This window comes from Variovorax sp. PMC12 (genome assembly GCF_003019815.1).
In the GTDB taxonomy this organism is placed as follows: domain Bacteria; phylum Pseudomonadota; class Gammaproteobacteria; order Burkholderiales; family Burkholderiaceae_C; genus Variovorax.
Genome location: NZ_CP027773.1, coordinates 56,359 through 110,243 on the forward strand (window position 1 = coordinate 56,359; position 53,885 = coordinate 110,243).

Sequence of the window (53,885 nt, forward strand, 5' to 3'; positions counted from 1 at the left end):
CAGCATGGCCTCAAGTATAGGCAGCTGGTTTTTGCGGGCAAGGGGTTTTTGCTGCTCTGCAGCAATTTAGAACCCGTCTTCTAAATTCGGCCTGCCGCTCCAGAATGCAGCCATGCGCGCTTTCTATTCCGGCCAGTTCGTCCTGCCCCTGCCCGAGGGCCATCGCTTTCCCATGTCGCGCTACGCCATGCTGCGCGACCGCCTGCTGGAGCAGCTTCCGGCCGTGGTGATGGACGTGGCCCCGCGCGCCGGCGACGAAGAACTGGCGCTCGCCCACACGGCCGGATGGATCTCCGCCGTCAGCGACGGCAGCGTCAGCCCGCAGGCGATGCGAGAGATCGGCTTTCCCTGGAGCGAGGCGATGGTGGAGCGTTCGCGCCGTTCCGCCGGCGCCACCATCGCGGCCTGCCGCGCGGCCTTCTCGGAGGGCGTGTCGGCCAACATGGCCGGCGGCACGCATCACGCCTACGCCGACAAAGGCAGCGGCTTCTGCGTCTTCAACGACGCCGCCGTGGCTGCCCGGCTCATGCAGGTGGAGCACGCCCGCGCCGGGCAGTTGCTCCGGGTGGCGGTGGTCGATCTCGACGTGCACCAGGGCAACGGCACCGCGCGCATCTTCCAGGGCGACCCGAGCGTGTTCACGCTGTCGCTGCACGGCCAGAAGAACTTTCCCTTCCGCAAGGAGACGAGCGACCTCGATGTCGAATTGCCCGATGGCTGCGGCGACGCCGAGTACCTTGCCGCGCTGGAGCAAGCCCTGGACGAGCTCGACCGGCGCTTCGCCCCCGGCCTCGTGATCTATCTCGCCGGCGCCGATCCCTTCGAGCGCGACCGCCTGGGCCGCCTCAAGCTCAGCTTCGACGGGCTGGAGGCGCGCGACCGGCGCGTGTTCGACTGGGCCTGGCAGCGCCGCCTGCCGATGGCGTTTGCCATGGCCGGCGGCTATGCCAGCGACATCGCGGAGACGGTGCAAGTGCAGGTCGGCACCTTCAGGGTGGCCCTGGAATACTGGCGCCGCTGGCAAAATGCCGCGCGATGAGCGCCACCACCAAACCCACCCCGCACACACGCGACGGCTATCGCGCCTTTTGCAGCATCCCGACGCGCTGGGCCGACAACGACATGTACGGCCACGTCAACAACGTCGTCTACTACAGCTGGTTCGACACTGCGGTCAACGCGCTGCTGATCGAGCGCGGCGCGCTCGACATCCACCAGGGCCAGACCATCGGCTTCGTGGTCGAGACCCAATGCAACTACTTCGCGCCCATCGCGTTTCCCCAGACGGTGGAGGCGGGCATCCGCGTCGCGCAGGCCGGCCGCTCCAGCGTGCGCTACGAGATCGCGCTGTTCGCCGAGGGCTCGGACAGCGCAGCGGCGCAGGGCCACTTCATCCACGTCTACGTCGACCGCGCCACCCAGCGCCCTGTGCCGCTGCCAGAGGCCTTGCAGCAGGTGGTGGACTCGCTCAAGGCCTGAGCGGACAACCAGCTCTTCAACGAGAAACGGCGCCCGAGGGCGCCGTTCCGTCTGTTGAAGGCGCTCAGGCCTTACATCGTCTTCTTCATGGCCTTGATGTCGGCCTTGCCCTTGTCTTCGTCAGCCTTGGCCTGGTTCACGCAGGCGCTCTTGGCGTCGCCCTTCTGGTCGTCGCACTTTTCCTTGGCGACCTCGTAGGTGGCCTTTACCTTTTCCTCGGCGACCTTGCGGGCATGGCTGTCGCTCGGCTGGTATTGCTGTTCCAGCTCGGCCTTGGCCACGTCTTCCTTGCCCTTGGCTTCCTTCTGGCAGACGTCCTTGGCGTTGTCCTTCATCGTGTCGCACTGGGTCTTGGCGACTTTGTAGTCGGCCTCGATCTTTTCCTTGGCGACCTTGTATTCGTCCTTGGTCATCGCGCTGGCTTGCGTGGCGACGAAGCAGGTGGATGCCAGGGCGAGCATCAGCAGGTGTTTTTTCATTTGAGTTTTCCTTCAGGGAGGTGTTGAAACAGGATTCGGTTCAGCGAACGGCTCAGTAGCGCTCGAACCAGAGTGCATCGGGCGTGCGGCCGTCGCGGGATTCCCACTCCTTGACCTGCTTCTCCGCCTCATCGCGGCTGATGCCGTGGCGCTCCTGGATGCGGCCCAGCAGTTGGTCGCGCTTGCCGGCAATGACATCGAAGTCGTCGTCGGTCAGCTTTCCCCATTGCTCCTTGACCTTGCCCTTGAGCTGTTTCCAGTTGCCTTCGATGGTGTCCTTGTTCATGCGACTCTCCTTTGAGATGTTGATCCGGCGGACTGTTGCGCCGCCGTGAAATCAATGTCGCCGGGTCGATTCACCCCCGTGGTAGGACGTGCTGTCCGGGCCTCGTAGGCAGAGGCCGACGCCTCCCGTGATAATCGAGCGGACGCCGAAAGTTTGAGACACCGCATCGCGTACAGCACCATGATCATTCACAGCCTGCTCGACACCGACCTCTACAAATTCACGATGATGCAGGTCGTGCTGCACCACTTTCCCGGGGCCCGGGTCGAGTACCGCTTCAAGTGCCGCAACCCCGGTGTCGACTTGGCCCAGTTCGCGGGCCAGATCCGCGACGAGGTGCGCAGCCTGTGCTCGCTGCAGTTCCGCGACGCCGAGCTCGCCTACCTGCGCTCCATGCGCTTCATCAAAAGCGACTTCGTCGACTTCCTCGGGCTCTTCAGGCTCAACGAGAAGTACATCAACATCATTCCCCAGCCCTCGGGCGAGCTCGAGATCCGCATCAAGGGGCCGTGGCTGCACACCATCCTGTTCGAGATCCCGGTGCTGGCCATCGTCAACGAGGTCTACTTCCGCAACACCCGCAAGAAGCCCGATTTCGAAGAGGGCCGCCGCCGCCTCGAGACCAAGATCGCGCAACTGCAGGACGAGGGCCTGGCCGACCTCAAGATCGCCGACTACGGCACGCGCCGCCGCTTCTCCAAGGACTGGCATGAAGAGGTCCTGCGCACGCTCACCGCTCGGCTGGGCGCCGTCACGCCACCGGCGGTGCAGCAGCCCACGGGCGCGCGGCTGCCGCAGCTCGCGGGCACCAGCAACGTGCTGTACGCCATGAAGCTCGGCCTGATTCCTCTGGGCACCATGGCGCACGAATACCTGCAGGCCTGCCAAGCGCTCGGCCCGCGGCTGCGCGACAGCCAGATCTTCGGCTTCGAGAGCTGGGCGCGCGAGTACCGCGGGGACCTCGGCATCGCGCTGTCCGACGTGTATGGCATGAGCGCCTTCCTGCGCGACTTCGACCTGTATTTCTGCAAGCTCTTCGACGGTGCCCGCCACGACAGCGGCGACCCGTTCCAGTGGGGCGAGCGCATGCTGGCGCATTACGTCGCCAACCGGGTCGACCCGCGCACCAAGACGCTGATCTTCAGCGACGGCCTCACGGTGCCGCGCACCATCGAGCTCTACCAGCAGTTCCGCGGCCGCTGCCAGCTGGCCTTCGGCATCGGCACCAACCTCACCAACGACCTGGGCTACGAGCCGCTGCAGATCGTCATCAAGATGATCCACTGCAACGACCAGCCTGTGGCCAAGCTGTCGGACACGCCGTCCAAGAACATGTGCGAGGACGAGAAATACCTGGCCTACCTGCGGCAGGTCTTCGAGATCGAACAACCCCCCGCCTGACGGCTGTACCCGCGCCCCGCCCCGCACGGTCTGGTACGGTACAGCCCCGATGAAAAAAACGATCCGACTGACCGCGGCCGCGGTGCCGCTGCTCCTTCTTCCCGCCCTGGCCACGGCCGCCGACTTCGACGGCGGCAAGCTGTCGCCGCTGTGGGGCGTGCCCTTCGCGGGCATCCTGCTGTCGATCGCGCTGATGCCGCTGCTTGCGCCATCGTTCTGGCACCACCATTACGGCAAGATATCCGCGGCCTGGGCACTGGCCTTCCTGCTGCCCTTTGCCGCCACCTACGGCGCGACGCTGGCCGGCGTGCAGCTGGTGCATGCGCTGGTGGCCGAGTACATCCCGTTCATCATCCTGCTGACGGCGCTGTTCACCGTGGCGGGCGGCATCCATATCCGGGGCAACCTGCGCGGCGCGCCGGGGCTCAACACGGCCATCCTTGCCATCGGCGCGGTGCTGGCTAGCTTCATGGGCACCACGGGGGCCTCGATGCTGCTGATACGGCCGCTGATCCGCGCCAACGACAACCGCGTGCACAGGGTGCATGTGATCGTGTTCTTCATCTTCATCGTGTCGAACGCGGGCGGCTCGCTCACGCCGCTGGGCGATCCGCCGCTGTTCCTCGGCTTCCTGAAGGGCGTCAGCTTTTTCTGGACCGTGCAGAACATCCTGCCCGAGACGCTCTTCATCCTGGCCGTGCTGCTGGCGTTGTTCTATTTCATCGACCGCCACTACTACCGCAAGGAAGGCGTGCTGCCGGTCGACCCGACGCCGGACACGACAGGCATCCGCTTCGACGGCGCCGCCAACTTCTGGCTGCTGGGCGGCATCGTCGCGCTGGTGCTGATGAGCGGCTTCTGGAAGTCGCCCGTGGTGTTCGACGTGTTCGGCACCGAAGTCGGCCTGCCGGGCCTGCTGCGCGACGTGGGGCTGGCGCTGATCGCGGTGGTCTCGTACAAGCTCACCGCGCCCAAGGTGCACGCGGACAACCAGTTCGAATGGGGCCCGATGGCCGAGGTGGCCAAGCTGTTCGCGGGCATCTTCCTGACCATCATTCCGGTGATCGCGATGCTCAAGGCCGGCACGCAAGGCCCGTTCGGCGCGATCGTCTCGGCCGTGACGCGCGCCGACGGCCAGCCCGATCCGGCGATGTACTTCTGGGCCACCGGCTTGCTGAGTTCCTTCCTCGACAACGCGCCGACCTACCTCGTGTTCTTCAACACCGCTGGCGGCGATCCGGCCACGCTGATGACCACCTATGCCTCCACGCTGGCCGCCATTTCGGCCGGGGCGGTGTTCATGGGCGCCAACACCTACATCGGCAACGCGCCGAACCTCATGGTCAAGGCCATCGCCGAAAGCCGCGGCGTGCGCATGCCGAGCTTCTTCGGGTACATGGCGTGGTCGATGGCGATCCTGGTTCCGCTGTTCGTCATCTGCACCTTCATCTTCTTCCGCTGATCTTCTTCCTTCGACAAGAGACAACATCATGAGCAAGCCCAAGATCCTGGTCGCGCGCGCGATCTTTCCCGAGACCATCGAGCGCCTGTCGCAGCATTTCGAGGTCGAGTCGAACCAGTCCGACGAAAGCTGGAGCAAGGATCAGCTCATCGCCAGGCTGCAGGGCAAGGCGGGCGCCTTCACCACCGGCAGCGAGCGCATCGACGCCGCCGTGCTCGACGCCTGCCCCGACCTGAAGATCTGCGCCAACATGGCGGTGGGCTACAACAACTTCGACGTCGACGCGATGGCCGCGCGCGGCGTGCTCGGCACCAACGCGCCCGACGTGCTGACCGAGACCACCGCCGACTTCGGCTTCGCGCTGCTCATGGCCACGGCACGCCGCATCACCGAGAGCGAACACTTCCTGCGCGCGGGCAAGTGGCAGAAATGGAGCTTCGACATGTTCGCGGGCTCCGACATCCACGGCTCCACGCTGGGCATCATCGGCATGGGCCGCATCGGGCAGGGCATTGCGAAGCGCGGCGCGCACGGCTTCGGCATGAAGGTGGTCTATCACAACCGCTCGAAGCTCGACGCCTCGCTCGAGGCCGAATGCAAGGCCAGCTACGTGAGCAAGGAAGAGCTGCTCAAGACCGCCGACCACGTGGTGCTGGTGGTGCCGTACTCGGCGGCTTCGCACCACACCATCGGCGCGGCGGAAATCGCGCTGATGAAGCCGACGGCCACGCTCGTCAACATCGCGCGCGGCGGCATCGTGGACGACGCGGCGCTGGCTGTTGCATTGCGCGAAAAGCGCATCGCCGCCGCCGGCCTCGACGTGTTCGAGGGCGAGCCCAAGGTCCATCCCGACCTGCTGACCGTGCCCAACGTGGTGCTCACGCCGCACATCGCCAGCGCCACCGTGCCCACGCGCCGCGCGATGGCCGACCTGGCAGCCGACAACCTCATCGCCTACTTCGGCGGCAAGGGACCGCTGACGCCGGTCACGCCCGTGCCCGCCGCCGGCAAGTAAGAAGCAAGAGGCGACAACCAGACCTTGGACACTGCCCTTATCCTGATCGGACTGGCCGTACTCGCGGCCGTCCAGCTCGTGCTGCTGATCTGGCTGCTGGCCCGCCGGCAGCCCCCGGCCGACCACGGCGACCTGCTGCGCGTGCTTGCCAACATCGGCTCGGCCAACGAGCGCACCGAACGCGAACTGCGCCGGGAAATCGCCGACAGCTCGCGCGGTGCCCGCCAGGAAACCACGCAGGCCTTTGCCACCTTCCAGCGCGCTCTGGTGCAGCAGGGCGCCGAAGCCACACGCACCCAGAACGCGCAGCTCGATGCCTTCTCGCTGCAGCTCGCGTCGCTGCAGAAGACGCTGGCCGACACGCTCAATACGCAACTGCAGGGCCTGAGCGAATCGAACGCACGCCGTCTTTCGGAGGTGCGCGCGACCATGGAGTCCCAGCTCGCGCAGCTGCAGCAGACCAATGCCGCCAAGCTCGACGAGATGCGCAAGACCGTCGACGAGAAGCTGCAGAGCACGCTCGAAACCCGCCTGGGCGAAAGCTTCAAGCAGGTGGCCGACCGGCTCGAGCAGGTGCACAAGGGGCTCGGCGAAATGCAGACGCTGGCCGTCGGTGTCGGCAGCCTGCAGCGCGTGCTGACCAACGTGAAGACGCGCGGCGTGTTCGGCGAGGTGCAGCTCGAGGCCTTGCTCGAGCAGGTGCTCACGCCCGACCAGTTCGCCAAGCAGATCGAGACCAAGCCGCGCAGCGGGCAGCGCGTCGACTTTGCGATCCGCTTTCCGGGGCGTGGCGAGGAGGGCGCGCCCGTGTGGCTGCCGATCGACGCCAAGTTCCCGCGCGACGACTACGAGCGCCTGATCGACGCGCACGAGCGTGCCGACGCGCCCGGCGCGGAGCTGGCCGCCAAGGCGCTGGAGGCGCGCATCCGTACCGAGGCCAAGTCGATCGCCGACAACTACCTCGCCGCGCCGCACACCACCGACTTCGCCATCCTCTTCCTGCCGGTCGAGAGCCTCTACGCCGAGGTGCTGCGCCGCCCCGGACTGATGGACGCCATCCAGCGCCAGCACCGGGTGACGCTGGCCGGCCCGACCACCTTGCTCGCCATGCTCAACAGCCTGCACATGGGCTTTCGCACGCTCGCGCTGGAGCAGCAGGCCTCCGAGGTCTGGAAGGTGCTGGGCGCGGTCAAGACCGAATTCGAGCGCTACGGCGACTGGGTCGCGCGCATCAAGGAACAGGTGGCCAAGGCGTCGGACACGCTCGACAAGGCCGACACGCGCGCCAAGCAGATGCGCCTGGCATTGCGCAAGGTCGAGGCCCTGCCCGAGGCGCAGTCGCAGGCGCTGCTGCCGCCCACCGCCGACAGCGAGGGCGACGACACCCCGTGAAAGGCTCCGAGCTTCTGCGCGTCATCGGCGCCCAGGTCTGCCTGCACGCCACCATGGCCGGCATGCGCCTCGCCACACCGCTGCTGGCGCTGCAGCAGGGCTACAGCGCGGCGGCGGTCGGCGTGCTGATCTCGCTGTTCGCGCTGACCCAGGTGTTCCTGGCGTTGCCCGCGGGGCGCTTTGCCGACCGGCATGGCTTCAAGCGGCCGCTGTGGCTGTCGGTGATCGCGGCGGTGGTCGGCGCGGGGCTGGTGGTGGTGTTCCCCGTGTTCCCGGTGATGTGCCTGTCGGCCTTGCTGACCGGCGGCGCCACCGGCGCGACCGTCATTGCGCTGCAGCGGCATGTGGGCCGCTCCGCCCATCACCCGACGCAGCTCAAGCGCGTGTTCAGCTGGCTCGCCATTGCGCCTGCGGCAGCCAATTTCGTCGGGCCTTTCCTGGCCGGCATGCTGATCGACCACGCAGGCCGCGCGCCGGCGGACATGCTGGCCTTCCGCGTCTGCTTCGCGGTGATGGCCGCGCTGCCGCTGGTCTGCTGGTTGCTCGCACGCGGCGCTCACGAGCCGCCGCCCACGCCGCCGCTGGCCGGTGCCGTGCCCACGCGCGCCTGGGACCTGCTGCGCGAGCCGATGTTCCGGCGCCTGCTCTTCGTGAACTGGCTGCAGTCGTCGAGCTGGGACGTGCACGCCTTCGTGCTGCCGGTGCTGGGGCACGACCGGGGCATCAGCGCTTCGGTGATCGGCTCGATCCTCGGCGCTTTCGCGGTCGCGGCGGCCGTCATTCGGGTGGTGCTGCCGGTGATCGCATCGCGCGCCTCGGAGCGCGGCGTGATCCTGAGCTCCACCGTGGTGACGGCGCTGGTGTTCGCGGTCTATCCGCTGCTCGACGCGGCCTGGGCCATGGGCGTGTGCTCGGTGATCCTGGGCTTTGCGCTGGGCGCCGTGCAGCCGATGGTGATGAGCATGCTGCACCAGATCACACCGCACACGCGGCACGGCGAGGCGCTGGGGCTGCGGCTGATGACCATCAACGCGTCGAGCGTGGCGATGCCGATGCTCTTCGGCTCGCTCGGCGCGCTGATCGGCATTGCCGGCGTGTTCTGGGTGGTCGGCGGCGTGCTGGCGCTGGGTGCGCGCGCCACCTGGGGCCTGAAGGCCTGAGATGGCGCCGCCGCCTGCGGCGGACCCGGGTCAGAGCTTGTAGAAGCGCTTGATCGCGTTCCAGGCGTCGTCCGGCGCGTCGACGTACTCGAAGAGCTTCACGTCGCCCGGCGAAATGACGCCCTCGTCGACGAGGAAGTCGAAGTCGATCAGCCGCTTCCAGTAGTCCGAGCCGAACAGCACGATCGGCACCGGCTTCGACTTCTTGGTCTGCACCAGCGTGATCACCTCGAACAGCTCGTCGAGCGTGCCGAAGCCGCCCGGGAATGCCACCAGCGCCTTCGCACGCATCATGAAATGCATCTTGCGGATCGCGAAGTAGTGGAACTTGAAGCTCAGCGCCGGCGTGACGTACGGATTGGCTTCCTCCTCCATCGGCAGCGCGATGGCCAGGCCGACCGAGAGGCCGCCGCCTTCATGCGCGCCGCGGTTGGCCGCCTGCATGATGCCGGGGCCGCCGCCGGTGCAGACGAACAGCTTGTCCTGCGGCTCCTTGTCGTTGCTGTACTGCGCGACCAGCTTGCCGAAGGCGCGTGCCTTCTCGTAGTAGTGCGAGTTGCGCGCGAGCCGGCGCCAGCGCTCGGAGGCGGCCGCATCGCCGGCCGCATCGGCCTGCGCGATCATGGCAGCGGCGTCTTCCTCGCTGCGGAAACGCGCGCTGCCGAACACCACCACGGTGTTCTCGATGCCGTGGGCGCGCTGCTCGACGTCGGGCTTCATCAGCTCGAGCTGCATGCGGATGCCGCGGGTTTCGCGGCGCAGCAGGAATTCGGGGTCGGCGAAGGCGATGCGCGAGGGATCGGGGTCGAGCGGGAGGCCCTGGTCGGCGTGGGACTGGAGCGTGGCCCAGGCGTCGGCCAGGCGTTTGTCGTGAAGATCGTGCGTGTTGTTCATGAAGAAACGGGACAGATGGACCTGCGTGATTGTGCAGCGTTGCAACCAGTGTGCCCGGAAACGAAAAAGGCTCCTTGCGGAGCCTTTCTACAGGGTGGTGGTCGATCGGCCGGTGAGGCTCAGACGCGCTTGCGGTATTCGCCGGTGCGCGTGTCGATTTCGATCTTGTCGCCTTGCGAGACGAACAGCGGCACGGGCACTTCGAAGCCGGTGGCGATCTTGGCGGGCTTCATGACCTTGCCCGAGGTGTCGCCCTTGACGGCGGGTTCGGTCCAGGTGATTTCGCGCTCGACGCTGGTCGGCAGTTCGACCGAGATGGCCTTGCCGTCGTAGAACACCACTTCGACGGCCATGCCGTCTTCGAGGTAGTTCAGGGCGTCGCCCATGTTCTCGGCTTCGACTTCGTACTGGTTGTATTCGGCGTCCATGCAGACATACATGGGGTCGGCGAAGTAGGAGTAGGTGCACTCCTTCTTGTCCAGCACGATCTGGTCGATCTTGTCGTCGGCCTTGAAGACCACTTCGGTGTTGAAGTTGGCGATCAGGCTCTTCATCTTCATGCGCACGGTGGCGGAGTTGCGGCCGCCGCGGCTGTATTCGGTCTTGAGGACGACCATCGGGTCCTTGCCGTGCATGATGACGTTGCCGGCGCGGATTTCTTGAGCGATTTTCATAACAGGGTCTCTGGATGTTGGCCGCTCGGTGCGCGGAGCCATCGACGGTATGTGCCGGTGTTGCTGGCCCCGCGGTACATGTCCCGCGGCAGGTTTAGCGGAGAGCATCACGGACCGAAGGAATCCGGGCCGAAATCCGCAAAGCCCGCTATTTTAGCTTTTTTGGCCGACCATTTCCTGCAGTTGCGTGACGAGATCGTCCTGCGCGAGCAGGCGCTCGCGGGCATTCCGGGCGGTTTCGCGCCACGGACCCTTCATTTCCAGCGGCGGCAACGGCCCGTCGCCGAAGCCGTTCCAGGCGTGGTGAAAAAGCCGCAGCGAGGGCGGGGCGCCCAGCCAGTCCAGCCAGGCGCCGAGCTTGACGTGGTGCGCGTCGTCATCCTGCGGGTAGATCTGCCAGACCAGCGGCGCGCCCGCCCAGAGCCCGCGCACCAGCGAATCCTCGCCGCGCACGAAGTTCAGGTCGCATGCCCAGAGCAGGTGGTCGAAATCGGGCTGGGTGAGATAGGGCAGGTATGAAATTGATAGTGCGCCGCGCGCTTCTTCCGCGCCGAGCAGTGCCCTGACCGCCTGAGCGGCGCGCCCGGCCGTCACCAGCAGCCGCGTGTGTTCAGGGCCGTGCGCCAGTTGTGCCAGCAGCGCGGCCAGCGCCGGCGGCTCGTAGCAGAACAGCGACACGAGGCGCTCGCCGGCTTGCCACGGAATCTGCCGTTCGGAAAGCCACCGTGTACGGTCGAACCCGGCCTGCCGCGCCACTAGGTCGGTCTCCCGGAGCAGGCCGCCGGTCGCGGGCGTGAAGCCAGGGTAGAAGAAGCGCTTGGTCAACCCTGCGCCCGGGCCACGGAATACCGGGGAGGGCAAGGCGTGCAGCCGTTCCACGTACGGCTCGGCCGACAGGTATTCGAGATTGATCCAGGCCTTGCCCGGTGTTTCTGCAAAACGCGCGATCAGCTCCGGCGCCGGCTCGCAGCCGAAGGCCTCGACCAGCACATCGGGCGGGGGCTGCGCCACGGCTGCCTGCAGCGCGGCGGCGTCCAGCCAGTCGATCAACCGCACGCCTTCGTGTCCCGACGGCGCCATCCAGCGCAGCGCGGCCGCGTCGTCGATCCACAGCCGCACGCTTTGGCCGCGTACCGCCAGTTGGCAGGCCAGCCGCCAGCAGACGCCCAGGTCGCCGTGGTTGTCGATGACCCGGCAGAAGATGTCCCATTGCCTCGATTGCATAGGTCGCGAGTGTGCCCGTGTTCCGCGGCGTCGCTTGCTATGCTGGCCGGCACAACAACCACCGGAGAGAGACCATGAGGATGCAGACCTTCCGCGTCGTGAAGACCGTGCTCGCCGCGTCGCTGGCCCTATGCGGCATGACCGCCGCGCTGGCGCAGACGCCAACGCCGCCGCCATCGCTCACGCCGCAGCAGCAGCGCTTTCACGACATCTACAAGGAGCTGGTGGAAATCAACACCACCCATTCGGCGGGAGACAACACGGTGGCCGCGCGCGCCATGGAAAAGCGCCTGATCGAAGCGGGCTTCGCGCCGGGCGACATCCAAATCTTCGAGCCGTTCCCGAAGAAGGGCAACCTGGTGCTGCGCTTCAAGGGCGACGGCAGCAAGAAGCCGCTGCTCCTGCTGGCCCACATCGACGTGGTCGAGGCCCGCCGCGAAGACTGGAAGACCGATCCGTTCAAGCTGCAGGAAACCGGCGGCTACTTCACCGCGCGCGGCTCCATCGACGACAAGGCCATGGCCTCGGCGCTGGTGTCGGTGGTGGGGCAGCTCAAGCAGGAAGGCTTCAGGCCGAAGCGCGACATCATCCTCGCGCTGACCGCCGACGAAGAGCGCGGCGACGCGCTGAGCAACGGCGCCTTCTGGCTCATCAACAACAAGCCCGAACTGCTGCAGGCGGAGTTCGGCATCAACGAAGGCGGCGGCGGTGAACTGCGCGGCGGCAAGCCGAACCTGCACCGCATGCAGGTGGCCGAGAAGATGTACACCACCTACATGCTGGAAGTGCGAGACGTCGGCGGCCACAGCTCGGTGCCGACCAGGAGCAACCCGATCTACGCGCTGTCGGCGGGGCTGGAGCGGCTGGGCAATTTCAATTTCCCGGTCAAGCTGGCCGATGTCACCAAGACCTACTTCGCGCGCAGCGCGCCGTTTGCCACCGGCCAACTGGCCGACGACATGCGCGCGGTGGGCGCTGGCAACCCCGACCCCTCGGTGATCGAGCGCATGTCGGCCAATCCGGCCTATAACGCGCAGTTCCGCACCACCTGCGTCGCGACGATGGTGCAGGCCGGCCACGCCGAGAACGCGCTGCCGCAGTCGGCCAAGGCCACGGTCAACTGCCGCATCCTGCCGCACGACGACCCCGACGAGGTCGAGCGCCTGCTGACCCAGGCGGTCGGCAACGACAAGATCGTGGTGCGCAACATGGGCAAGCCGCTGCGCAGCCCGGCTTCCCCGCTGAACGGCGACCTGGTCAAGACGGTGGAGTCGCTCACCCAGCAGATGTGGCCGGGCGTGCCCGTGGTACCGGCCATGAGCACCGGCGCCACCGACAGCCGCTTCATGCGCAATGCCGGCATCCCGATGTACGGCGTGACCGGCATGTTCCTGGAGCCCGCCGATGCGCGCGCCCACGGGCTGGACGAGCGCATAGAGATCCAGCGCCTGTACGACGGGCGCGAGTTCCTGTACCGGCTGGTCAGCGAACTCGCGAAGTAGGCCTACCCGGCGCTTTTCGGGGCGTCAGGGCGTGAAGGTATCGCCCAGCACGATGCCTTCGCGACGCGGATCGGCCCCGCCGGTCAGCGTCGGCTTGCCGCCGACGTTGGTGCGGATGATGGTGCTGGTGCCGCTGGACTGGGCGCCGAAATTCACCACATGGCCCAGGTCGCGCAGTCCTGTGATCAGCGGGTCGCTGTTGCCGCTGTTGGCGGTGTTCACGTTGGGATGCTCGCCGCCGACGTTGGTGGCGCTGTAGGTGCCGCCGGGGGTGGCCGCCGAGTTTGTGGCGCCGAAGTCGACCAGCGACGTGGCCTGCTGGGCATCGAGTCCCCAGTCGAGCGCACCCACGAGGGTCTTCACCACGTACTGAATGATGGTGCCGCCGCCCGGCGAGCCGGTGCCCATGACGAACTCGCCCATGCTGCCGTCGGCGTTCTTCCTGAAGACGAGCGTGGGCGCCATCGTGCTGCGTGGCCGCTTGCCCGGCGCGACACGGTTGGCGACCTTGATGCTCGGGTCGGTCGTGTCGTTCGGATTGGCCGAGAAGTCCGTGAGCTGGTTGTTCAGCATGAAGCCTTGTGTCATGTGGAACGAGCCCAGCGTGCTTTCCACCGTGGTGGTCATCGAGACCACGTTGCCCTGCTTGTCAACGATGGTGAAGTGCGTGGTGCCGTGCTCCTCGGTCTTGTCGATGCCAAGCGGCACCGAGCCGAGGTTGCCGGCTTGGGCGAGGCCCATGCTCTTCGTCAGGCTGATGAGGCTGGCGCGGCTTTGCAGGTACGGCTTGTTGATCAGCGAGTCGACGGATCCGTTCGGCAGCGGGATGAAGTCGGTGTCGGCCACGTACTTGTCGCGGTCGGCGTATGCGAGGCGCTCGGCTTCGCTCACCAGGTGGACGCCCATCACGGTGGGCTTGCCGCCTTCAAGGTCGATGGCGGTCGGTTTGTAGAGGCCCAGGTTGAAGGTCTCAAGGATGCCCAGGCTCGCCACAACCGCGATGCCCCCTGACGATGGCGGCGACATGCTGCACACGTGGTAGTCGCGATAGGTGCCGCACACCGGGTCGCGGCGCTTGGCCTTGTAGTTGGCCAGGTCTGACATCGTGGTCACGCCTGGCGTGATGGCCGAGCCGTCGTTCGCTGCGGTGCTGATGCCGATCTTGTCGACGATGCCCTGTGCGATGCTGCCCGAGTAGAACGCGCCGGCGCCTTGCGTGGCGATGGTGTTCAGCGTCTTGGCGTAGGCCGGATTCGTGATCTTGGTGCCCAGGGCCTTGGGCGTGCCGTCGGCGTTGAAGAAATATGCAGTGGCTTCGGCGTCGCGCTTCAGATTCGTGGCCGAGGACGAGATGGCTGCAGCCATGCGCCCGCCGATAGGGAAGCCGTCGGAAGCCAGCGTGATGCCGTAGCCGAACAGGTCTTTCCAGGGGAGCTTGCCGTGGTCCTGGTAGGCGATGTCGAGCATGCGGACCGCTCCGGGCGTGCCGATGGAGCGTCCGCTGGCGCGTGCGCCACCAGGCTTGGGTGCCGTGGTGTCGGCGCCGGTCTGGTCGATGTAGCGCAGGTAGTTCTCGGTGGCCGCGGCGGGCGCAGTCTCGCGGCCGTCATAGGCTTGCACCTTCTTCGTGACCGCATCGTAGTGGAGCATGAAGGCGCCGCCGCCCAGGCCGCTCGACTGCGGCTCGACCAGGCCGAGCACTGATTGCACCGCCACCGCCGCATCGACCGCGCTGCCGCCGGCCTTGAGGATGTCGCAGCCGGCACGCGTGGCCAGTGGATGGTTGGCGACCACCATGTAGTTCTTGGCATAGACCAGCTTGTGGCCTGGCACATAACCCGAGGCCGGTTCGGGCGCTGCGGGGTCGCCAGCGTCGCCGGAACCCACCACGACCGAGGAACTCGTGCCCGCCGTGAGGCAGCCGTTGTCGGCGACGGGAGCCGGCGGCTGGGAGTTGCTCGCGTTCATGGCCGCAATGGCCGCGAGCAGGGCTGTGTTGTCCTGGGTGTTGCTGCCGCCGCCGCAGCCCGCCAGGGTCAGCGAGAGTGCGAGGGGCGTCACTGCCCACCACGCGTGCGCGTGATTCTTCTTCTTCATGGAGTTTCCCGAGTAGTTATGCTTAAAAAACACGGGCGCTCCTCGCGCCCGTGTGTCCATTCTTCAGCAGGTTTTGTTCCAGCCCTGTCGGGTTTGCGATAGGTGCGCGCCGGGCCGTGCGCCGCACGCCACAATAGCCGCCATGTCAGACGTGCATTCCGATCAATTGCTCAGCGAAGTCGCGGCCTTGCCGCAGCTGCCCGGGGTCTATCGCTATTTCGACGCCGCGGGCGCGGTGCTGTATGTGGGCAAGGCGCGCAACCTCAGGAAGCGGGTCGCCAACTACTTCCAGAAGAGCCACGGCGGCACCCGCATCGGGCACATGATCTCGAAGATCGCGCGCATGGAGACCACGGTGGTGCGCTCCGAGGCCGAGGCGCTGCTGCTCGAGAACAACCTGATCAAGACGCTCAAGCCGCGCTACAACATCCTGTTTCGCGACGACAAGAGCTACCCCTATCTCAAGATCGCGTCGCACCAGTTTCCGCGGCTGGCCTACTACCGCGGCGCGGTCGACAAGAAGCACCGCTATTTCGGGCCGTACCCCAGCGCCTGGGCGGTGAAGGAGTCGATCCAACTGCTGCAGAAGGTGTTCCGCCTGCGCACCTGCGAAGACACGGTGTACGCCAACCGTACGCGGCCCTGCCTGCTGTACCAGATCAAGCGCTGCAGCGGACCCTGCGTCGGCCACATCGCGCCGGAAGCCTATGCGCAGGACGTCGCCAGCGCGGAGGCCTTCCTGATGGGCGACACGCAGCTCGTGCTCTCCAAGCTGGAGCAACGCATGATGACGCACGCCGAAAAGCTCGAGTTCGAGCAGGCGGCCGAACTGCGCAACCAGATGTCGGCCATCTCGCGCGTGCTGCACCAGCAGTCGATCGAGATCGCCTCCGACAAGGACGTGGACATCCTGGCCGTGAAGGTGCAGGGCGGCAAGGCCTGCGTGAACCTGGCCATGGTGCGCGGCGGCCGCCACCTGGGCGACCGGCCTTACTTCCCCGTGCACGTGGAAGACGCGGCGCAGATCCATCACGGCGAGCTGGACGGCGACGAGGGCGACGATGCAGCTCCCGTGGCGGCCGACCCTATCGAGGTGCAGGTGCTCGAGGCCTTCATCGCCCAGCACTACATCGACGTGCCGGTGCCGGCCACGCTGGTGCTGAGCCAGCAGGTGAGCCGCGAGCTGATCGAGGCGATCTCGCAGCAGTCCGGCTCCCGCGTGACGGCCGTGTTCCAGCCGCGCGAGCAGCGCCGCCACTGGCTCGAGATGGCCGAGACCAACGCCGGCCTGCAACTGGCCCGGCTGCTGGCCGAAGAGGGCTCGCAGCAGGCGCGCACCCGCGCGCTGGCCGACGCGCTCGAGCTGGCCTCGGACGACCTCGACAACTTCCGCGTCGAGTGCTTCGACATCTCGCACACGGCCGGGGAGGCCACGCAGGCCTCCTGCGTGGTGTTCGAGCACCACGCCATGCAGAACAAGGAGTACCGCCGCTACAACATCGACGGCATCACGCCCGGGGACGACTACGCGGCCATGCGCCAGGTGCTGCACCGCCGCTACGGCAAGCTGGCCGAGGCGATGGCGGCCGAGACCGACGCGCTGCCGCCCGGCGACGCCGAGAGCGATGGCACCGAAGCCCCGCCGAAGCCCCGCACCGCGCGCATGCCCGACCTCGTGCTGGTCGACGGCGGCAAGGGGCAGGTTTCGATGGCGCGCGAGGTGTTCGGCGAACTGGGCCTGCCGCTGTCGCTGATCGTCGGCGTCGAGAAGGGCGAGGGCCGCAAGGTCGGGCTCGAGGAACTGGTGTTCGCCGACGGCCGCGAGAAGGTCTACCTGGGCAAGGACTCGGCCGCGCTGATGCTGGTGGCACAGATCCGCGACGAGGCGCACCGCTTCGCCATCACCGGCATGCGGGCCAAGCGCGCCAAGGTGCGGGTGGGCGGCAGCCAGCTCGAAGACATTCCGGGCATCGGGCCGAAGCGGCGGGCGCGGCTGCTGCAACGCTTCGGCGGCATCCGCGGCGTGGCCGCGGCGAGCGTGGAAGACATCGCCTCGGTCGAGGGCATCGCCTCCGACCTGGCGGAAGAGATCTACAAGGCGCTGCACTGAGGCGATTGCCCTCAACCGGTCGCCGGTCGAGGGGTAACGCCGCCATGACACAATCAAGCGATGTTCTGGACCTTACCGACCATCATGACCTGGACGCGCATCGTCGCGATCCCTTTGATCGTCGGCGTGTTCTACCTGCCGATGGCCGAGCCGATGCGCAACCTGATCGCCACGGTCATGTTCATCGTCTTCGCGGCCACCGACTGGCTCGACGGCTTCCTGGCCCGCAAGCTCAACCAGACTTCGGCCTTCGGTGCCTTCCTCGACCCGGTGGCCGACAAGTTCCTGGTCTGCGCGTCGCTGCTGGTGCTGGTCCACCTGCAGCGCGCCGACGTGTTCGTGGCGCTCATCATCATCGGCCGCGAGATCGCGATCTCGGCGCTGCGCGAGTGGATGGCGCAGATCGGCGCCAGCAAGAGCGTGGCGGTCCACATGATCGGCAAGGTCAAGACCACCGTGCAGATGGTCGCCATCCCGTTCCTTCTGTATGACGGGCGTCTCTTCAAGGTGATCGACACCGGTCTCTGGGGCCAATGGCTGATCTGGATCTCGGCCGTGCTTACCATCTGGTCGATGGTGTACTACCTGCAGAAGGCCATTCCCGAAATCCGGGCGCGCACCAAATGACCTCGGCGGTTCCGGCCCGCAATGCGGGCTGGCTGCGGGCGATGCCCGGGGTCTTCGTGCTGATCTGGAGCACCGGCTTCATCGTCGCGCGCTACGGCATGCCGTATGCGCCACCCCTCAAGTTCCTGGCTGTGCGCTATGCGCTGTCCCTGGCGTGCTTCGGCGTTTGGGTAGCGCTGGCGCGGGTCGCGTGGCCGAAGCAGCGCGCCCAGTGGGGGCACCTGGCGGTCACCGGCATCCTGATGCAGGCGGGCTACCTCGGCGGCGTATGGGCCGCGGTGCACGAGGGCATGGGTGCCGGGCTGGTGGCGCTGCTGGTCGGAATCCAGCCGGTGCTGACGGCGGTCTGGATGTCGTTCAACGGCGGGCGCATTTCCAAGCGGCAGTGGGGCGGGCTTGCGCTGGGTTTCGCCGGGCTGGTCCTGGTGGTGTCGCGCAAGCTCGGGCAGGGCGGCGAGGTGAGCGCCCTGACGATGGGCCTGGCGCTGATGGCGCTGGTCTCGATTACCGCGGGCACGCTGTACCAGAAGCGCTTCGTCGCGCCCTGCGATGTGCGCAGCGCAAGCGCGGTGCAGATGGCGGCGGCGCTGCTCGTCACGCTGCCGTTCGCGGCGCTGGAGCCGCAGCATATCGAGTGGAACCTGCAGTCGGGCGGCGCGATGGCCTGGTCGGTGCTGGCGCTGTCGCTGGGCGGGAGTTCGCTTCTATATATGTTGATACAGCGCGGCACCGCCACCGCCGTCACCAGCCTCCTGTACCTGGTGCCGCCCTGCACGGCGGTGATGGCGTGGCTGCTGTTCAGCGAGCCGATCACGCTGGTGACCGTGCTCGGCATTGCGCTCACCGCCGTCGGCGTGAGCCTGGTGGTGCGCAGCGAACGCTGAGCCGGCCGGCCCCGGTCTATTCAGCGTGCGCCGGCCTTGCCCGGCTTCCACGGTTCCGCCCGAAACTGCTCCGCGAGGTGATCGACCAGCAGCCGCACGCGGCGCGGCGTCTTCGGCCGCCATGGGGCGACCCAGTGGATGTCGGCGTCCGCCATTGCGTAATGCGGCAGCACGCGTACCAGTTCGCCGCTGGCGAGCTGCGGCGCGATGTCCCACAGGCTGCGCAGCATCACGCCATGCCCGGCCAGGCACCAGTCGCGCACCATCTCGCCCGAGTTGCTGGCAAGGCGGCCCTGCACGCGCACCCGCGCCGTGCTGCCGTCGCGCGCATGGCGCAGGCTCCACAGCGTGAACTGGCGCTGGTTGACCTCGCCGTTTTCACGCGCGACCAGGCAGTCGTGCGATGCCAGCGCCTCGACCGTGGCCGGCATGCCGCGGCGGGCCAGGTAGTCCGGTGACGCCGCCAGCACGCGCTGGTTGCGCGCGATGCGCCGCGTGACCCAGTCGGCCGCGCGGGGCTGCTGCACGGCCCAGAGCCAGATGGCGCCGTCGTAGCCTTCGGCGCCGAGGTCGGGCAGCTGCTCGGTCAGCAGCAGCTCGATCTGCAGTGCCGGGTGGCGGGTCTGGAAAGTGGCCAGCGCGGGCCCGAGCCAGCGCCGCCCGAATCCGAATGTGGCGGCAAGGCGGATCGTGCCGGCCAGCTCGTTCTGCCGCTCGCCGAGTTCGCTCTCGAGCGCGGCAAAGCCCTCGAGCAGCGTCTTCGCATGCAGGCAGACGGCCTCGCCCTCGGCCGTGACGCTGAGGCGCCGCGTGGTGCGATCGAACAGGCGCTGGCTCAGCCGCGCCTCGAGCGCGCCAAGCCGCTTGGTGATGACGGAAGGCACGACATCGAGCGTGTCGGCGGCGCCGGCCAGGCTGCCCTGGTCGCGGATGGCCAGCACCAGCGCCAAGTCGCCACGGTCCATCAAGGGGGAATTCATGCCGGAATGGAAAGTATGAATTGGCCGATTGTTGCTTGATGGCGGCGAGGGCGCAACGCACAATCGCCGACGTGACGACCTCGTTCCTCTCCTTCCCCACTTTCGACATTGCGCGCGACGGCGTGCGCATGCACGGCCGCATCGGCGGGCAGGGTGCGCCGCTGCTGCTGCTGCACGGTCATCCGCAGACGCATGCGATCTGGCACCGCGTGGCGCCGGCGCTGGCCGAGCGCTTCACCGTGGTCGCCCTGGACTTGCGCGGCTACGGCGATTCGGGCCGGCCGGCGGCCGATGCCGAGCACCGTGTCTACAGCAAGCGCGAAATGGCGCTCGACGCGCTCGCCGCCATGCGGCACCACGGCTTCGAGCGCTTCGGCGTGCTGGCGCATGACCGCGGCGCGCGCGTGGCGCACCGGCTCGCGGCGGACCATCCGGCGGCGATCGAGCGCATGCTGCTGCTCGACATCGCGCCCACCCTCGCCATGTACGAGCAGACGTCCGAGGCCTTTGCCAAGGCCTATTGGCACTGGTTCTTCCTGATCCAGCCGCCGCCGCTGCCCGAGGCGCTGATCGCCTCCGACCCGGTGCGCTACGTGCGCAGCGTGATGGGCGGGCGGCATGCGGGGCTGGCGCCGTTCGCGCCCGAGGTGCTCGCCGAGTACGAACGCTGCGCCGGCATCGCGGGCACGGCCGAATCCATCTGCGAGGACTACCGCGCCTCCGCAACGATCGACCTCGTCCATGACCGTGCCGACATCGCGGCCGGGCAACGCCTTGCACAGCCGTTGCGCGTGCTGTGGGGCGAGCATGGCGCGGTCGGCAAGGCCTTCGACGTGCTGGCGCTTTGGCGCGAGCGCGCGGCCGAGGTGTCGGGCCATGCCCTGCCTTGCGGCCACTACGTTCCCGAGGAGGCGCCCGACGCATTGCTGGCCGAGGCGCTCGAATTCTTTTCCCTTCCCCTACAAGCAGGAGCCACGTCATGAGCACCCAGAGAATCGCAGTCATCGCCGGCGACGGCATCGGCAAGGAAACCACGCCCGAGGGCCTGCGCGTGCTCGAGGCGGCGGCCACCAGGTTCGGCATCGACCTGAAGTTCGACCACTTCGACTTCTCGAGCTGGGACTACTACGAGAAGCACGGCCAGATGCTGCCCGACAACTGGAAGGACCAGATCGGCGGCCACGACGCCATCTTCTTCGGCGCGGTCGGCTGGCCCGAGAAGATCCCCGACCACGTGTCGCTCTGGGGCTCGCTGCTGATGTTCCGCCGCGAGTTCGACCAGTACATCAACCTGCGTCCGGCGCGCCTGATGCCCGGCATCATCGCGCCCGTGGTGCGGCGCGACGGCACGCCGCGCGAGCCCGGCGAGATCGACATGTACATCGTGCGCGAGAACACCGAGGGCGAGTACTCCAGCATCGGCGGGCGCATGTACCAGGGCACGTCGCGCGAGATCGTGGTGCAGGAAACCGTGATGTCGCGCGTGGGCGTCGACCGCGTGCTGAAGTTCGCATTCGAGCTCGCGCAGTCGCGGCCCAAGAAGCACCTGACCAGCGCCACCAAGTCGAACGGCATCTCGATCACCATGCCCTACTGGGACGAGCGCGTGGCCGAGATGGGCAAGAGCTATCCGGGCGTCACGCTCGACAAGTTCCACATCGACATCCTCACCGCGCACTTCGTGCAGCGGCCCGACTTCTTCGACGTGGTGGTGGCGAGCAACCTGTTCGGCGACATCCTGTCGGACCTGGGGCCAGCCTGCACCGGCACCATCGGCATCGCGCCGAGCGCCAACCTCAATCCCGAGCGCACCACGCCCTCGCTGTTCGAACCGGTGCACGGCTCGGCACCCGACATCGCGGGCAAGGGCATCGCCAACCCCATCGGGCAGATCTGGTGCGGCGCGATGATGCTGGAGTTCCTGGGCCACAAGCAGGCGCACGACGCCATCCTGTCGACCATCGAGAAGGTGCTCGCGCCCCAAAGCGGAGCGCCGCGCACCCCGGATATCGGTGGCAATGCGAGCACCTCGGACCTTGGCAAAGCCATCGCAGAAGCGCTTTGAACCGCAAGGGAAAAGGAGTTCACGAAAGGCCCCTAAAATCGCGCGCTCCGCTGATCGGCAAGGCGCCGTGTCTTATTGACACCCTGCAGACCAGTGGTTGTAATCCTCGCTGGCAGTGCGCTGCCGAGGCGTCAGGCCTGCCAGGTTCTTGAGTCGCACACATCGCGGCCAGGTCGCAGCTGACGAAAGCCGACCAACTTTTTTTCTACAAGGGGCCCTTGTGAACAAGACCGAACTGATTGAGCACATCGCAAAGAACGCCGACATCTCCAAAGCCGCAGCGACCCGCGCGCTCGAATCCACGATCGGCGCCATTCGTACCACGCTCAAGAAGGGCGGCTCTGTTTCGCTCGTCGGTTTCGGCACTTTCGCAGTCGGCAAACGCGCTGCCCGCACGGGACGAAATCCCCGCACCGGCGACGCGATTAAAATCAAGGCCGCCAAGATCCCGAAGTTCCGTCCAGGCAAGGCGCTGAAAGACGCGCTGAACTAAGGCGTTAGACTCGGAGAACAAATTCCGGTGGGGTGCTTAGCTCAGTTGGTAGAGCGGCGCCCTTACAAGGCGTAGGTCGGGGGTTCGAGCCCCTCAGCACCCACCACCACCAGATGCAAAGGCGAACCGCAAGTTCGCCTTTTTTATTGCCGTCCGACAGCCGTCGAAAAAGAGTGTTCAAGCATGTTTGAAGCCTTCCGCAAGCACACCAAGATCGTGATGATTTTCTTGTTCTTGCTGATCATTCCCTCGTTCGTGTTCTTCGGGGTCGAACGCTACCAGGGGTTCGGCGGGGACGAGAAGGTTGCGCGCATCGAAGGTCATGACATCACTCGCCCCGAGTGGGACCAGCAGCACCGCGTCGAAACGGACCGCATCCGCCAGCAGTCTCCCAACGTCGACCCGACGCTGCTCGAGTCCGATGCGCTGCGCTACGCCACCCTGGAGCGCATGGTGCGCGACCGCGTGCTGGCGGCAGCTGCTTCCAAGGCCAACATGACGGTGTCGGAAGACCGCCTCTCGCGCATCTTCGCGCAAGACCCTGGCCTGGCCTCGTTCCGCACGCCCGACGGCAAGTTCGACCGCGATACCTTCCAGCGCGTGACGGGCCGCACGCCCGAACAGTACGAAGCTTCCGTGCGTGCCGACATGGCAACGCAACAGGTCATGCTGGGCATTTCGGGCACGGCCTTCACGCCGCCGGCACTGGCCGCCACCACGATCAACGCCTTCTACGACAGCCGCGAAATCCAGGTCGCGCGCTTCGGCCCCGAGGCATTCGCCTCGAAGGTGACGGTGAGCGATGCCGACATCGAGACCTACTACAAGGACCACTCGGCGCAGTTCCAGGCACCGGAGCAGGCCAACATCGAGTACCTTGTGCTCGACCTCGACGCCGCCAAGAAGAACATCAACGTCAGCGAGGCCGATCTCAAGTCCTACTACGACCAGAACTCCGGGCGTTTCGGCACGAAGGAAGAACGCCGCGCGAGCCACATCCTGATCACCGCGCCGTCTAGCATGCCCGCAGCCGATCGCGCAAAGGCCAAGGCCAAGGCGGAAGAACTGCTGGCCGAGGTGAAGAAGGCGCCGAACACCTTCGCCGACGTGGCGCGCAAGAACTCGCAAGACCCGGGCTCGGCAGAGAAGGGCGGCGACCTCGACTTCGTCACCAAGGGCGCGATGGTCAAGCCTTTCGAAGACGCGATGTTCTCGCTCAAGAAGGGCGAGATCAGCAACGTGATCGAAACCGAGTTCGGCTATCACATCATTCACCTGACCGACATCAAGCCCGCAGTGGTGCCGCCTTTCGAACAGGTGCGTGCGACCATCGAGAACGAGGTGCGCTCGCAGCAGGCCACGCAGGAATTCGCGAAGGCGGCCGAGGTCTTCACCGACGCCGTGTACCAGACGCCCGACAGCCTCAAGCCCGCGGCCGAGAAGCTGAAGCTCACGATCCAGACCGCCAACAACGTGGCGCGCACGCCCGTGCCGGGTGCCAAAGGCCCGCTGGCCAGCCGCAACTTCCTGAACGCGTTGTTCGCTCCTGATTCGCTGCAGCGCAAGCAGAACACCGAGGCGATCGAAGTCGGCTCGAGCCAGCTCGCATCGGGCCGCGTGACGACGTACACGCCGGCGCATCCTGTGCCGCTGGCCGAGGTCAAGGACAAGATCCGTGCTCAGATCGTCAACGAGCGTGCTGCGGTGCTGGCCAAGGCCGAGGGTGAAGCAAAGCTCGCCGCATGGACGGCCAAGGCCGACGGTGCGACCTTCGGCGCGCCCATGACCGTGTCGCGCCGCGATGCGGCATCGCAGCCGCTGCCGGTGATCGACGCCGCGCTGCGTGCCGACGCCGCCAAGCTGCCGGCGCTGGTTGGCGTGGACCTGGGCGCGCAAGGCTATGCCGTGGTTCGCGTGACCAAGGTCGTCCCGCGCACGCCGCCGCCGGCCGAACTCGCGAAGCAGGAGCAGGCGCAGGTCGGCCAGTCGGTGGCCGCCGCCGAAGACGCCGCGTACTACGACATGCTGAAGGACCGGTACAAGGCCCAGATCCTGGTGCCCAAGCCGGCGGACCCGCTGCCTGGCGCAGCAGCAGCAGCCGGTCGCTGACCCGCAGCAAGAGTCTTTTCGACGCAAGACACGGCCCGAGCCAATGGCTCGGGCTTTTTCGTTTTGGTCGCACGAGGGACAAGCGGCGAACACGCTTCTTGCCAGAATCCCGCACATGGGAACCCTCTATCTCGTGCGCCACGGTCAAGCCAGTTTTGGTGCCGCCGACTATGACAACCTGAGCGAACTCGGGCACCGGCAGTCCGTTCGGCTCGGCGAGTACTGGCGCGAGCGCGGCATGGCTTTCGATGCGGTGATCACCGGCACGCTCAGGCGCCATCGCCAGACCTGGGAAGGCATCGCCAAGGGGCTGGGCCTTTCGCGCGACGACGTGCTGCCGTGGCCTGGGCTCAACGAGTACGACAGCGAGGCCGTCATTGCCACGATCCATGAAGGCAAGCTGGAGAAGCCCGATTCACCCGAGATGTACCGTCATCACTTCCGCTTGCTGCGCGAAGGATTGGGTGCCTGGATGCAGGGCAAGACCAAGCCTGCAGGCATGCCCAGCTATGTCGACTTCCTGGCGGGCGTGACCACAGCGCTCGACCACGTGCGCGACAAGCATCACGGCGCGCGAGTGCTGGTGGTGTCCAGCGGCGGCCCGATCAGCACCGCCGTCGGCCATGTGCTGGGGACGAGCGCCGAAACCACGATCGAACTCAACCTGCGCATCCGCAACACTTCGGTCACGGAATTCGCGTTCACCCCGAAGCGGCACATGCTGGTCACCTACAACACGCTGCCGCATCTGGACGGCCCGGCTTACGAAGACTGGGTGACCTACGCCTGAGTGCCTGGTCGTGGTTCGCGGGCTGGCTCAGGCCTGCCATACGCCGTAGCCGGCCTTGCGCAGCATGATGCCGAGCTCGACTTCCATCGAACGGGCGTCTTCGTACGGCATCGGGTTGTAGCGCTCGTAGAGCGCGGGCAGCAGGCGCAGGCCGAATTCCTCGACGAAGCTGTTGGCCTGGATGCCGGCCTTGTGCTTGTCGAAGCGGATGTCGGGGTCCAGCCCCGTCATGCCCACATAGACGAACGGCTTGCCGAGTTGGTAGTCGGGGTTGGCACGACGAAAGCGGCTGTTGTTCCAGACGCGGTCGTCGAGTTCGACCACATAGACGTGGTGCTTTGCGCGTGGTTTGCGGGGTGCCCGCGGCGGCATCAGCTCTTGCGCTTGATCAGGCCGTAAAGAATCAGCAGCACGATTGCGCCCAGCACCGAAGCGATGAAGCCGGCGCCCTGTCCGGCGATGTACCAGCCCATCGCCTGGCCCACGTAGGTTGCGATCAGTGAACCGGCAACGCCGATGATCGTGGTGATGATGAAGCCAGCGGAATCGTCCCCGGGCTTGACGGCGCGCGCCACTAGACCCACGACGAACCCGATCAGAATAGTCCAGACGATGCTCATGAAATTCCTTTGGAGGTGAGTGGCACTGGCGAAAGCCGGGCGGTACGCGCGGCCCTCTTTCATGATAGCGGAGCGATGTGGACCGCCGCGACACCGAGGGCGCGCGGCGTCCTACAGGAGGCGACGCAGCGCGGCGGTATACCCGTCGCATGCTGGAAAAATTGCCTGATGTCATTGGTCACGCGCTGCAGGGCGTTCGCGCGGGGCTGGACAACATCGTTTTTAATGCGCTCGGCATGCGGGAAGGCATGGCCACCATCGCCGTCACGAGCATGGCGTTCGTTGACCATGCGCCCATACCCGCGCGCTATACCGCCGACGGGGAGGGCGTGTCGCCGCCCCTGCAATGGACGGATCTGCCTGCGGGCACGGCTGCGCTGGTGCTGATCGTGGAGGACGCTGATTCGCCGACGCCCAACCCGCTCGTGCATGCCATCGTCGTGGGGCTGCCGCCCGAGAGCGGCTCTCTTGCCGAAGCTGCCATACCGAGCCCGGACAACGATGGCGCCGGCCTGCATGTCGGACGCAATTCGGCATTGCAGGCGATGTGGCTGCCGCCCGATCCGCCTCCGGGGCATGGAGAGCATCGCTACGCATTCCAGGTGTTCGCGTTGGGAGAGTCGCCCGAGTTCTCCGATACGCCCGGCCGGGAAGAGGTCTTCGAAGCCTTGCGTGCGAGCGCCATCGCCAGCGGCCTGCTGATCGGCACCTGCGAGCGGCCCGATGGCTCCATCAAGATCGAGGAAAGCGCGCCCGCCACAGGTCCGCTGGCGGCGGGTTGAGATGCACGAATGCGACTTTCGAGCAATCGAGTTGAAGTCGATCGTCAAAACGACGATTTTTAACGCTACAATCTGAGGCTCTGCGGTGGCTGTAGCTCAGCTGGTAGAGTCCCAGATTGTGATTCTGGTCGTCGTGGGTTCGAGTCCCATCAGCCACCCCAAAATATCTCCTTTGTGCTATTGCTCAATAGCAATCAAAGGATTACACCGCCGGACTTGCTCCGGCGTTGTCATTTCCGGCACCGTTTTCTGCGGCGCGCCATCTCTCATTTTCCTCCGCTGATTCGCATATCCCGTCCAGGGTTGGCGCAACTTTACGTTGCGAGTTGTTGCATTAAAGCAATGAACTGCAGGTTTTTTGATCCCGAGGCACGTGCGTGACAAATGTAAATTGAATTAAAATCCGCTCGTTTTCAATTTCAGGAGTCCAACAATGGCTTCGACCCTCGCAGATATCAATTCCCAGATCAAGAAGCACGACGAGCAGATTGCGCAATTGCGCAAGCAGGCTGAAGACCTGCGCAACCAGGAGCGCGCTGGCGTGATCGAAGAGTTGCGCAAGAAGATTGCCGAATATGGGTTGACGGCTTCTGATCTGAAACTGACGGGCCGCGCCACCGCCGCCAAGCGCAGCACTGGCGCCGCTCCGGCAAAGGCAGCCGCCAAATACCGCGGCCCGACGGGCGAAACCTGGTCGGGTGGCCGAGGCCGCAAGCCGCGTTGGGTGACTGAAGCATTGGCAGCCGGCAAGTCGCTCTCCGATTACGAGATCAAGTAAGTGCCTGCGCTTTCGGTGGCAGGCAACTGCCCAATAAAAAAGCCCGCATCCGCGGGCTTTTTTATTGGGCGATGACGCGCTGCAGTCCGTTCAGTTGACCATCACGAGTTTGCCTTTGACGCCGCGCGAACCCATGTGGGCATAGGCGGCCTTCAATTCCGCCATCGGCATCGTGCTGTCGATCACCGGCTTGATCTTTCCCTGGCCGTACCACTGAGCCAATTCGGCCATCATCTGTGCATTGGCCTTGGGTTCGCGCTTGGCGAAATCGCCCCAGAACACGCCGACCAGCGAGGCGCCTTTCAAGAGCGTCAGATTCAATGGCAGCGACGGAATGGGGCCGGACGCAAAACCCACCACCAAATAGCGGCCCCGCCATCCGATCGAGCGAAACGCCGGCTCCGCAAAATCACCGCCGACCGGGTCATAAATCACATCCGGGCCTTTGCCGTCGGTCGCGGCCTTGATGGCATCGCGAAAACCGTTGGGCAGCGCGTGAGTGGTGTAGTTGATCGTCGCGTCGGCACCAATGGAGCGGCAGAGTTCACATTTCTCGTCGCTCGATGCAGCTGCAATGACCTTGGCGCCCGCGGCCTTGGCAATCTGGATGGCCGCCGTGCCCACGCCGCCAGCGGCGCCGAGCACCAGCACGGTTTCGCCGGCCTTGAGTTGGGCGCGGTCCATCAGCGCATGCCAGGAGGTTGCATAGATCATGATGAAAGCGGCCGCGTCGACGTATCCGAAGCCTTCCGGCAGCGGCATGCACAGCGCGGCGGGTGCCAGCGTGTGGGTGCCGAATCCACCGGTGCCCGACAGGCAGGCCACGTTCTGGCCGACCTTGAGGTGGGTGACGCCTTCGCCGACCGCCTGCACGACGCCTGCGTACTCGGACCCCGGCACGAAGGGAAGCGGCGGCTTCATCTGGTATTTGTTCTGCACGATCAGCAGGTCGGGAAAATTAAGGCTGGCCGCCTTGATCTCGATCAGCACCTGGCCGGGGCCCGGGGTCGGTGTCGGCAGTTCCTTCCAGGTCAGCGCATCGACGCCGGTGGGGTTTTCGCAAAGCCATGCGTGCATGCTCGGGTCTCCTTCGTGTGAGTCGGGTGAGGGCAATGAATGCGGGCGATGATAGGGGCCGCGGCAGGGCGGCCTTGTCCCTGCTGCGACGCACCCGGCGCCTACAATCTGGCGCATCCAGGACACCATGAAGATACTTATTTCCAACGACGATGGCTTTCAGGCGCCGGGCATCGTCGCTTTGCACGACGCGCTGAAGGACATCGCCGACGTCGAGGTGGTGGCCCCCGAACACAACAACAGCGCCAAGTCGAACGCGCTCACGCTCGCAGCGCCGCTCTACGTGCGCGAGGCGCACAACGGCTTTCGCTACGTGACCGGCACGCCGGCCGATTGCGTGCACATCGCGCTCAAGGGCCTGCTCGACTACCGGCCCGATCTGGTGGTCTCCGGCATCAACAACGGTGCCAACATGGGCGACGACACCATCTATTCGGGCACTGTCGGCGCGGCGATGGAGGCCTATCTTTTCGGTATCCCGGCCATCGCCTTCTCGCAGATCGAGAAAGGCTGGGCCCACGTGGATGCGGCCGGCCAGGTGGCGCGTCGGCTGGTGCAGCAGATCGAGCGCGAGCGCATGCTCGGCGGCGCGCCGTTCCTGCTCAACGTGAACGTGCCGAACCTGCCGTTCGACCAGCTCAAGCCGGTCAAGGTCTGCCGCCTCGGTCGCCGACACGCGGCCGAGAAAGTGATCACGCAGGACAGCCCGCGTGGCGAAACCATGTACTGGATCGCCGGCGCGGGTGGTGCAAAGGACAGCGGCGAGGGTACCGACTTCCACGCCACCGCCGCGGGCCACATCGCGCTGACGCCCTTGCAGATCGACCTGACCGACCACGCCAACCTCGGCCAATGGCGCGAGACGGTGGCCCGTCTCGGCAACTGACATGGCCACGCAGCGGCCCAGTTTCCCCGTTCGACTGACACCCACAGCTTCTGCCGCCACGCGCGGGCGCATGCCCGCCGCGCCGGTAAAGCCCATGGTGCCGTCCACTCCCTCCATGGCTTCGGACGCGGTGCGCGCGCGCATGGTGCAGAAGCTTGCGGCGCAGGGCATCTCCGATCCGCGCGTGCTCCGCGCGATGGGTGCCGTGGAGCGGCATCGCTTCGTCGACAGCGCGTTGGTCAACCAGGCCTACGAAGACACGAGCCTGCCCATCGGGCTGGGACAGACCATTTCCAAGCCCAGCGTGGTGGCCCGCATGATCGAACTGCTGCTCGGCGCGCCGGCGCTGGTCGGCAAGCCGCAAGACAAGCTGGGCCGCGTGCTGGAGATCGGCACCGGCTGCGGCTATCAGGCTGCGGTGCTCGATCATGTGGCCGCCGAGGTCTACAGCATCGAGCGCCTGCGCGGGCTGCACGAGCGCGCACGCACGAATCTGCGGCACTTCCGCCTGGCCACGGTGCACCTCATGCTGGGCGACGGAATGATCGGCTATGCCAAGGGCGCGCCGTATGCCGGCATCATTGCCGCGGCGGGTGGCGAGGCCGTACCCGAAGCCTGGATCACGCAACTCGCGGTAGGCGGCCGCATCGTGGCGCCGACCCATTCCGCGAACGGCGGTCAAGCACTTGTCGTCATTGACAAGACCCCGCGGGGGTTGGAGCGGCTCATTCTTGAGGCGGTCCACTTTGTCCCCCTAAAATCGGGGATTGCTTGAAGGAATAACAAATGCAGGGTATTGGCAATCGGAGTTGGTTCGCTGGCATCACGTTGGCTTTTGTGCTCGTGATCGCGGGCTGTTCCACGCCGCGTGGGCCGGCGCCGGTCGAAGACCGCGGCACCATGACTCGCGCCCCGGCCCCCGGCACGGTTCCTGGCGGCCCGCCGATCACCACCGACGCGAACGGCAAGCCGCTTGCCGGCATTGAAAACTACGGCAAGCCCGGGTACTACGCAGTGCGTCCGGGCGACACGATTCGCCGCATCGGCATCGAGACAGGGCAGCGCTGGCAAGACATCGTGCGCTGGAACAACATCGACAACCCCGACCTCATCGAAGTCGGCCAGGTGCTGCGTGTAATTCCCCCGACCGGCTCGGGTACTCCCGTCGCCGTAGCGCCTCCGTCTTCCGCCGCCAGCGGGTCCGAGGGCGCGGTCACCAAGCCCGTGACGCCGCCTCCCGTCATCGCGCCGGTAACGCCTCCCACCGGCGCAAGCAAGCCGCCGGCTCCCGTCACTGCATCTCCGGCAGGTCCGGGCAGCGGCGCGTCGGGTGACGAAGACCTCGGCTGGATCTGGCCCGCGAGCGGTTCGCTGATCGCAGGCTTCGACGAAGCCAAGAACAAGGGTTACGACATCAGCGGCAAGGCGGGCGACCCGGTGCTGGCCGCCGCCGATGGCCGCGTGGTCTACGCCGGCGCCGGTCTTCGCGGCTACGGCAACCTGATCATCCTGAAGCACAACAACACCTACCTGACCGCGTATGCGCACAACCAGGCGCTGCTCGTGAAGGAAGACCAGTCGGTTCAGAAGGGCCAGAAGATCGCCGAAATGGGCAGCAGCGATTCCGATCGCGTCAAGCTGCACTTCGAGATCCGCCGCCAGGGCAAGCCCGTCGATCCCTCGCGTTACCTGCCCAGCCGGTGATGCCATGGCTGCCTCCCGCCCCCGCCGCCCGCCGCCTGTGCGCGGGTCGGCGGGCAAGGGCAGCGCGTTTCCGCCTTCCGCGGACCCTGCCGGCGAGCCACCCGAGCAAGACCTGCGCTCGATGGAGGGCGCGGCCGCGCAACCCAATGGTGCGACGGCCGATTTGATCGGCGGTGAGGGCGCCGACGCCCTCACCATCTACCTGCGCCAGGTTCGCCGCACCGAACTCTTCACTCCCGCCGAGGAATACCAGGCCGCATGCGCCGCGCGGGCCGGCGACTTTGCCGCGAGGCAGTCGATGATCGAGCACAACCTGCGGCTCGTCGTGAGCATCGCCAAGGGCTATCTCGGGCGTGGCGTGCCAATGTCCGACCTGATCGAAGAAGGCAACCTGGGGCTGATGCATGCCATCGGCAAGTTCGAGCCCGAACGCGGCTTTCGCTTCTCCACTTACGCGACCTGGTGGATCCGCCAATCGGTCGAGCGCGCCGTCATGACACAGGCACGGGCGATCCGCTTGCCGGTGCATGTGGTGCGCGAACTCCAGCAGGTTCTGCGTGCCCGGCGCACGCTCGAAGGCGACGCCGAGTTCCTCGCTCGCCGACCCGACGGCGTGCGCGTGGAAGACATCGCCGCGCTGCTCGGTCGCGACGTCCAGGCGGTGGCCGACCTGTTGGCTCTGGCGGAGGCGCCGCGCTCGCTCGACGCGGGCGATGCGCGCGGCGACGACGGCTTCACGCTGGCCGACACCGTGGCCTCCGACGACGAACAAGGCAGCCCCAGCAGCACCACGCACGCGCACGAAGTCGAGCGCCTGCTCGACCAGTGGGTGCATGCGCTCGACGCGCGCGAGCGGGAGGTGCTGGAGGGCCGCTATGGCCTGCACGACCGCGAGCCCGAAACCCTCGAGGTGCTGAGCGTCCGGCTGGGTCTCACGCGCGAGCGCGTCAGGCAGATCCAGAACGAGGCGCTGGCCAAGATGCGCCGCCAGCTGGCGCGCTCCGGCGTCGGTCGGGACGCGCTGTTCTAGGTGCTTTCAGGGCGCCTCGCCCGCGCTGAGACAATCGGGGGATGACGGAATCCATCGAAGAAAAGAAAGTCCCCACGAATCCCGGTGAAGAATGGCTGCAGGTCGAGTCGCTCGACCTCGACGCACAGGGCGTATCGCACAAGGCCGACGGCATGGTCGTGTTCATCGAAGGCGCATTGCCCTTCGAGGAGGTGCAGTTCAACGTCCATCGCCGGAAGAACAACTGGGAGCAGGGCACGGTCACGGCCATCCGCCGTGAATCATCGCAGCGCGTGCGCCCGGGCTGCCCGCATTTCGGCCTGCACACCGGCGCCTGCGGCGGCTGCAAGATGCAGCACCTGGACCCGGCCGCCCAGGTGGCCGTGAAGCAGCGTGCGCTGGAAGACAACCTGTGGCACCTCGGCAAGGTCAAGCCCGAGAACCTGCTGCGGCCGCTCGAAGGCCCGGCGTGGCATTACCGCTATCGCGCGCGGCTGTCGGTGCGGCACGTGGTTAAGAAGGGCACGGTGCTGATCGGCTTCCACGAGCGCAAGAGCCGCTACCTGGCCGACATGCAGGTGTGTCCGGTGCTGCCGAAGCAGGTCAGCGAAATGCTGATGCCGCTGCGCGCGCTGATCGGCTCGCTCGACGCGCGAGATACCTGCCCGCAGATCGAACTCGCCTGCGGCGACGCACCGGACTCCACCAGGCTCGGAACCATCGCGCTGGTGCTGCGGCACCTGGAGCCGCTGTCGCGCGCCGACATCGACCGCCTGAAGGCCTTTGCGGCGCAGAACGAGGGCGTGCAATGGTGGCTGCAGGCCAAGGGGCCTGACACGGTCAAGCTGCTCGAGGAGGGCGGCACGCCGCTGGCTTACCGGCTGCCCGAATTCGGCGTCACGATGCCTTTCAAGCCAACCGACTTCACGCAGGTCAATCCGCACATCAACCGAGCGCTCGTGGGCAAGGCGCTGCGCCTGCTCGACGTGCAGCCCGACGAGCGCGTGATCGACTGGTTCTGCGGCCTCGGAAACTTCACGCTGCCGCTGGCGAGCAAGGCGCGCGAGGTGCTGGGCATCGAGGGCAGCGACACGCTGGTGGCGCGCGCCACCGACAACTACCGGACCAACCAGCCCGCGACCTCCGCCCGCCGTGCGCTGTCGCCCGCAAAGTTTGTCGCGCGCAACCTGTTCGAAATGACGCCGGCCATGCTGGTTGCAGACGGCAGCGCCGACAAATGGCTGGTCGACCCGCCGCGCGAAGGTGCGTTTGCGCTTGCCAAGGCCATGGCCGACCTGCATCAGCAGCCCGAACTGCGCAGCGACGGCTGGACGCCGCCGAAGCGCATCGTGTATGTGAGCTGCAATCCGTCGACACTGGCGCGCGATGCCGGCCTGCTGGTGCACCAGGCGGGCTACCGCTGCACCTTTGCGGGGGTGGTCAACATGTTCCCGCACACGGCGCACGTCGAGTCGATCGCGGTGTTCGACCTGGAATGAGAAAAGGGCCCCTCGCGGGGCCCTTCTTCCTGGCGGGCGGCCCTCTCGGGGCCAATAGGTCAGTCGCGTTCGCCGCCGAAGATGCCCAGCAGGGCCAGCAGGCTCTGGAATACGTTGAACAGGTCCAGGTAAAGCGCGAGCGTGGCGGTGATGTAGTTGGTTTCGCCGCCGTCCATGATCTGCTTCAGGTCATAGAGCATGTAGGCCGAGAAGATGCCGATGGCGGCCACCGAGATCACCAGCATGCCGGTGCTCGAGCCCACGAACACGTTGATGATGGCGCCGAACATCAGCACCATCGCGCCGACGAACAGGAACTTGCCCATGCCCGACAGGTCGCGCTTGATGACCGTGGCCAGCGAGGCCATCACGAAGAACACGCCGGCGGTACCGCCGAAGGCCGTCATGATGAGTTCCGAGCCGTTCTTGAAGCCGAGCACCATCGCGATCAGGCGCGACAGCATCAGGCCCATGAAGAAGGTGAAGCCCAGCAGCACCGGCACGCCGGCTGCGGAGTTCTTGGTCTTCTCGATAGCGAACATGAAACCGAACGCGCCGCCGAGGAACACGATGAGGCCGAGGCCGCCCGTGAGCGAGCGTGTGATGCCGGTGCTGACGCCGACCCAGGCGCCCAGCACGGTGGGCAGCAGGCTGAGCGCGAGCAGCCAGTAGGTGTTGCGCAGCACGCGCTGGCGTTCTGCCTGGGCCAGCGGCTGGCCGTAGCCTGTGGAGGTGTCGAGGGTGGTAACGCGGTCGTTCATGGCCGGAGCTCCTGTGGTTGCTGCTAAGACGCAGTTGGGGCGCATTCTAGGGGGCTGCAAGAGCAGGTTTCGATAAAGACCGTGTGCAGGATGTTCCCAAGCTTGGCACCTGCCCGAAGGCACTGCTGGCTGCGTGGCCGTTATGCTGTGGGGTTTTTACGCAACCTGAGCCAAACCATGAAGACCAAGTCATTCCTCGAACTCGCCGACGTCAAGACCATTGCCGCAGCGGCAGAAGCCGAGGCCCTCAAGAACAACTGGGCTGTCACCATCGCCATTTCGGACGACGCCGGCAACCTGCTCTGGCTGCAGCGCCTGGACGGTGCCGCTGCTCTGTCTTCGCACATCGCCCCCGCCAAGGCCCATACGGCTGCCATGGGCCGCCGCGAGAGCAAGGTCTACGAGGACATCATCAACGGCGGCCGTACCGCATTCCTGACCGCGCCTGAAGTGCAGGGCCTGCTCGAAGGCGGCGTGCCGATCGTGAAGGACGGACACGTGATCGGCGCAGTCGGCGTGAGCGGCGTGAAGTCGAATGAAGACGCGCAGATCGCCAAGGCGGGTATCGCGGCGCTCGGCCTCTGATTCTTTTCGGAATCGCATAAAGCAAAACGCCGACTTCAAGGTCGGCGTTTTCTTTTTAAAGGCTTCAGCGTGAAAAAAAGCTTGGCTAGTCGGCGAACCGTTGGCTAGCAAAAAACGACCCTTCGGAGATGAATCTCCTTGAGTCGCCCCACGATGAAACTTGCGCGAGGGGCGGGCTGAACGACCTTACTTGGTCAGGATCAGCTTGCCGAGTTTGGTGGCTTGAAGCCGATAGAGGGAACCGTTGTGCATGATGCCCACGGTCTTGCTTCCCTTCAGAAGCTCCGTGCTTTCGACCATCGGGACCGGACGCGTTGCCTGGATCGAATGGCCGCCACCCGACTGGTCGAGCGAAGGATGGTTCAGAACAGAAAAGGCGTTGGGGGTGGCTGGCATTTGAAGTTCCCTTATCGAAGCGATGACTGAATGATAATGATTCGCAATAAAAAATCAATAGCCGCGATCAACTTTTTTTCGATCGCGATTCAGCTCACTTCGTATCGGGCTCCGTGATGAAGCCGATCTTGCGCACGCCGGCTTCGCGAGCCTCGGACATGGCCTTGGCCACGCGCTCGTAGCGCACGGCCTTGTCACCGCGGATGTGCAGTTCGGGCTGAGGGTCCTTGGCGGCTTCGGCGGCCAGGCGGCCTGGCAACTCGCTGTCGTCGATCTTCTGCTCGTTCCAGTAGTACTCGCCATTGGCCGTGATGCTGAACAGGATGTTCTGCGGCTTGGGCTGTTCCGGCTCGCTGGTGGCGCGCGGCAGGTCGATGTTGACCGCGTGCTTCATCACCGGCACGGTAATGATGAAGATGATCAGGAGTACCAGCATGACGTCGACCAGCGGCGTCATGTTGATCTCGTTCATGACCTCATCGGGCTCGTCTTGGGTTCCGAAAGCCATGATGCTCAGCCCTTCTTGAGCGGAACCACGATCGCTTCGGTGCCGCTCTGGACGCGGGCGCCGGTCACGAAGTAGGCGTGCAGGTCGTGGGCGAAGGCGTTCAGCTTGGTCAGCACGAACTTGTTGCCGCGCACCAGCGCGTTGTAGCCGAGCACCGCGGGAATGGCCACCGCCAGGCCCAGCGCCGTCATGATCAGTGCCTCACCGATCGGACCGGCCACCTTGTCGATGGTCGCCTGGCCGGCCGAGCCGATGCTCATCAGCGCGTGGTAGATGCCCCAGACCGTGCCGAACAGGCCGATGAACGGCGCGGTCGAGCCGACCGACGCCAGGATCGCCAGGCCGGTCTGCAGGCGAGCGGTGAATGCGTCGATGCCGTTGCGCAGGGAGCGCGTGATCCAGTCGCTCACGTCCAGCGCGTCATGCAGGTGGGCCTTGGTGTTGCGGTGGTGCGCCGCGGCTTCGCGGCCTTCGAGGGCCAACGCGCGGAACGGGTTGCTGTCGTCCTTGCCGAGTTTGTTCAGCGCGGTCGCGAAGTCCTCGCTGTGCCAGAAGTCCTGCGAGTGCTTGGCAAGGCGCTTGTAGCGGATGACGTCGAGTGCCTTGATGATGATCACGATCCATGACGCAAGCGACATGCCGATCAACAGCACAGCCACGGCCTTGGTGACGAAATCGCCTTGGTTCCAGACGTTCATCAAGCCAAATTGGGAATCCATACGAAGTTGCTCCAGAGAAAAATTAGTTCAGAACGTAGTTGACGGGGGCGTCATAGGACATGGCCTGCACCACTCCATTGACCTTGCCGGGAACGAACCGGCATTTCAGGATGTATTCCACGGCGGCTTCATCGAGACGGTCGAAGCCGCTGGATTTCTTGACCTCGGCGCTCTTGGGCAGTCCGTCGACGCCGACGAGCACCCGCACGATGACCTTGCCCTGTTCGCCGAGCCGTTTGCTCATGGCCGGGTAGGTGGCCTTGGGGTTTTGCAGATAGTCGGCGTTGCTCGACGGCAACTGCACGGCGGGCGGTGCCGGCGGAGCAGGTGGCGGTGAGGGCGGCGCTGGGGGCGCGGGCGGTGCCGGAGGAGCGGCCGGGGGCGGCGGCTCCGTGACGCCGACAGGTGCCTGGGGTGCCGGAGTGGGCTTCGGCTCGCGAATGGCCTGGGGGCGCGGCGGAGGCGGCGCCTTCGTCACCTTGGGCTGAGGCGGCGGCGGGGGTGGAGGAGGGGGATCGGCCTTCGGTTTCGGCGGCTCGACGAACTGGCTCAGGATCTCGACCGGAATCACCACTTCGGCAGCGCGCCGGAGCAACCCGCTTTGCAGTGCCCAGAGCGCGGCCGCATGAAAGACGATGACGCTGCCGGCAATGACGACATTGCGGGAAAGGCCGAGGACGGAGGGGGGAGGGGCAAAGCGATCAGACACGATCAACCATTCGAATGCGGGCACTCAAGAAAGTGCCACGATTGCAGCAAAACCGCTACGAAGACGCTAACTGCGCTATTTTCGGAAAATCCACCAGACCGAGCCTGCGACCAGGATCAGGCTGCCGCCGAGTGCCGAGACGAGTTCCATGCCTTGCTTTCCTTGATGGAGTTGGCAAGCTGGATCGCCCTCGGACCCGGTTCGCAATTCAAGGCGGCGACCGGGTGCGAAGCGCTGCACTGCGCGACGATATCGCGCGCACAACCTTCACACTGGCCACACTGGGTGGCCACGCCGAGTTCGAATTGGACTTCGTCGAAGGTCATGCCCGCGCGCACGTGACGTGCGATTTCGCGGTCGGAGACTCGGCGGCAGACGCAAACGATCATGGCGGTGAAAGCGGCAGTTGGCTGGCTGTTGGATGTGGCTGATTATAAATAAGAATTTATCGCATTTGCAATAACTATGGTGTTACCGATTCCTGCAACACCCGCTTTCAGGCGTCAGATGTCCGACCAGAGCCGCAGAAGGTTGTGATAATGGCCGGTGAGCGCCACGGTTTCCTCGCACTCGCCAAGCCGCGCCCGCAGCTTCTGGATGCTCTGATCCAGTTCGAAAAGCATGCCGCGCTGCTGGTCGCTGCGCACCATGCTCTGCAGCCAGAAGAACGAACAAACCCGCGCGCCCCGGGTAACGGGATGCACCCGGTGCAGGCTGCTGGCCGGATAAAGAATGAGATCGCCGGCAGGCAGCTTCACTTCGTGCGAGCCGTAGGTGTCGATCACCTCCAGTTCGCCGCCGTCGTAGTCCTCCGGCTCGCAAAGAAAGAGGGTGCAGGACAAATCGGTCCGCAGTTGCTCACCACTGCCGGGCACGGCTCTTACCGCACCGTCGACATGCACTCCGTAGTTCTCGCCGCCTTCGTAGCGGTTGAACAGCGGCGGCACGAAGCGCAACGGCAGCGCGGCCGAGAAGAAGAGGGCATTCCGGGCCAGCGCCGCCAACACCGTCTTGCCGAGCTCGCGGCCGACCGGCGATTGTTCCGGCAATTGCCGGTTGCGCTTGACCTGGGCACCCTGGTCGCCGACGGTCTCGCGGCCATCGGTCCATGGGGCGGCGTCGAGCGCGACGCGCATCTGGCGAACCTGGTCGGGGCTCAGTACCCCTGGCACATGCAGCATCATTTGTAGGGAATCCCGCAGTCAAAAAAGCTCCGGCATGGGCCGGGGTTCCAGTGTCGCACCGCCTCGGACGAGCCCGGCTGCGGCGGCCGATCGTTCAATAGACGTCGCGACGGTAGCGCCCGCTCGCCGATAGTTCACTGACCAGGTCCTCGCCGGCGATCTGTCGCAAAGCGGCGTCCACGCCCGAGGCCATACCCCGCAGGCTCCCGCAGACGTAGATTGCCGCGCCGTCCTTCAGCCACTGCAGCAAGGTGTCGGCCGATTGCAGCAGCCGGTGCTGTACGTAGAAGCGCTCCGGCTGGTCGCGCGAGAACACCATGTCGAGGCGTCGAAGCACGCCTTGCGCCTGCCAGGCGTCGATTTCGTCGCGGTAGAGAAAGTCGTGGGCTTGCTGGCGCTCGCCGAATACCAGCCAGTTTTCGTGCTGGCCCGTGGCGGCCCGTGCGCGCAGGTGGGCGCGCAGCCCCGCGAGGCCCGTGCCGTTTCCTATGAGGATCAGCGGCCGGGCTTCGTTGCCATCGAGGCGAAAGCCGCGATGTGGCCGCAGGCGCACGGCCACGCTGTCACCGACCACGAGGGTGGACGTGAGCCGGCCCGACGCGGCGCCCAGCGTGCCGTCGGGATGCTGTTCCTGCCGCACGAGGAGTTGCAGTTCGCCGTCGGAATGCAGGGATGAGATCGAATAGTCGCGAGGATGCGAGGGATCGCTCGCGACCGCCACTTGCGCCAGGTCGCCGGAGGCCCATTGCGGCATCGGACCGGCCTGAGGCACCAACCCCAGATGAAAGACCGGGGCGCCGGCGCTGCCGGGGTTGAGCAGTTCCCGGCTGGTCAGCCGCCATTGCGCGAAGGCGCTGCCTGGCTCTTCGGCGGAGGGCGCGGCATCCGCCGAAGAACCCCACCGGGCTTGCCATACGGCCAGTGCGGCCGGATCGCTGTTGTCGACCTCGACACGCTCGAACTCGCGCTCGGCGCCCGCAGCTTGCAGCCATTCGTCGAGCGCACGCCCGAAGCCGCAGAAGTTGGCATATTGCCGGTCACCCAGCGCCAGCAAAGCGTAACGGAGCGACCCCAATGGCTGCGGCGAACCCATCACTTGCTCGCAGAAGACGCTGGCGCCGTCGGGCGCATCGCCTTCGCCGTAGGTGCTTGCGATGAAGACGGCTTTGCGGGCGGCGACGAGGGTCGCGGCATCGAGCGTGTTCATCTCCATCACCCGCACAGCAGTGCCGGCCGCTCGCAACTGCCTGGCCGTCTGCCAGGCGATGGTTTCCGCCTGGCCTGTCTGGCTCGCGAAACCCACGAGCGTGGGCAGCTCGTCGCGGCTGCCGGCCGACAGCGCGGCGGCGGCACGCAAGGCAGCCGCTTTTCTGCGGCGCTCGCGCATATAGATGGCGGTGCACAGCGCGCCATAGGCGATCACGGAAGAGCTCGCGCCGAGCGCGCGCCAGGCGGCCTCGTTCATGACCGGGCTTGTGCGGGCCAGTCGCTCGTGGCTCGCATAGTGGGCGACGGATTGCCATGACTCACGAACAACGCGGCAACACCGTGCTGTTCCGCGAAGTCCCACCCCTCGTCGGGCCCCAGCACGGTCAGCACGGTGGCCAGTGCGTCGGCTTCCATGCACTGCGCATGCAGCACGGTGACGCTGGCCAGCGCATGGGCGACCGGCTCCCCGGTGCGCGGGTCGATGGTGTGCGACCAGCGCTTGCCTTCGTGCGCCCGCTGGTGCCACCGGTCGCCGGAGGTCGCGACAGCCATGTCGGCCAACGCGATGCGCTGCGCGGCTGCAAGGCCGGTGTCGACCTGCACCTGCCACGGCTGCCCGCCGGGACGCCGCCCGACGCCCCGCAGCTCGCCGCCTATTTCAAACAGGAAATCGGCGAGGCCCAAAGCCCGGAGCGCCTGCGTACCGTGATCGACCGCGAAGCCCTTGGCGATGCCGGAAAGGTCGAGCGCCACGCCACCCGGCTGCGTCAGCGAGCCTTCGGCTGCATCGAAGGCCAACCGCTGCCAGCCGACCTGCGAGCGTGCCGCGGCAAGAGCCTGCGCGGAAGGCAAGCCGGATTCATCCGCCGAGGGCCCGAAGCCCCAGCAGGCGACAAGAGGTCCCACCGTCGGATCGATTGCCCCGCCGCTGGCAGCTGCCCAGCTTGCCGCGCAGCGCATCACCTCGGCGAACTCCTTCGGAAGCACATGGCGTGACCGGGCGGGCGCAAGGTTGATCCGGCTGATTTCCGAATGCTGTTCCCAGTGGCTCATCTGCGCGACCACGACGCCCAGCGCGCCCTCGACAGCTGCGCGTACCGCCGCCAGCGGCAGCATCCGCGGGTTGTCGAACCGCAGCGACCATGTGGTGCCCATCGTCTGGCCGGCCAACTGCTGGAGGCTGGCAGGGTCGGCGGGGCGAGGGACGGCGGCGTTGGCGTAGCCGCCGGCGCGCCAGGTGCTGAACGAAAGTCCCAAGGGCGCTTGCCGCGTCAGGGCATCACTTCGAGGGTGGCGGCGTAGCTCAGGCGGCGTTCCCTGGCTTGCGGCACGGTGGTCTTGTTGTCCTTGGTGCTGGCGTCGAGCCAGTACATGCCGGCGGCCGGCCAAGTCACGCTGAACTGGCCCTTGTCGTCGGTCTTGAGCTTGATTTCCTCGAGCTTGTCTCGGTACTGCGTGTTGCCTGCCGTCACGGTCACTTCGAGGTCTTTCGCGGGCTGGCCGTCGAGGTTGAGCGTGAAGGTGGCTTTCTCGCCCTTGGCCAGGTCGGTCGGGCTGCCGGCGGAGACCAGTTCCAGGCCCTGGCCGACCGGCCTGAGCGCCGAAGGCTTGCCGACGGTCACGAAGGTCTCGATGCGGCCGGACGACTGCGTGATCGTCACTTCCGTTGCATCGGCCGGTACTTCCTTGGCAATGCTCTCGGCCGTGCCGCGTGCGCGCCTGGTCTGGCCGGTGGCCTTGTCCTTCCAGCTCGCGAACGCGCCGGCGTTGACCACTGCGATGCGGTAGGTGCCGGTCTGTGCCACGTTCACGTCGAACACGTTGCGCAGCTTGAGCTTGGCTTCGGCCTCGGGCTTGACGGTGCTGCCGTCGGGCGCGGTGATCTGCAGGCCGTCCAGGCGCAGCGGCGCGTGGTTGGCGACGAACAAGTCGTTCGACACCGCGGCGTCGACCGAAACGGTGTCGGCCTTGGAAAACACGGTGGACGAGGGCAGCAGCCAGGCGTTGTGCGCCTGGGCGAGCGAGGCGATGGCGCTGAGGGCGATGGCGAGGCTGGCGGCGCGCAGGTTGAGATGGGTCATGTTGTTGGATCCTGGAAGTGACGGGCTGGCGGTGAGGGGCGGTCAGGCGGCTCGGTCAGGGCTTGAGTTCGAGCTTGATCTCGCCCAGCTCTTCCTTGCCGGAAGCGGTCGGCTGCGCGGCGGCGGTCGGCGGCCACTGGAAGGGAATGCTCACGACTTCGCGGCCGCCCACTTCGCGCGCGGCCTCCACCACCAGCTTGTAGGCGCCCGGTGCGAGCTTGGGCATCTGGGCCGAGCCTTCGGTGAAGCTCAACTGATGCTTGCCGGCTGGCTTGGTGGCGCCCGTCACGCCGTCGACCGGCACCGCGAGTTCACGGCCGCCGCGGCGCCACCATTGGCGCAGGTCCTTCAGCCACTTCGTGCCTTCGCCCTCGGGGTTGTTGGTCTTGGTGCGCACGTCATACCAGACGGCCAGCGTGCCGGCGACCGTGTTGTCGGCGCGCTCGATCCAGGTCGCCACGTAGGGGCGGTGGTACTCGGAGACATTCAGCCGCGGAATCTCGATATTGACCGCCAGCCCGGCTGCGAAGGCCGGAGCCGCGAACAGTGCCGACATGGCAAGCGGCGCGAGTGAGTAGCGAACGTGCACGGGAACCTCTTTTTTTGTGAAAACGACGGATGGATCAGTGAATGAACAGCAGCGCGAGCAGCACCGGCACCACCAGTCCCATGCCCACCATGGGCCAGGTGAACGGACGGTTGCCGGCGTGCATCTTGAGAATGAACAGGCCGGTGATCGAGAAGACCAGCGCGGCGCCCGCGAAGATGTCGATGAACCAGCTCCAAGCGGCGCCGGTGTTGCGGCCCTTGTGGAGGTCGTTGAAGTAGGAGAGCCAGCCGCGGTCTGTGCGCTCGTATTCGATCTCGCCGTCGGCCAGGTTCAGGCGCAGCCAGGCGTCGCCGCCTGGGCGCGGGAGCGAAAGATAGATTTCGTCGTCCGACCATTCGGCGTCGCGGCCGGCGGTGGCGATGTCCCAGTGCTTTTGGACCCAGGCCTGGAGTTCCAAGGGCAGGGGGGCCTTGCCCTTCTCGGCCTTGGCGGCTGGCAACTGCTTTTCGAGCTGCGCGCGCAAGGCTTCGTCGACTGTGCCGCTGAGCCTGGTGACGGCCGGCTTGGCCTCGATCTGGCCGGCGTGATTCAGCGTGAAACCCGTGACGCTGAACAGGATCATGCCGATCAGGCAGATCGCGGAGCTGACCCAGTGCCATTCATGCAGGGTCTTGAGCCAGTAGGCGCGGCGTCGGTTGTCAGGGCGGGCGGCAGTCATCGAAGGCGCGGATTCTATCTGCGCAAATGAGAATGACTGCTAATTGAGGTTGGTTAAGTTACGTAAAGCAATAAAAAACGGGACCGAAGTCCCGTTGGCTGGCAAGCGCGGAAGCCTTGCTTATTCGAGTTCGCCCATCTGCGACTGCAGATAGTTCTGCAGGCCGACCTTGTCGATCAGGTCGATCTGGGTTTCGAGGAAGTCGATGTGCTCCTCGGTGTCGTCCAGGATCTCCTGCAGCAGATCGCGCGACACATAGTCGCGCACCGATTCGCAATGCGCGATGCCGTCCTTGATGGTGGCTTGCGCGCCGGTTTCGGCGCCTAGGTCGCAACGCAGCAGCTCCGGCACGTCTTCACCGATGTTCAGCTTGCCCAGGTCCTGCAGGTTGGGCAGGCCGTCGAGCATGAAGATGCGGTCCATCAGCTTGTCGGCGTGCTTCATTTCGCCGATCGATTCCTCGTATTCCTTCTTCGCCAGCTTGTCCAGACCCCAATGCTTGAGCATGCGGTAGTGGAGGAAGTACTGGTTGATTGCGGTCAGCTCGTTCTTGAGCTGCGCCTGCAGATGTTCGATGACCTTGGGGTCGCCCTTCATGACTTTTTCCTTGTTCTGAAAGAGGGGATTGTCAGAGGAGCGTACACGCGCTTGCAAGCAATCCCATGCTGCGCCGGTCTGCATGCGTGTGATGCTGATACACGTTCGTATTGGTTCACATCCGACGGCGTTTCGCAGCCATCGTGAACATAGCAAGCTCCAATACTTTTAATAGTTACCAGCTATTGATTGTGTGCGATTGGTAGTTATACTAATGGCTCGCACTTATCTTTGTCCAACCGCAGCATCTAAGGAATTTCAATGTCCCTGATCAACACCCAAGTCCAGCCCTTCAAGACCCAGGCCTACCTCAACGGCAAGTTCATCGACGTGTCCGACGAGACGCTCAAGGGCAAGTGGTCTGTGCTGATCTTCATGCCGGCGGCGTTCACCTTCAACTGCCCGACCGAAGTCGAAGACGCGGCCGACAACTACCCCGAGTTCCAGAAGCTGGGTGCCGAGGTCTACATCGTGACCACCGACACGCACTTCTCGCACAAGGTCTGGCACGACACCTCGCCGGCCGTCGGCAAGGCCAAGTTCCCGCTGGTGGGCGACCCGACCCACACGCTGACCAACGCTTTCGGCGTGCACATCCCCGAAGAAGGCCTGGCGCTGCGCGGCACCTTCGTGATCAATCCTGAAGGCATCATCAAGACGGCCGAAGTGCACTCCAACGAAATCGCCCGCGACGTCAAGGAAACCCTGCGCAAGCTCAAGGCAGCCGTCTACACCGCCGCTCACCCGAACGAAGTGTGCCCGGCCAAGTGGAACGAAGGCGACAAGACGATCGCTCCGTCGTTCGACCTCGTCGGCAAGATCTAAGCATCCCGGTGCGAAAGCCCGGGCGCTCACGAGGCCCCGGGCTTTTTTGTCCCCCAGTTGATAGTTTCCAGTTATCGAAAGAGAGTTCCTCATGCTCGACGCAAACACCAAAGCCCAATTGAAGAGTTACCTCGAACGCGCCACGCAGCCGATCGAGATCGTCGCCTCGCTCGACGACAGCAAGGCCTCGGGCGAAGTGTTGTCGCTGCTGAAGGACGTGGCTGATGTGTCCCCGCTGGTCAAGCTGACCGAAAGCCGCGACGACAACCACCGCAAGCCCTCGTTCTCGATCAACCGCCCGAGCGAAAACCACGGCCCGCGCTTTGCCGGCCTGCCCATGGGCCATGAATTCACGTCGCTGATCCTTGCGCTGCTGCAGATCGGCGGCTATCCCCCGAAGGTCGAGCAGGCCGTGCTCGACCAGATCAAGGCGCTCGACGGCGACTTCGAGTTCGAAATCTACGTCTCGCTCACCTGCCACAACTGCCCAGACGTGGTCCAGGCGCTGAACCTGATGGCGGTGCAGAATCCGCGCATCCGCGCCACCATGATCGAAGGCGGCACCTTCCAGGACGAAGTCAAGGAACGCCAGATCATGGCCGTGCCGACCGTGTTCCTGAACGGCACCGAATTCGGCCAGGGCCGCATGAGCCTGGAAGAAATCCTCGCCAAGATCGACAACAGCGGCGTCGAGCGCGAAGCGAAGAAGATCGCAGGCAAGGAGGCATTCGACGTGCTGATCGTCGGCGGCGGCCCGGCCGGCGCCGCGGCAGCCGTGTATGCCGCGCGCAAGGGCATCCGCACCGGCGTGGCCTCGGAGCGCTTCGGCGGCCAGGTGCTCGACACCATGGGCATCGAGAACTTCATCTCGATCAAGGAAACCGAAGGGCCCAAGTTCGCCCACGCCCTCGAGGAGCATGTGCGCGACTACGAGGTCGACATCATGAACCTGCAGCGTGCCAAGGCACTGGTGCCGGGCAACGACCTCATCGAGGTGCAGCTCGAAAGCGGCGCCTCGCTCAAGAGCAAGACCGTGATCATTTCGACCGGCGCGCGCTGGCGCAACATCAACGTGCCCGGCGAGCACGAGTTCAAGAACAAGGGCGTGGCCTACTGCCCGCACTGCGACGGCCCGCTGTTCAAGGGCAAGCGCGTCGCGGTCATCGGTGGCGGCAACTCGGGCGTCGAAGCGGCGATCGACCTGGCCGGCATCGTGGGCCACGTCACGCTGATCGAGTTCGACACGCAACTGCGCGCCGACGCCGTTCTGCAGCGCAAGCTCAAGAGCCTGAACAACGTCGACATCTTCACCAATGCGCAGACCACCGAGATCACCGGCGACCAGAAGGTCAACGGCCTGGTCTTCAAGGACCGTGCGACGGGCGAACTGAAGACGGTTGAGCTCGAAGGCGTGTTCATCCAGATCGGCCTAGTGCCCAACACCGACTGGCTCAAGGGCACGGTCGAGCTGTCGAAGCACGGCGAAATCATCGTCGACGCACGCGGCCAGACCTCGGTGCCGGGCGTGTTCGCGGCGGGCGACGCCACCACCGTGCCGTTCAAGCAGATCATCATCGCGGCGGGCGACGGCGCGAAGGCGGCGCTGGGCGCGTTCGATCACCTGATTCGCACATCGGCTCCTGCCTAAGGGCGCGTCGGTCGAGCCATTCATGAAAAAGCGCCCGCCAGCCGGGCGCTTTTTGCTATCCAGAAGACAGCGGAATCAGTACGTCAGCCGCTCGGGCCGCAGTTCCTGCAGGATCGTCGTCGCGATTTCCTCGATCGACTTGGTGGTGGTCGACAGCCATCGGATGCCTGCGCGCCGCATCATCGCCTCGGCCTCGCTCACCTCGTGGCGGCAGTTCTCGAGGCTGGCGTAGCGGGAGTTCGGCCGGCGCTCGTTGCGGATCTCGCTGAGCCGGTCGGGCTGGATGGTCAGTCCGAAGATCTTCTTGCGGTGCGGCGTCAGGGCCGGCGGCAGCTGGCGGCGGTCGAAGTCTTCCGGGATCAGCGGGTAGTTGGCCGCCTTCAGGCCGTGCTGCATCGCCAGGTAGAGCGAGGTAGGCGTCTTGCCGCTGCGGCTCACGCCCACCAGGATCACGTCGGCGCCCTCGAGGTCGCGGTTGCTCTGGCCGTCGTCGTGCTGCAGGCTGAAATCGATCGCGGCGATGCGGTCGTTGTATTCCTTGCTCTTGCTGACGTCGCTGAAGCGGCCGATGCGGTGGTTGGACTTCACGCCCAGCTCTATTTCCAGCGGCCGCACGAAGGTGCCGAACATGTCCAGCAGCATGCCCTTGCAGCCGGTTTCGATCACTTCCAGCACGTCCATGTTGGCCAGCGTGGTGAAGACGATGGGGCGCACGCCCTCGAGTTCGGCGGTGTGGTTGATCTGCCGCACTGCCTGGTGGGCCTTGTCGACCGTGTCGGTGAAAGGCAGCCGGACGTGGCGCGGTTTCATCTCGAACTGGGCCAGAACGGCGTTGCCGAAGGTCTCCGCGGTGATACCGGTGCCGTCGGAAATGAAGAAAACTGTGCGTGAATGCGTGGTCATGCGGCCTTGTCCTGCGGCGCGGGCAACCTCGCCACGCCTACAATCCGGGCCATTATCGGGAATCCGCCTCCCGGCCCCAATTCTTTCCATGCACACCGCGCCCGCACCCAAAGCAACGACAACGATCGTGCCGCGCCGTCTGCATGCGGCACCGGTTTCAACTTCTGGAGCTTCCCCATGTCTGCACTTTTCGACGCGACCGCCCTGGTCGTACCGTTTGAAAACCTGAGAATGACCGACGTCGAGGCGGTTGGCGGCAAGAACGCCAGCCTCGGCGAAATGATCTCGCAGCTTCCGCAGGGCGTGCGGGTGCCGACCGGTTTCGCGACCACGGCGCACGCATTCCGCCAGTTCCTGGCCCACGACGGCCTGGCCGACAAGATCAGCAAGCGCCTGGCCGCCCTGGACACCGAAGACGTGCGCGCACTGGCCGCCGCCGGCGCCGAGATCCGCACCATGGTCGAGGCCCAGCCATTCCCGGCCGACCTGCAGAAAGCCATCGGCGAGGCCTTTGCCACGCTGAGCGCCGGCAACCCGGCCGCGTCGTTCGCCGTGCGTTCCTCCGCCACCGCGGAAGACCTGCCCGACGCCTCGTTCGCCGGCCAGCAAGAGACTTTCCTGAACGTGGTCGGCATCGACGACGTGCTGCACAAGATGAAGGAGGTCTTCGCCTCCCTCTACAACGACCGCGCCATCAGCTACCGCGTGCACAAGGGCTTCGAGCACGACGTGGTCGCGCTGTCGGCCGGCGTGCAGCGCATGGTGCGCTCCGACCTCGGCGCCGCCGGCGTCATGTTCACCATCGACACCGAATCGGGCTTCGAAGACGTGGTGTTCATCACCTCCAGCTACGGCCTGGGCGAAACGGTGGTGCAGGGCGCCGTGAACCCCGACGAGTTCTACGTGCACAAGCCGACGCTCAAGGCCGGCAAGAAGGCCGTGATCCGCCGCAACCTCGGCTCCAAGCTGATCCAGATGGAGTTCGCGACGCCCGAAGAGAAAAAGGCGAGCGGCAAGCTGGTGAAGACCACCGATGTCAAGGCCGAGCAGCGCAACCGCTACTCGCTGAGCGACGCCGACGTCGAGCAACTGGCCAGGTACGCGCTGGTCATCGAGGAGCACTACGGCCGCCCGATGGATATCGAGTGGGGCAAGGACGGCACCGACGGCCACCTCTACATCCTGCAGGCGCGGCCCGAGACGGTGAAGAGCCAGCAGCAGGGCAAGGCCGAGCAGCGCTACAAGCTGCTGGGCAAGGGCGCAGTGCTGGCCGAAGGCCGCGCCATCGGCCAGAAGATCGGCACCGGCCCCGTGCGGCTAGTGCACAACATCAGCGAAATGGACAAGGTGCAGGCCGGCGACGTGCTCGTCACGGACATGACCGATCCCAACTGGGAGCCGGTGATGAAGCGCGCCGCCGCCATCGTCACCAACCGTGGCGGGCGTACCTGCCACGCGGCCATCATCGCGCGTGAACTCGGCATTCCGGCCGTGGTCGGCTGTGGCGACGCCACCGACCTGCTGAAAGACGGCACCCTGGTGACCGTGAGCTGCGCCGAGGGCGACACCGGCTTCATCTACGACGGCCTGCTCGAGACCGAAGTGACCGAAGTGCAGCGCGGCGTGATGCCCGAGATCGATCTCAAGATCATGATGAACGTGGGCAACCCGCAGCTTGCCTTCGACTTCGCGCAGTTGCCGAACCACGGTGTCGGCCTCGCCCGCCTGGAGTTCATCATCAACAACAACATCGGCGTGCACCCGAAGGCGATCCTCGACTATCCGAACGTCGACAACGACCTGAAGAAGGCCGTCGAGTCGGTGGCTCGCGGCCACGCCTCGCCGCGCGCGTTCTACGTCGACAAGGTGGCCGAAGGCATCGCGACCATCGCGGCGGCGTTCTGGCCCAAGCCGGTCATCGTGCGCCTGTCCGACTTCAAGTCGAACGAGTACCGCAAGCTGATCGGCGGCAGCCGCTACGAGCCGGAAGAAGAGAACCCGATGCTGGGTTTCCGCGGCGCAGCGCGCTACCTGAGCGCCGATTTCGGCGAAGCTTTTGCCATGGAATGCGAGGCGCTGAAGCGTGTGCGCAACGACATGGGCCTGACCAACGTGCAGATCATGGTGCCCTTCGTGCGCACGCTGGGCCAGGCTGAGCGCGTGACCGGCCTGCTCGGCGAGCACGGCCTGAAGCGCGGCGAGAACGAGCTCAAGCTGATCATGATGTGCGAGGTGCCCAGCAACGCCATCCTGGCGGACGAGTTCCTGCAGTTCTTCGACGGCTTTTCGATCGGCTCGAACGACCTGACGCAGCTCACCCTGGGCCTGGACCGCGACTCGGGCCTCGAACTGCTGGCCGCCGACTTCGACGAGCGCGACCCTGCCGTGAAGGCCATGCTGAGCCGCGCCATCAAGGCCTGCAAGGCGCAGGGCAAGTACGTCGGCATCTGCGGTCAGGGCCCCAGCGACCACCCCGACTTCGCGCTGTGGCTGGCGGAGCAGGGCATCGAGTCGATCTCGCTGAACCCCGACAGCGTGATCGACACCTGGCAACAACTCGCCAAGCGCTGAAGCCCGTGGATTGCGGAAATCCCCCATGGGGGATTCCCGCGTCATCGGCCTGTTTTTGAAACAAATTGCGTATTTGCTGCCAGACTTGAGGGAACTCACGGGCGCATCCCGGAACGGGGACCACCATGATTCTTCTCAAGACCGAAGCGGGCCACCAGGCCCTCAAAGACCGGTCGGTCCCGCTGTCGCCGCGCCAGCGCTCGGCGTTCATCCTGTTCGACGGCAAGCGGTCGGTCGATGACGTGCTCGCCGCGGGCATGGGCATTTCGCGGGAGGACATCGATCAGATGATCTCGCTCGGCGTGCTGGAGCCTGTGGGCGGCAAGGCCGCGCAGCCTGTTGCCGCGGGCCCGGCCCCTGCCGAGGAGCCGAAGCCGGCCGCCAGCGGCTCCGGCCGCAGCAAGCAGCAGCGCTACAAGGACGCCTATCCCATCGCCACCCAGCTCACCGGCAGCCTGGGCCTGATGGGCTTCCGGCTCAACCTCCAGGTCGAGGGCACGACCAGCTACGACGACCTGATGGCGCTGGCGCCCAAGATCCGTGCCGCGGTCGGCCCGGAGAAGGCTGCCGCCCTGGACAAGGCGCTGGGCGACTGAGCCGCCTTGCCGGAGTGCCGATTACAGGGCTATAATCGCCGGCTTTGCCTTGCCACACTGCGCCCGACGCTGCAGGTGGCTTTTCCTCTTCTTCGGAAGAATCCACAAGGAGTGCCATGCGTCACTACGAAATCATTTTGCTGATCCACCCGGATCAGAGCGAACAAGTTCCGGCCATGCTGGAGCGCTACAAGGGCCTGATCACGGCCGGCGGCGGCAATGTCCACCGCGTTGAAGACTGGGGCCGCCGTCAGCTGGCTTACCAGATCAACAAGCTCAACAAGGCGCACTACCTGTGCGTCAACATCGAAGCCGAACAAGCCGTGATGGCCGAACTGGAACACGCGTTCAAGTTCAACGACGCCGTGCTGCGCCACCTGACCGTCCAGAAGAAGAAGGCCGAAACCGGTCCTTCGTCGATGATGAAGACGGTCGAGCGCGAAGAGGCCCGCAAGGCCCAGCAGGCCGAGTACGCCGCCAACAACAACTGATGGTGTGACTGCTGCCGCTGCGGCAACCGGGGTCAACCAGCTTCTGCTGTCCGCCTCCGTTGCCGAACTCGGAGCCTTGCGATTCACGCCGGCCGGCTTGCCCGCCATCGACCTGAAGCTCGAACACGAGTCGACGCTCCAGGAAGAGGGCAAGCCCCGGCAGGTCAAGACGGCCCTCAAGGCCGTGGCCTTCGGCGCAATCGCCGAACGGCTCGCAAAGCAGTCGATGGGGAGCCTCTGGCGTTTTCAGGGCTTTCTCGCGACACCGGGCAACGGCAAGCATCCGGTCCTGCATATCCAGGATTTTCAGCAAGATTAATTTTCGAAAAGAGGTCCTCAAATGGCCACGTTCAAGAAATTCAACAAAGACAAGCGCCCGAAGCGCAACACCCAGTCGCTGCTGTTCAAGCGCAAGCGCTTCTGCCGCTTCACCGTCGCTGGCGTCGAAGAAATCGACTACAAGGACATCGACACGCTGCGTGACTTCATCAGCGAAAACGGCAAGATCATTCCCGCCCGCCTGACCGGCACGCGCGCGATCTACCAACGCCAGCTGAACACCGCCATCAAGCGCGCGCGCTTCCTGGCCATGGTGCCGTACAGCGACCAGCACCGCGTCTAAGGAGTCGAGAACATGCAAATCATTCTTCTGGACAAGGTTGTCAACGTCGGTGCCCTGGGCGATATCGTCAAGGTCAAGGACGGCTACGCTCGCAACTTCCTGATCCCGACGGGCCTGGCCCGCCGTGCCACCGCTGCCAACAAGGCCGAATTCGAAGCCAAGCGCGCCGAACTCGAAAAGGCTGCGGCCGCCAAGCTGGCCGAATCGCAAGCTCAAGGCGAAAAGCTCGGTGGCACGACCATCAAGCTGACGCAAAAGGCTGGCGTCGACGGCCGTCTGTTCGGCTCGGTCACCAACGGCGACATCGCCGAAGAGCTGGGCAAGCAAGGCTACAAGGTTGTCAAGTCGCAGGTTCGCCTGCCCAACGGCCCGATCAAGGTCGTCGGCGACAGCACCGTGAGCGTTGCCCTGCACACCGACGTGGTGGTCGACATCACCGTGACGGTCTACGGCGAAACCGCCTGATCGCTCACAGCGCCTTGTGCGCTGCAGCAGAAGCCGCCTTCGGGCGGCTTTTCTTTTTTCGCGCACGTGTTTTCCAGCGCATTGCACTGGAAGATCACCGTTTATTCACAACCTTGTCCACACACGCATCGGCGTGCGCGGCTTAGCATGCAGGGTTGCAAGGGAAGTCCATGTCCGCCGTTTTCTCCTATGCCGACAATGACCCGTCGGCCGACCGCCAGATCGCCCAACTGCGCATTCCGCCTCATTCCATCGAGGCCGAATCGAGCGTGCTCGGCGGGCTGCTGCTCGACAACGGGGCTTGGGACCGCATGGGCGACCTGCTGGTTGACGGCGACTTCTACCGGCACGAACACAAGCTGATCTATGCCGCCATCGGCGGGCTGATCAACGCCAGCAAGCCGGCCGACGTGATCACGGTCTACGAGCAGCTGCAGAACCTCGGCAAGGCCGACGAGATCGGCGGGCTGGTCTACCTGAACTCTCTCGCGCAGTACGTGCCAAGCGCGAGCAACATCCGGCGCTATGCGGAGATCGTGCGCGAGCGCTCGATCCTGCGAAAACTGGTGTCCGCCAGCGACGAGATCGCGACGCAGGCCTTCAACCCGCAGGGCAAGCCGGTCGACAAGATCCTGGACGAGGCAGAGCAGAAGATCTTCAACATCGGCGAAGAAGGCACGCGGATGAAGCAGGGCTTCCAGAGCATGGATGCCCTGGTTGTCGAACTGCTCGACCGCGTCACCGAGATGGCCGAGAACCCGAACGACATCACGGGCATCCGCACCGGCTTCCACGACTTCGACAAGATGACCTCGGGCCTGCAGCCCGGCGACATGATCGTGCTGGCCGCGCGTCCATCGATGGGCAAGACCTCGCTCGCCATCAACATCGCCGAGCACGTGGCGCTCGACGAAGGCCTGCCGGTGGCCGTGTTCTCGATGGAAATGGGCGCCTCCCAGCTTGCGGTGCGTATCGTCGGCTCCATCGGCCGCATCGACCAGGGCCATCTGCGCACCGGCAAGCTCAGCGACGAGGAGTGGCCGCGCCTGACCGAGGCCATCGAGAAGCTGCGCACGGTGTCGCTGCACATCGACGAGACGCCGGGCCTCTCGACCAGCGAACTGCGCGCCAATGCGCGGCGGCTGGCGCGCCAGTACGGACGGCTCGGCCTGATCGTGGTCGACTACCTGCAGCTGATGTCGACCAGCAGCTCCGACGAGAACCGGGCCACTGCCGTGGGCGAAATCTCGCGCGGCCTGAAGATGCTGGCCAAGGAACTGAAGTGCCCGGTGATCGCGCTGTCGCAGCTCAGCCGCGGCGTCGAGAGCCGCACCGACAAGCGCCCCATGATGAGCGACTTGCGCGAATCCGGCGCCATCGAGCAGGACGCGGACATCATCATGTTCATCTACCGCGACGACTACTACGACAAGAACAGCAAGGAGCCGGGCGTGGCCGAGGTGATCATCAGCAAGCACCGCAACGGCCCCACGGGCACCGTCAAGCTGGCCTTCCTGAAGCCGCTCACCAAGTTCGAGAACCTGGCCGGCTACAGCAACAACGAGCAGTACTGAGCGGGCCTACTTGATCGGCACGATCTGCCCCTGCACCTTCTCGACCTTGAAGGTGCGAAGCAGGTCGGCCAGCGTCTTGCCGGGCTCGTCGCGAAAACGATCGGGCAGCATGTCGATCGCGTCCATGCGGTCCAGCCGGAAGCCGCGGAAGTCGTCGCGCAGCTCGCACCACGCCGACAGCGTCCACACCTTGCCCCAGTAGAAGCAGCCCAGCGGCCGCACCGTGCGTTCGCTGGCGTCGCCCGACACGTCGCGGTAGGCCAGCCGCAGCTTGTTGCGCGACTGCACGGCCTCGCGCAGCGTCTGCAGCCGCGCACGCAAGGCGGGGTCCAGGCCCATCGCGGGAGCGTAGAGCGCCAGCGCCTCGGCCGACACCCGCGCCGCCGCCGGCAGCACCGACAGGATCTTGCCGAGGCCGGTCTCGATGTCGCGTGCGAGTGCCGGATCGACCCAGCTCTGCGCCATCCGCGCGGCAGCCACCAGGGCCGACGCCTCGTCCTGCGTGAACATCAGCGGCGGCAGCTCGAAGCCCATGCCCAGCCGGTAGCCCATGCCGGCCTCGCCTTCGATGGGCACGCCCTGGTGCTGCAGGTCGGCCACGTCGCGGTACACCGTTCGCTCCGACACCTCGAGCCGCTGCGCCAGGAAGGCGGCCGTGGTGAGGCGCCGCCCGCGAATGAGCTGCACGATCTGGA

Annotated in this window: 58 protein-coding genes and 2 tRNA genes (1 of these 60 running past the window's edge); 35 read left to right on the forward strand and 25 right to left on the reverse strand. The window is 65.7% G+C overall.

The genetic code is table 11. From position 1 onward, the window contains the following. The first annotated feature begins 112 nt into the window (after positions 1 to 112). A complete protein-coding gene (locus tag C4F17_RS00260; RefSeq protein ID WP_106933855.1) occupies positions 113 to 1,039 on the forward strand; it encodes a histone deacetylase family protein in 927 nt (308 codons plus the stop codon). Next, positions 1,036 to 1,479, forward strand: coding sequence for an acyl-CoA thioesterase (locus C4F17_RS00265; protein ID WP_106933856.1), 444 nt, complete (start codon positions 1,036 to 1,038; stop codon positions 1,477 to 1,479). Before C4F17_RS00260 ends, C4F17_RS00265 begins: the two co-directional genes overlap by 4 nt. 71 nt (positions 1,480 to 1,550) lie before the next feature. Here C4F17_RS00265 and C4F17_RS00270 read toward each other — a convergent pair whose 3' ends face one another. Next, positions 1,551 to 1,958 carry a hypothetical protein gene (locus C4F17_RS00270; protein WP_081268646.1) on the reverse strand — a complete coding sequence of 136 codons (408 nt, stop codon included), beginning with the start codon at positions 1,956 to 1,958 and terminating at the stop codon, positions 1,551 to 1,553. 52 nt (positions 1,959 to 2,010) lie between these two features. Then, the gene (locus C4F17_RS00275) at positions 2,011 to 2,244 is read right to left on the reverse strand and encodes a CsbD family protein (protein WP_081268647.1); all 234 of its coding nucleotides are present in this window, start codon (positions 2,242 to 2,244) and stop codon (positions 2,011 to 2,013) included. A 180-nt stretch (positions 2,245 to 2,424) separates the two neighbouring features. Between C4F17_RS00275 and pncB the strand changes: the two genes are divergently transcribed. From pncB to C4F17_RS00300, 5 genes are read left to right on the forward strand one after another with little or no spacing between them, the layout of a single operon-like run. After that, complete coding sequence (pncB, locus tag C4F17_RS00280) at positions 2,425 to 3,645, forward strand: nicotinate phosphoribosyltransferase (RefSeq protein ID WP_081268648.1); 1,221 nt, start codon at positions 2,425 to 2,427, stop codon at positions 3,643 to 3,645. A gap of 49 nt (positions 3,646 to 3,694) precedes the next feature. Next, positions 3,695 to 5,107: a sodium:proton antiporter gene (locus C4F17_RS00285; protein WP_106933857.1), complete on the forward strand. Its 1,413-nt coding sequence runs from the start codon at positions 3,695 to 3,697 to the stop codon at positions 5,105 to 5,107. Positions 5,108 to 5,135: 28 nt separating this feature from the next. Next, entirely contained in the window at positions 5,136 to 6,122 is a 987-nt protein-coding gene (locus tag C4F17_RS00290) for a 2-hydroxyacid dehydrogenase (protein WP_106933858.1), read from the forward strand. A gap of 24 nt (positions 6,123 to 6,146) precedes the next feature. Continuing rightward, positions 6,147 to 7,514, forward strand: a complete 1,368-nt coding sequence (locus tag C4F17_RS00295) for a DNA recombination protein RmuC (RefSeq protein ID WP_106933859.1) — start codon at positions 6,147 to 6,149, stop codon at positions 7,512 to 7,514. Further along, positions 7,511 to 8,674, forward strand: coding sequence for an MFS transporter (locus tag C4F17_RS00300; RefSeq protein ID WP_106933860.1), 1,164 nt, complete (start codon positions 7,511 to 7,513; stop codon positions 8,672 to 8,674). Before C4F17_RS00295 ends, C4F17_RS00300 begins: the two co-directional genes overlap by 4 nt. 30 nt (positions 8,675 to 8,704) lie before the next feature. On the opposite strand, the gene C4F17_RS00305 is transcribed toward C4F17_RS00300, so the two are convergent. The 3 genes from C4F17_RS00305 to earP all read right to left on the reverse strand — a co-directional run bounded on the left by C4F17_RS00305 (position 8,705) and on the right by earP (position 11,466). Continuing rightward, positions 8,705 to 9,568: a TIGR00730 family Rossman fold protein gene (locus tag C4F17_RS00305; protein WP_081268653.1), complete on the reverse strand. Its 864-nt coding sequence runs from the start codon at positions 9,566 to 9,568 to the stop codon at positions 8,705 to 8,707. Positions 9,569 to 9,687: 119 nt separating this feature from the next. Then, positions 9,688 to 10,242: an elongation factor P gene (gene efp / locus C4F17_RS00310; protein ID WP_081268654.1), complete on the reverse strand. Its 555-nt coding sequence runs from the start codon at positions 10,240 to 10,242 to the stop codon at positions 9,688 to 9,690. A 153-nt stretch (positions 10,243 to 10,395) separates the two neighbouring features. Further along, positions 10,396 to 11,466 carry an elongation factor P maturation arginine rhamnosyltransferase EarP gene (gene earP, locus C4F17_RS00315; RefSeq protein ID WP_106933861.1) on the reverse strand — a complete coding sequence of 357 codons (1,071 nt, stop codon included), beginning with the start codon at positions 11,464 to 11,466 and terminating at the stop codon, positions 10,396 to 10,398. A gap of 74 nt (positions 11,467 to 11,540) precedes the next feature. Between earP and C4F17_RS00320 the strand changes: the two genes are divergently transcribed. Further along, on the forward strand, positions 11,541 to 12,968 hold the full coding sequence (locus tag C4F17_RS00320) for a M20/M25/M40 family metallo-hydrolase (protein WP_106933862.1): 1,428 nt from the start codon (positions 11,541 to 11,543) through the stop codon (positions 12,966 to 12,968). A gap of 24 nt (positions 12,969 to 12,992) precedes the next feature. On the opposite strand, the gene ggt is transcribed toward C4F17_RS00320, so the two are convergent. After that, a complete protein-coding gene (ggt, locus tag C4F17_RS00325) occupies positions 12,993 to 15,065 on the reverse strand; it encodes a gamma-glutamyltransferase (RefSeq protein WP_234382458.1) in 2,073 nt (690 codons plus the stop codon). Between the two features lie 142 nt (positions 15,066 to 15,207). On the opposite strand from ggt, the gene uvrC reads away from it, so the two are divergent. From uvrC to C4F17_RS00340, 3 genes are read left to right on the forward strand one after another with little or no spacing between them, the layout of a single operon-like run. Then, positions 15,208 to 17,175, forward strand: a complete 1,968-nt coding sequence (uvrC, locus tag C4F17_RS00330; RefSeq protein WP_106933863.1) for an excinuclease ABC subunit UvrC — start codon at positions 15,208 to 15,210, stop codon at positions 17,173 to 17,175. Between the two features lie 60 nt (positions 17,176 to 17,235). After that, positions 17,236 to 17,802, forward strand: a complete 567-nt coding sequence (pgsA, locus tag C4F17_RS00335; RefSeq protein WP_106933864.1) for a CDP-diacylglycerol--glycerol-3-phosphate 3-phosphatidyltransferase — start codon at positions 17,236 to 17,238, stop codon at positions 17,800 to 17,802. Beyond that, positions 17,799 to 18,686 (forward strand): DMT family transporter, encoded by an 888-nt coding sequence (locus tag C4F17_RS00340; RefSeq protein ID WP_106933865.1) that lies wholly within the window; start codon positions 17,799 to 17,801, stop codon positions 18,684 to 18,686. Before pgsA ends, C4F17_RS00340 begins: the two co-directional genes overlap by 4 nt. A 20-nt stretch (positions 18,687 to 18,706) precedes the next feature. Here the strand turns inward: C4F17_RS00340 and C4F17_RS00345 are convergent, their stop codons facing one another. Further along, positions 18,707 to 19,666 carry a LysR substrate-binding domain-containing protein gene (locus C4F17_RS00345; protein ID WP_106933866.1) on the reverse strand — a complete coding sequence of 320 codons (960 nt, stop codon included), beginning with the start codon at positions 19,664 to 19,666 and terminating at the stop codon, positions 18,707 to 18,709. A gap of 38 nt (positions 19,667 to 19,704) precedes the next feature. Here C4F17_RS00345 and C4F17_RS00350 point away from each other — a divergent pair, with 38 nt between their 5' ends. From C4F17_RS00350 to C4F17_RS00375, 6 genes are all read left to right on the forward strand, one after another. After that, complete coding sequence (locus C4F17_RS00350) at positions 19,705 to 20,649, forward strand: alpha/beta fold hydrolase (protein ID WP_106933867.1); 945 nt, start codon at positions 19,705 to 19,707, stop codon at positions 20,647 to 20,649. Next, a complete protein-coding gene (locus tag C4F17_RS00355) occupies positions 20,646 to 21,731 on the forward strand; it encodes a tartrate dehydrogenase (RefSeq protein WP_106933868.1) in 1,086 nt (361 codons plus the stop codon). The genes C4F17_RS00350 and C4F17_RS00355 overlap by 4 nt, the downstream gene beginning before the upstream one ends. A 220-nt stretch (positions 21,732 to 21,951) precedes the next feature. Beyond that, positions 21,952 to 22,224 (forward strand): HU family DNA-binding protein, encoded by a 273-nt coding sequence (locus C4F17_RS00360; protein ID WP_007830705.1) that lies wholly within the window; start codon positions 21,952 to 21,954, stop codon positions 22,222 to 22,224. Positions 22,225 to 22,254: 30 nt separating this feature from the next. Then, positions 22,255 to 22,330 (forward strand) — tRNA-Val (locus C4F17_RS00365). Between the two features lie 77 nt (positions 22,331 to 22,407). Next, positions 22,408 to 24,333, forward strand: a complete 1,926-nt coding sequence (locus C4F17_RS00370) for a SurA N-terminal domain-containing protein (RefSeq protein WP_106933869.1) — start codon at positions 22,408 to 22,410, stop codon at positions 24,331 to 24,333. Positions 24,334 to 24,448: 115 nt separating this feature from the next. After that, positions 24,449 to 25,123: a histidine phosphatase family protein gene (locus tag C4F17_RS00375; RefSeq protein ID WP_106933870.1), complete on the forward strand. Its 675-nt coding sequence runs from the start codon at positions 24,449 to 24,451 to the stop codon at positions 25,121 to 25,123. 27 nt (positions 25,124 to 25,150) lie between these two features. Here C4F17_RS00375 and C4F17_RS00380 read toward each other — a convergent pair whose 3' ends face one another. Beyond that, complete coding sequence (locus C4F17_RS00380) at positions 25,151 to 25,495, reverse strand: hypothetical protein (protein ID WP_106933871.1); 345 nt, start codon at positions 25,493 to 25,495, stop codon at positions 25,151 to 25,153. After that, positions 25,495 to 25,743 carry a GlsB/YeaQ/YmgE family stress response membrane protein gene (locus tag C4F17_RS00385; RefSeq protein ID WP_081268666.1) on the reverse strand — a complete coding sequence of 83 codons (249 nt, stop codon included), beginning with the start codon at positions 25,741 to 25,743 and terminating at the stop codon, positions 25,495 to 25,497. The genes C4F17_RS00380 and C4F17_RS00385 overlap by 1 nt, the downstream gene beginning before the upstream one ends. Positions 25,744 to 25,892: 149 nt before the next feature. Here C4F17_RS00385 and C4F17_RS00390 point away from each other — a divergent pair, with 149 nt between their 5' ends. The 3 genes from C4F17_RS00390 to C4F17_RS00400 all read left to right on the forward strand — a co-directional run bounded on the left by C4F17_RS00390 (position 25,893) and on the right by C4F17_RS00400 (position 27,303). After that, entirely contained in the window at positions 25,893 to 26,525 is a 633-nt protein-coding gene (locus C4F17_RS00390) for a YbhB/YbcL family Raf kinase inhibitor-like protein (RefSeq protein WP_106933872.1), read from the forward strand. An 85-nt stretch (positions 26,526 to 26,610) separates the two neighbouring features. Then, positions 26,611 to 26,686, forward strand: a tRNA-His gene (locus C4F17_RS00395). A gap of 272 nt (positions 26,687 to 26,958) precedes the next feature. Continuing rightward, positions 26,959 to 27,303, forward strand: a complete 345-nt coding sequence (locus C4F17_RS00400; RefSeq protein ID WP_081268668.1) for an H-NS histone family protein — start codon at positions 26,959 to 26,961, stop codon at positions 27,301 to 27,303. A gap of 90 nt (positions 27,304 to 27,393) precedes the next feature. Here C4F17_RS00400 and C4F17_RS00405 read toward each other — a convergent pair whose 3' ends face one another. Next, positions 27,394 to 28,380 (reverse strand): NADPH:quinone oxidoreductase family protein, encoded by a 987-nt coding sequence (locus tag C4F17_RS00405; RefSeq protein ID WP_081268669.1) that lies wholly within the window; start codon positions 28,378 to 28,380, stop codon positions 27,394 to 27,396. A gap of 127 nt (positions 28,381 to 28,507) precedes the next feature. Between C4F17_RS00405 and surE the strand changes: the two genes are divergently transcribed. From surE to rlmD, 5 genes are read left to right on the forward strand one after another with little or no spacing between them, the layout of a single operon-like run. Further along, positions 28,508 to 29,266, forward strand: a complete 759-nt coding sequence (surE, locus tag C4F17_RS00410; RefSeq protein WP_106933873.1) for a 5'/3'-nucleotidase SurE — start codon at positions 28,508 to 28,510, stop codon at positions 29,264 to 29,266. A gap of 1 nt (position 29,267) precedes the next feature. Further along, the gene (locus tag C4F17_RS00415) at positions 29,268 to 30,041 is read left to right on the forward strand and encodes a protein-L-isoaspartate(D-aspartate) O-methyltransferase (RefSeq protein ID WP_106933874.1); all 774 of its coding nucleotides are present in this window, start codon (positions 29,268 to 29,270) and stop codon (positions 30,039 to 30,041) included. An 11-nt stretch (positions 30,042 to 30,052) separates the two neighbouring features. Beyond that, positions 30,053 to 30,970: a peptidoglycan DD-metalloendopeptidase family protein gene (locus C4F17_RS00420; protein ID WP_106933875.1), complete on the forward strand. Its 918-nt coding sequence runs from the start codon at positions 30,053 to 30,055 to the stop codon at positions 30,968 to 30,970. Positions 30,971 to 30,974: 4 nt separating this feature from the next. Continuing rightward, positions 30,975 to 32,000 carry a sigma-70 family RNA polymerase sigma factor gene (locus C4F17_RS00425; protein ID WP_106933876.1) on the forward strand — a complete coding sequence of 342 codons (1,026 nt, stop codon included), beginning with the start codon at positions 30,975 to 30,977 and terminating at the stop codon, positions 31,998 to 32,000. Between the two features lie 41 nt (positions 32,001 to 32,041). Beyond that, a complete protein-coding gene (gene rlmD / locus C4F17_RS00430; RefSeq protein ID WP_106933877.1) occupies positions 32,042 to 33,478 on the forward strand; it encodes a 23S rRNA (uracil(1939)-C(5))-methyltransferase RlmD in 1,437 nt (478 codons plus the stop codon). Between the two features lie 59 nt (positions 33,479 to 33,537). Here the strand turns inward: rlmD and C4F17_RS00435 are convergent, their stop codons facing one another. Next, complete coding sequence (locus C4F17_RS00435; protein WP_081268675.1) at positions 33,538 to 34,239, reverse strand: Bax inhibitor-1/YccA family protein; 702 nt, start codon at positions 34,237 to 34,239, stop codon at positions 33,538 to 33,540. A 177-nt stretch (positions 34,240 to 34,416) separates the two neighbouring features. Between C4F17_RS00435 and C4F17_RS00440 the strand changes: the two genes are divergently transcribed. Then, positions 34,417 to 34,824 carry a GlcG/HbpS family heme-binding protein gene (locus C4F17_RS00440; protein ID WP_081268676.1) on the forward strand — a complete coding sequence of 136 codons (408 nt, stop codon included), beginning with the start codon at positions 34,417 to 34,419 and terminating at the stop codon, positions 34,822 to 34,824. Positions 34,825 to 35,010: 186 nt separating this feature from the next. Here C4F17_RS00440 and hemP read toward each other — a convergent pair whose 3' ends face one another. From hemP to bfr, 12 genes are all read right to left on the reverse strand, one after another. Then, positions 35,011 to 35,220 carry a hemin uptake protein HemP gene (gene hemP / locus C4F17_RS00445; RefSeq protein ID WP_081268677.1) on the reverse strand — a complete coding sequence of 70 codons (210 nt, stop codon included), beginning with the start codon at positions 35,218 to 35,220 and terminating at the stop codon, positions 35,011 to 35,013. A 94-nt stretch (positions 35,221 to 35,314) separates the two neighbouring features. Beyond that, complete coding sequence (locus C4F17_RS00450; RefSeq protein ID WP_081268678.1) at positions 35,315 to 35,728, reverse strand: ExbD/TolR family protein; 414 nt, start codon at positions 35,726 to 35,728, stop codon at positions 35,315 to 35,317. A 5-nt stretch (positions 35,729 to 35,733) separates the two neighbouring features. Further along, complete coding sequence (locus tag C4F17_RS00455) at positions 35,734 to 36,447, reverse strand: MotA/TolQ/ExbB proton channel family protein (protein ID WP_081268679.1); 714 nt, start codon at positions 36,445 to 36,447, stop codon at positions 35,734 to 35,736. A gap of 22 nt (positions 36,448 to 36,469) precedes the next feature. Continuing rightward, a complete protein-coding gene (locus tag C4F17_RS00460) occupies positions 36,470 to 37,159 on the reverse strand; it encodes an energy transducer TonB (RefSeq protein ID WP_431197050.1) in 690 nt (229 codons plus the stop codon). A gap of 113 nt (positions 37,160 to 37,272) precedes the next feature. Continuing rightward, a complete protein-coding gene (locus C4F17_RS00465; RefSeq protein WP_081270483.1) occupies positions 37,273 to 37,545 on the reverse strand; it encodes a (2Fe-2S)-binding protein in 273 nt (90 codons plus the stop codon). Positions 37,546 to 37,659: 114 nt separating this feature from the next. Further along, positions 37,660 to 38,340, reverse strand: coding sequence for a Fe2+-dependent dioxygenase (locus C4F17_RS00470; protein WP_106933879.1), 681 nt, complete (start codon positions 38,338 to 38,340; stop codon positions 37,660 to 37,662). Between the two features lie 94 nt (positions 38,341 to 38,434). Continuing rightward, the gene (locus C4F17_RS00475) at positions 38,435 to 39,805 is read right to left on the reverse strand and encodes a sulfite reductase subunit alpha (protein WP_106933880.1); all 1,371 of its coding nucleotides are present in this window, start codon (positions 39,803 to 39,805) and stop codon (positions 38,435 to 38,437) included. Continuing rightward, positions 39,802 to 40,806, reverse strand: a complete 1,005-nt coding sequence (locus C4F17_RS00480) for an FAD:protein FMN transferase (RefSeq protein WP_106933881.1) — start codon at positions 40,804 to 40,806, stop codon at positions 39,802 to 39,804. Before C4F17_RS00480 ends, C4F17_RS00475 begins: the two co-directional genes overlap by 4 nt. 14 nt (positions 40,807 to 40,820) lie before the next feature. After that, the gene (locus tag C4F17_RS00485; protein WP_106933882.1) at positions 40,821 to 41,630 is read right to left on the reverse strand and encodes a DUF4198 domain-containing protein; all 810 of its coding nucleotides are present in this window, start codon (positions 41,628 to 41,630) and stop codon (positions 40,821 to 40,823) included. Positions 41,631 to 41,685: 55 nt separating this feature from the next. After that, positions 41,686 to 42,186, reverse strand: a complete 501-nt coding sequence (locus C4F17_RS00490; RefSeq protein WP_409196358.1) for a DUF2271 domain-containing protein — start codon at positions 42,184 to 42,186, stop codon at positions 41,686 to 41,688. A 67-nt stretch (positions 42,187 to 42,253) separates the two neighbouring features. Beyond that, positions 42,254 to 42,898, reverse strand: coding sequence for a PepSY-associated TM helix domain-containing protein (locus tag C4F17_RS00495; protein ID WP_106933883.1), 645 nt, complete (start codon positions 42,896 to 42,898; stop codon positions 42,254 to 42,256). 120 nt (positions 42,899 to 43,018) lie between these two features. Beyond that, a complete protein-coding gene (gene bfr / locus C4F17_RS00500) occupies positions 43,019 to 43,495 on the reverse strand; it encodes a bacterioferritin (protein ID WP_081270476.1) in 477 nt (158 codons plus the stop codon). A gap of 261 nt (positions 43,496 to 43,756) precedes the next feature. Between bfr and ahpC the strand changes: the two genes are divergently transcribed. Together ahpC and ahpF are read left to right on the forward strand one after the other, a co-directional pair. Then, on the forward strand, positions 43,757 to 44,320 hold the full coding sequence (gene ahpC, locus C4F17_RS00505) for an alkyl hydroperoxide reductase subunit C (RefSeq protein ID WP_007830764.1): 564 nt from the start codon (positions 43,757 to 43,759) through the stop codon (positions 44,318 to 44,320). Positions 44,321 to 44,411: 91 nt separating this feature from the next. Beyond that, positions 44,412 to 45,968: an alkyl hydroperoxide reductase subunit F gene (ahpF, locus tag C4F17_RS00510; protein ID WP_106933884.1), complete on the forward strand. Its 1,557-nt coding sequence runs from the start codon at positions 44,412 to 44,414 to the stop codon at positions 45,966 to 45,968. A 75-nt stretch (positions 45,969 to 46,043) separates the two neighbouring features. Here ahpF and ppsR read toward each other — a convergent pair whose 3' ends face one another. After that, positions 46,044 to 46,871 (reverse strand): posphoenolpyruvate synthetase regulatory kinase/phosphorylase PpsR, encoded by an 828-nt coding sequence (gene ppsR, locus C4F17_RS00515; RefSeq protein WP_081270474.1) that lies wholly within the window; start codon positions 46,869 to 46,871, stop codon positions 46,044 to 46,046. A gap of 177 nt (positions 46,872 to 47,048) precedes the next feature. Between ppsR and ppsA the strand changes: the two genes are divergently transcribed. The 7 genes from ppsA (at position 47,049) to dnaB (ending at position 53,190) form a co-directional block, all read left to right on the forward strand. After that, positions 47,049 to 49,442 (forward strand): phosphoenolpyruvate synthase, encoded by a 2,394-nt coding sequence (gene ppsA, locus C4F17_RS00520; protein WP_106933885.1) that lies wholly within the window; start codon positions 47,049 to 47,051, stop codon positions 49,440 to 49,442. A 125-nt stretch (positions 49,443 to 49,567) separates the two neighbouring features. Further along, positions 49,568 to 50,038: a hypothetical protein gene (locus tag C4F17_RS00525; protein ID WP_106933886.1), complete on the forward strand. Its 471-nt coding sequence runs from the start codon at positions 49,568 to 49,570 to the stop codon at positions 50,036 to 50,038. Positions 50,039 to 50,154: 116 nt separating this feature from the next. Then, the gene (gene rpsF, locus C4F17_RS00530; protein ID WP_081270471.1) at positions 50,155 to 50,529 is read left to right on the forward strand and encodes a 30S ribosomal protein S6; all 375 of its coding nucleotides are present in this window, start codon (positions 50,155 to 50,157) and stop codon (positions 50,527 to 50,529) included. 4 nt (positions 50,530 to 50,533) lie between these two features. Further along, on the forward strand, positions 50,534 to 50,848 hold the full coding sequence (gene priB / locus C4F17_RS00535; RefSeq protein ID WP_081270470.1) for a primosomal replication protein N: 315 nt from the start codon (positions 50,534 to 50,536) through the stop codon (positions 50,846 to 50,848). 21 nt (positions 50,849 to 50,869) lie between these two features. Beyond that, positions 50,870 to 51,151: a 30S ribosomal protein S18 gene (gene rpsR, locus C4F17_RS00540; RefSeq protein WP_007830781.1), complete on the forward strand. Its 282-nt coding sequence runs from the start codon at positions 50,870 to 50,872 to the stop codon at positions 51,149 to 51,151. A gap of 12 nt (positions 51,152 to 51,163) precedes the next feature. Beyond that, positions 51,164 to 51,616: a 50S ribosomal protein L9 gene (gene rplI, locus C4F17_RS00545; RefSeq protein WP_081270469.1), complete on the forward strand. Its 453-nt coding sequence runs from the start codon at positions 51,164 to 51,166 to the stop codon at positions 51,614 to 51,616. 170 nt (positions 51,617 to 51,786) lie between these two features. Then, complete coding sequence (gene dnaB, locus C4F17_RS00550) at positions 51,787 to 53,190, forward strand: replicative DNA helicase (protein WP_081270468.1); 1,404 nt, start codon at positions 51,787 to 51,789, stop codon at positions 53,188 to 53,190. A gap of 6 nt (positions 53,191 to 53,196) precedes the next feature. Here the strand turns inward: dnaB and C4F17_RS00555 are convergent, their stop codons facing one another. Next, a protein-coding gene (locus C4F17_RS00555) for a helix-turn-helix transcriptional regulator (RefSeq protein WP_106933887.1) crosses the window boundary here: on the reverse strand, positions 53,197 to 53,885 show its 3' portion. The gene runs 22 nt beyond the window's last position; only the last 689 of its 711 coding nucleotides appear in the window; its start codon lies beyond the right edge, outside the window; it ends in the stop codon at positions 53,197 to 53,199.

What these genes read in the sequence shown, in the direction of transcription:
- C4F17_RS00260 (WP_106933855.1), top strand. Translation starts at nt 113, where the DNA reads ATGCGCGCTTTCTATTCCGGCCAGTTCGTCCTGCCCCTGCCCGAGGGC.
- C4F17_RS00265 (WP_106933856.1), top strand. Translation starts at nt 1,036, where the DNA reads ATGAGCGCCACCACCAAACCCACCCCGCACACACGCGACGGCTATCGC.
- C4F17_RS00270 (WP_081268646.1), bottom strand. Translation starts at nt 1,958, where the DNA reads ATGAAAAAACACCTGCTGATGCTCGCCCTGGCATCCACCTGCTTCGTC.
- C4F17_RS00275 (WP_081268647.1), bottom strand. Translation starts at nt 2,244, where the DNA reads ATGAACAAGGACACCATCGAAGGCAACTGGAAACAGCTCAAGGGCAAG.
- pncB (WP_081268648.1), top strand. Translation starts at nt 2,425, where the DNA reads ATGATCATTCACAGCCTGCTCGACACCGACCTCTACAAATTCACGATG.
- C4F17_RS00285 (WP_106933857.1), top strand. Translation starts at nt 3,695, where the DNA reads ATGAAAAAAACGATCCGACTGACCGCGGCCGCGGTGCCGCTGCTCCTT.
- C4F17_RS00290 (WP_106933858.1), top strand. Translation starts at nt 5,136, where the DNA reads ATGAGCAAGCCCAAGATCCTGGTCGCGCGCGCGATCTTTCCCGAGACC.
- C4F17_RS00305 (WP_081268653.1), bottom strand. Translation starts at nt 9,568, where the DNA reads ATGAACAACACGCACGATCTTCACGACAAACGCCTGGCCGACGCCTGG.
- efp (WP_081268654.1), bottom strand. Translation starts at nt 10,242, where the DNA reads ATGAAAATCGCTCAAGAAATCCGCGCCGGCAACGTCATCATGCACGGC.
- earP (WP_106933861.1), bottom strand. Translation starts at nt 11,466, where the DNA reads ATGCAATCGAGGCAATGGGACATCTTCTGCCGGGTCATCGACAACCAC.
- C4F17_RS00320 (WP_106933862.1), top strand. Translation starts at nt 11,541, where the DNA reads ATGAGGATGCAGACCTTCCGCGTCGTGAAGACCGTGCTCGCCGCGTCG.
- ggt (WP_234382458.1), bottom strand. Translation starts at nt 15,065, where the DNA reads ATGAAGAAGAAGAATCACGCGCACGCGTGGTGGGCAGTGACGCCCCTC.
- uvrC (WP_106933863.1), top strand. Translation starts at nt 15,208, where the DNA reads ATGTCAGACGTGCATTCCGATCAATTGCTCAGCGAAGTCGCGGCCTTG.
- pgsA (WP_106933864.1), top strand. Translation starts at nt 17,236, where the DNA reads ATGTTCTGGACCTTACCGACCATCATGACCTGGACGCGCATCGTCGCG.
- C4F17_RS00340 (WP_106933865.1), top strand. Translation starts at nt 17,799, where the DNA reads ATGACCTCGGCGGTTCCGGCCCGCAATGCGGGCTGGCTGCGGGCGATG.
- C4F17_RS00345 (WP_106933866.1), bottom strand. Translation starts at nt 19,666, where the DNA reads ATGAATTCCCCCTTGATGGACCGTGGCGACTTGGCGCTGGTGCTGGCC.
- C4F17_RS00350 (WP_106933867.1), top strand. Translation starts at nt 19,705, where the DNA reads ATGGCGGCGAGGGCGCAACGCACAATCGCCGACGTGACGACCTCGTTC.
- C4F17_RS00355 (WP_106933868.1), top strand. Translation starts at nt 20,646, where the DNA reads ATGAGCACCCAGAGAATCGCAGTCATCGCCGGCGACGGCATCGGCAAG.
- C4F17_RS00370 (WP_106933869.1), top strand. Translation starts at nt 22,408, where the DNA reads ATGTTTGAAGCCTTCCGCAAGCACACCAAGATCGTGATGATTTTCTTG.
- C4F17_RS00375 (WP_106933870.1), top strand. Translation starts at nt 24,449, where the DNA reads ATGGGAACCCTCTATCTCGTGCGCCACGGTCAAGCCAGTTTTGGTGCC.
- C4F17_RS00380 (WP_106933871.1), bottom strand. Translation starts at nt 25,495, where the DNA reads ATGCCGCCGCGGGCACCCCGCAAACCACGCGCAAAGCACCACGTCTAT.
- C4F17_RS00385 (WP_081268666.1), bottom strand. Translation starts at nt 25,743, where the DNA reads ATGAGCATCGTCTGGACTATTCTGATCGGGTTCGTCGTGGGTCTAGTG.
- C4F17_RS00390 (WP_106933872.1), top strand. Translation starts at nt 25,893, where the DNA reads ATGCTGGAAAAATTGCCTGATGTCATTGGTCACGCGCTGCAGGGCGTT.
- C4F17_RS00400 (WP_081268668.1), top strand. Translation starts at nt 26,959, where the DNA reads ATGGCTTCGACCCTCGCAGATATCAATTCCCAGATCAAGAAGCACGAC.
- C4F17_RS00405 (WP_081268669.1), bottom strand. Translation starts at nt 28,380, where the DNA reads ATGCACGCATGGCTTTGCGAAAACCCCACCGGCGTCGATGCGCTGACC.
- surE (WP_106933873.1), top strand. Translation starts at nt 28,508, where the DNA reads ATGAAGATACTTATTTCCAACGACGATGGCTTTCAGGCGCCGGGCATC.
- C4F17_RS00415 (WP_106933874.1), top strand. Translation starts at nt 29,268, where the DNA reads ATGGCCACGCAGCGGCCCAGTTTCCCCGTTCGACTGACACCCACAGCT.
- C4F17_RS00420 (WP_106933875.1), top strand. Translation starts at nt 30,053, where the DNA reads ATGCAGGGTATTGGCAATCGGAGTTGGTTCGCTGGCATCACGTTGGCT.
- C4F17_RS00425 (WP_106933876.1), top strand. Translation starts at nt 30,975, where the DNA reads ATGGCTGCCTCCCGCCCCCGCCGCCCGCCGCCTGTGCGCGGGTCGGCG.
- rlmD (WP_106933877.1), top strand. Translation starts at nt 32,042, where the DNA reads ATGACGGAATCCATCGAAGAAAAGAAAGTCCCCACGAATCCCGGTGAA.
- C4F17_RS00435 (WP_081268675.1), bottom strand. Translation starts at nt 34,239, where the DNA reads ATGAACGACCGCGTTACCACCCTCGACACCTCCACAGGCTACGGCCAG.
- C4F17_RS00440 (WP_081268676.1), top strand. Translation starts at nt 34,417, where the DNA reads ATGAAGACCAAGTCATTCCTCGAACTCGCCGACGTCAAGACCATTGCC.
- hemP (WP_081268677.1), bottom strand. Translation starts at nt 35,220, where the DNA reads ATGCCAGCCACCCCCAACGCCTTTTCTGTTCTGAACCATCCTTCGCTC.
- C4F17_RS00450 (WP_081268678.1), bottom strand. Translation starts at nt 35,728, where the DNA reads ATGGCTTTCGGAACCCAAGACGAGCCCGATGAGGTCATGAACGAGATC.
- C4F17_RS00455 (WP_081268679.1), bottom strand. Translation starts at nt 36,447, where the DNA reads ATGGATTCCCAATTTGGCTTGATGAACGTCTGGAACCAAGGCGATTTC.
- C4F17_RS00465 (WP_081270483.1), bottom strand. Translation starts at nt 37,545, where the DNA reads ATGATCGTTTGCGTCTGCCGCCGAGTCTCCGACCGCGAAATCGCACGT.
- C4F17_RS00470 (WP_106933879.1), bottom strand. Translation starts at nt 38,340, where the DNA reads ATGATGCTGCATGTGCCAGGGGTACTGAGCCCCGACCAGGTTCGCCAG.
- C4F17_RS00475 (WP_106933880.1), bottom strand. Translation starts at nt 39,805, where the DNA reads ATGAACGAGGCCGCCTGGCGCGCGCTCGGCGCGAGCTCTTCCGTGATC.
- C4F17_RS00485 (WP_106933882.1), bottom strand. Translation starts at nt 41,630, where the DNA reads ATGACCCATCTCAACCTGCGCGCCGCCAGCCTCGCCATCGCCCTCAGC.
- C4F17_RS00490 (WP_409196358.1), bottom strand. Translation starts at nt 42,186, where the DNA reads ATGTCGGCACTGTTCGCGGCTCCGGCCTTCGCAGCCGGGCTGGCGGTC.
- C4F17_RS00495 (WP_106933883.1), bottom strand. Translation starts at nt 42,898, where the DNA reads ATGACTGCCGCCCGCCCTGACAACCGACGCCGCGCCTACTGGCTCAAG.
- bfr (WP_081270476.1), bottom strand. Translation starts at nt 43,495, where the DNA reads ATGAAGGGCGACCCCAAGGTCATCGAACATCTGCAGGCGCAGCTCAAG.
- ahpC (WP_007830764.1), top strand. Translation starts at nt 43,757, where the DNA reads ATGTCCCTGATCAACACCCAAGTCCAGCCCTTCAAGACCCAGGCCTAC.
- ahpF (WP_106933884.1), top strand. Translation starts at nt 44,412, where the DNA reads ATGCTCGACGCAAACACCAAAGCCCAATTGAAGAGTTACCTCGAACGC.
- ppsR (WP_081270474.1), bottom strand. Translation starts at nt 46,871, where the DNA reads ATGACCACGCATTCACGCACAGTTTTCTTCATTTCCGACGGCACCGGT.
- ppsA (WP_106933885.1), top strand. Translation starts at nt 47,049, where the DNA reads ATGTCTGCACTTTTCGACGCGACCGCCCTGGTCGTACCGTTTGAAAAC.
- C4F17_RS00525 (WP_106933886.1), top strand. Translation starts at nt 49,568, where the DNA reads ATGATTCTTCTCAAGACCGAAGCGGGCCACCAGGCCCTCAAAGACCGG.
- rpsF (WP_081270471.1), top strand. Translation starts at nt 50,155, where the DNA reads ATGCGTCACTACGAAATCATTTTGCTGATCCACCCGGATCAGAGCGAA.
- rpsR (WP_007830781.1), top strand. Translation starts at nt 50,870, where the DNA reads ATGGCCACGTTCAAGAAATTCAACAAAGACAAGCGCCCGAAGCGCAAC.
- rplI (WP_081270469.1), top strand. Translation starts at nt 51,164, where the DNA reads ATGCAAATCATTCTTCTGGACAAGGTTGTCAACGTCGGTGCCCTGGGC.
- dnaB (WP_081270468.1), top strand. Translation starts at nt 51,787, where the DNA reads ATGTCCGCCGTTTTCTCCTATGCCGACAATGACCCGTCGGCCGACCGC.